Consider the following 56,594-nt stretch of genomic DNA (forward strand, 5'->3'; position numbering starts at 1 on the left):
TCACGCAGCCCGATGATGTCGCCGGGCAGGAAGACTTCCAGAATCTGCCGGTCGCCGTTTTCGAGGTGCCGATAGGAGTAGGCCCAGCCGCTTTTCAAGGTGCAGAACTCATTGGCTGGCTCGCCCATTCCCCACAGCAAAGAACCGCTCTTTATATCGGTAGGAGATTCTTCCAGGGTAAGCAGGAGTTCTTTTTCTTCTTTGCTCAACGAACAGTAGTGATTGAAATGGTGAAGGATGCAGCTCTGGTCGGGGCTCACAGTGGTTTCTCCATGAGTATTGCCTTACACATATCACGTCTTTCGGCTAATTACGACAAGCAATTCAATCGCATACGGCGTTGCCTAGCTACGCTGATAAAGAAGTTGGAACGGCCGGATTATTGCACAGTTTTATAAGCAGGGTAGGCAAATAGCCTACCCTGTTATCATAAGTTATGAAGATGCGCGATTGCCGCGCTCAAGCAGGGGAGAAAGGAAGCGGCCGGTGTGGGAAATACGCTGTTGGGCGATGTGTTCCGGGGTTCCTTCGGCGATGATCTGCCCGCCGCCGGAGCCGCCTTCGGGGCCGAGATCGACGATCCAGTCGGCGGTCTTGATCACATCCAGGTTGTGTTCGATCACCACGATGGTGTTGCCGTGATCACGCAGGCGGTGGAGTACCCCAAGCAGCTGGCGAATATCCTCGAAGTGCAGGCCGGTGGTGGGCTCATCCAGGATATACAGCGTCTTGCCGGTGTCGCGCTTGGCAAGCTCGCGAGCAAGCTTGACCCGCTGGGCTTCGCCGCCTGAAAGCGTCGTGGCGCTCTGCCCCAGGCGAATATAGGACAGCCCTACGTCCATCAGGGTCTGCAGGCGCCGGGCAATGGCCGGTACCGGGCTGAAGAACTCGAGCGCATCCTCGACCGTCATCTCCAGCACTTCGTGGATGGTCTTGCCCTTGTAGTGAATGTCCAGGGTCTCACGGTTGTAGCGCTTGCCCTTGCAGACGTCGCAGGGCACGTAGATATCCGGCAGAAAGTACATTTCAACCTTGATCATGCCCTCGCCCTGGCACGCCTCGCAGCGCCCACCCTTGACGTTGAAGCTGAAGCGTCCCGGCTTGTAGCCTCGTGAACGCGCCTCCTGGGTGCCGGCGAACAGCTCGCGAATGGGCGTGAAGATGCCGGTATAGGTGGCCGGGTTGGAGCGCGGTGTCCGCCCGATCGGGCTCTGGTCGATATCGATTACCTTGTCGAGCTGGTCGAGCCCTTCGATCTTCTCGTAGGGCGCGGCGGTCAGGGTGGTGGCGCGGTTGAGCTCCCGAGCGGCAATCGGCATCAAGGTGCCGTTGATCAGGGTCGACTTGCCCGAGCCCGATACCCCGGTGATCGCAATGAACAGCCCCAGCGGCAGGCTGAGCGTCACGTTTTGCAGGTTGTTGCCGGTGGCCCCGCGCACTACCAGCTGCTTCTCCGGATTGCCGGGGATCCGGTAGGGCGGCACGCTGATCTCGCGGGTGCCGGTGAGGTACTGGCCGGTCAGCGAGTCGGGATTATCCATGACCTCCTGCGGCGTGCCCTGGGCGACGATCTCACCGCCGTGAACGCCGGCGCCGGGGCCAATGTCCAGTACGTGGTCGGCGGCGCGGATGGCGTCTTCATCGTGCTCCACCACGATCACCGTGTTGCCCAGGTCACGCAGGCGCTCCAGGGTCTTCAGCAGCCGGTCGTTGTCGCGCTGGTGCAGGCCGATCGAGGGCTCGTCAAGAATGTACATGACCCCGACCAGGCCCGCGCCGATCTGGCTTGCCAGGCGAATTCGCTGGGCTTCACCGCCGGAGAGCGTATCGGCGCTGCGCTCGAGGTTCAGGTAGTCGAGCCCGACGTTGACCAGAAACTCCAGACGAGCGTGGATCTCGTTGACGATCTTGTCGGCAATCTCGCCCTTGCGGCCCGGCAGGCGCAGCTCGGCAAAGTAGCGCTGGGCTTCGCCAATCGGCGTGCGCACCACGTCGGCAATCGTACGGTCATCCACGAATACATGACGCGACTCCTTGCGCAGACGCGTGCCATGGCAGGTGGCGCAGGGCTGCATGGCGATATATTTCGCCAGGTCGTCACGCACCATGCTGGATTCGGTTTCGCGGTAGCGGCGCTGCATGTTGGGCAGCACGCCCTCGAAGACATGCTCGCGGGTGACCTTGCGGCCCCGGTCGCCCACGTAGGCAAACGGAATCTTTTCGCTGCCGCTGCCGTTGAGAATGATCTTCTGCTCGTGGCGGGGCAGCTCGTTCCAGGGTGTTTCAAGCTCGAAACCGTAGTGCTTGGCCAGCGCCTGCAGCTGGGTGAAGTAGTAGATGTTGCGCCGGTCCCAGCCCTTGATCACGCCTTCTGCCAGCGAAAGCTCCGGGTGGCTGATCAGCTTTTCCGGATCGAAATACTGCTGTATGCCCAGACCGTCGCAGGTCGGGCAGGCGCCGGCCGGGTTGTTGAACGAGAACATGCGCGGCTCGAGCTCGGACAGGGAATAGCCACACACCGGGCAGGCAAAGCGCGACGAGAACGCCATGCCGTCCTGCTCGCCGTCCATGAAATGGATCATGGCCGTGCCGTCGGCCAGGTTGAGCGCGGTCTCGAAGGACTCGGCCAGACGCTGGGCGATGTCGTCGCGTACCTTGAAACGATCGACCACCACGCTGATGTCGTGCTTCTTGCGCTTGTCCAGTGGCGCAATATCGTCAAGCTCCAGCACCTGACCGTCGATCAGCGCGCGTACAAAGCCCTGGGCACGAAGCTCAGCCAGCAGTTGCAGGTGCTCGCCCTTGCGGCCTTTTACCACTGGCGCCAGCAGCATCAGCTTGGTGCCTTCGGCCAGGTTCATGACTTGATCGACCATCTGGGAGATGGTCTGGGCTTCCAGGTCTTCGCCGTGCTCGGGACAGCGGGGTGTACCCGCTCGGGCGAACAGCAGGCGCAGGTAGTCGTAGATTTCGGTGATGGTGCCCACGGTCGAGCGCGGGTTGTGAGAAGTGGATTTCTGCTCGATGGAAATAGCAGGCGAAAGCCCTTCGATGTGATCCACATCGGGTTTTTCCATCATCGACAGGAACTGGCGCGCATAGGTAGAGAGCGACTCTACATAGCGCCGTTGTCCTTCGGCATAGAGCGTGTCAAACGCCAGCGACGATTTACCCGAACCTGACAGGCCGGTAATCACGATCAGCTTGTCGCGGGGCAGCTCCACATCGATCTGCTTGAGGTTGTGGGTGCGTGCACCCCTGACCAGAATGCTGTCCATCAACACCTCGACTCGCGCGGCAAAAGAGTAATTATACGTTTGCCATCCCCTATCCGGCAAAAACGCTTTGTGACAGCTTAACGCAGGACGGCGTTTCCAGCGTGGTTGCAAACCGCTAGAATGGACGGTTATCCAGGGCCTGTGGCTCTATTCACCATACTCAAGGGCATTATGGGCAAGGTTTCTGCACTGCTACTGGCCAGTGAGCGTCGTGCCATCAGCGGCCTGGCCGGACTGTATGCGTCCCGCATGCTGGGGCTTTTCATGGTACTGCCGGTGCTGGCGCTATATGCCGATGCGCTTGACGGCGCCACACCGCTGCTGGTGGGCATTGCCCTGGGCGTCTACGGGCTTACCCAGGCCACGCTGCAGATTCCCTTTGGCCTGTTATCCGACCGTATTGGTCGCAAGCGGGTGATTGCGCTCGGGCTGATCATCTTTGCCGTGGGCAGCGTGGTGGCGGCCCTTGCCGACTCCATTGGTGGCATCATTGTTGGCCGTGCGCTGCAGGGCGGCGGGGCGGTGGCGGCCGCCATCATGGCGCTGCTGGCCGATCAGACCCGAGAGCAGGTGCGCACGGCAGCCATGGCAACCATCGGGCTATCGATTGGCGTATCGTTTGCCATCGCCATGGTCGTGGGGCCCTGGCTGGCCTCCTGGGCGGGGCTGTCCGGCGTGTTCTGGTTTACTGCACTGCTGACGCTTCTTGGCCTTCTGGTCCTGTGGCGCTGGGTGCCGCCCGCCCCGCGCAGAGTGCATCATCGTGACGTCGGGCTGGATCGCGAGCAGTTCAAGAACGTGATTACGCGGCCGGACCTGTGGCGCCTGGACATATCGATCTTCGCGCTGCATCTGGTGCTCATGGCCATCTTTGTGGCGGTGCCCTTTCGCTTGCAGGAAGCCGGTATCGCGCTGGCTCACCACGGCCTGGCCTACCTTGCGATCATGGGGCTTTCATTTGTCGCCATGGTGCCGCTGATGATCGTGGCCGAGAAAAAGCAGCAGATCAAGGTGGTGTGCCTGCTGGCCATTGGCGCCATCGGGGTGAGTCTTGCCGGGCTGGGTCTGCCATTTTCCGAAGGGCGCTGGCTGTTTGTCGGCCTGTTCGTGTTTTTCACCGGTTTCAATCTTCTGGAGGCCACGCTGCCTTCGATGCTCAGCAAGCTCGCCCCGGCAGGCGCCAAGGGCACCGCCATGGGGGTGTACTCCACCAGCCAGTTCATGGGTGCGTTTCTGGGGGGCACCCTGGGCGGTCTGCTGGCCGATACGTGGGGGCTTGATGCCGTGTTTATCGGCTGTGCGATTCTGGTCCTGCTATGGTGGTTGGCGATGTGGCGGATGCCGTCCCCGCCGCCGCTCTCGAGCGAAGTGGTCGCACTCGATGATACGCCACCTGATATGCTGGATTTACTGCTTGAGCGCCTGGCGGATGTAGTAGGCGTCGAGGATGTGATGGTGGTGCCCGAAGAGCGTCTGGTCTACTTGAAGGTCAATCGTCAGCAGCTTGACCGAGAGGCGCTGACACGGTTGATTCCTCCGAAATCGTGAGGCGGCTGATTGTCAGTCGCCAAGGATAGTGGCATCGGCGATTCGCGTTGCGCGCAGATGTCTACCCATACGTCAGTTAAATGAAGGAGCGCCTTATGGCTCGCGGTATCAATAAAGTGATCTTGATCGGCAATCTGGGGCAGGACCCCGAGGTGCGCTTTACCCCAAGCGGTACGGCGGTTGCCAACCTCAATCTGGCCACTTCCGACACCTGGATGGACCGTCAGAGCGGCCAGCGTCAGGAGCGTACCGAATGGCACCGTGTGGTGCTGTTCAACAAGACGGCTGAAATTGCCCAGCAGTACCTGAAAAAAGGCTCCAAGGTGTATATCGAAGGCCGCCTGCAGACGCGTAAATGGCAGGACCAGAACGGTCAGGATCGCTACAGCACGGAAATCGTTGCCAACGACATGCAGATGCTCGACGGCCGCGGCGGCGACTTCCAGGGCGGTGGCGCACCGCAGAACGGCTACGGCAACGGTGGCGGCTATGCGCAGCAGAATGGCGCACCTCAGGGTAACCACTACGGCGGTCAGGGGTACCAGAATCAAGGTCATCAGAACCAGGGCCATCAGAATCAGGGGGCGCCGCAGCAGGGCAACCCCTCTCAGGGTGGCCAGCCTGCGCCACGTCCCCAGCCAGCACCCCAGCAGGGCGGTGCTCCGCAGCAAGGCCAGCAGAACAACAACTTCGGCGCGCCGGACCCGGGCAGCTTCGACGATTTCGACGACGAGATCCCGTTCTGACGTCGGTCAAGTGCGTAGCGGTGGTGGCCTGCGTTCGGTGGTAAGACACGTTGGCTGGTAAGGGACGTTGGTTGAGGGAGAGGGTCTGTCTTGAAGCTGCTGATACTGGATGCAGGGCACTGCTTGAGCCTGGCGCTGGCGCGAGAAGTTAACCGTCGTACGGATACCGAGCTTGTGATCGAGCAAGGGGTAGTGGTGAGTGCTGCTCAATTGCAGAAGCTTGCGCCGGATGCGGTGATCATACCGCCGCTGGCGCAGCCGCTCGACATGACGCCCGCGGTGGTGGGAGCGCACGCGGACGCGGTGGATGGCTGCCTAGAGGCTTGCCTTGCACAAGGCATTCCGCTGGTGTGGTGCGTCTCGGACCAGCTCTACGAAGAGGGGTTCGACGAGCCCATCGATGAGCATGTAGTGCCTACCCCGCGGGACGAATGTTTGCGTCGGCTGGTCACCATCGGCGACCGGATCCGCGCAGAGTATCACCGCCACCTGATCGTGCGTCTGGGCCCGCTGTTTGCGCTTGAAGGCAGCCACGCCTGGCTTAGCGACATCATCGATACCCTGATGCGCGGGGAAAACGTGCGGGCGGCGGAAGACGTCGTGTTCTGCCCGACCTCGGTCGATGCAGTGGCCATGGCGCTGGTGGGCATGCTTCAGCAGCAGGCGAGCGGCGCCAACGCCTGGGGCGCCTATCATCTGGCGGGCACCGAGCCGGTCAGTGCGTTCACGTTTACCTCCATGGTGCGCACTCAGCTGGCGACCCACCTGGAGGGGCGTGGCGAGCAGGTCGAGCTTGGCGATGTGACCGCGCTGAACCATCATCACGATGCCAAGCTGCGGCGTGTCTTGAACTGCCGCCGCGTGCTGGAGGTGTTTGGCGTGCATCAAAAACCGTGGCGCCTGGAAGTCGGCCGCATGCTGGACGCCTGGTGCCTGACGCGTGATGACCAGCAGGATGCCAGTACAGGAGAGTCCGTTTGATCAATGTGGTTCGCAGCCTGGTATTTTACGCCGGGTATTTCTTCGCCATGCTGATTAGTGGCGTGCTGTTTCTACCCATTGCACCGTTTTTACCCCTGGCCGGCCGCTATCGGCTGCTCAATCTGTATAACCACTTCCTGATGGCCTGGTTCCGGATTGCCTGTGGCGTGCGCTACGATATTCAGGGGCGTGAGCGCATTCCTGAAGGTCCCTGCGTCATTCAGGCCAATCATCAGTGCGAGTGGGAGACGGTATTCTTGCAGGTGATGAAGCCACCGGTATGCACCGTGCTCAAACGTGAGCTGCTGCGTATCCCGATCTTTGGCTGGGGGCTGCGTTTGCTGCGCCCGATCAGCCTGGATCGCTCCAAGCCCGCCCGGGCGCTCAAGCAGGTGTTGAGCCAAGGCGTGGCGCGGCTGGAAACGGGGCTTTCGGTGCTGATCTTTCCCGAAGGCACGCGGGTCGACCCAGGGATGCGCAAGCGCTACAACAAGAGTGGCAGCGTGGTGGCCTGCCGGGCAGGCGTACCCGTGTTGCCGGTGGCGCACAACGCTGGCGAGCGCTGGCCGGGGCGCTACTGGGTGAAGCGGCCAGGCGTGTTGCGGGTACGCATCGGTGAGCCTATCCAGACCCAAGGGCGCACCCCCGACGAGGTGCTTGCCGAGGTAGAGGCCTGGATCGAGGGGCAGTTGCAGGAGATTTCCGAGGTACCCCGCCCACTTGCCCGTCAGTAAGCGAAGGCAGAGCCTTCCCAGCAGCAAGAACGGCGCCTTGAAGGCGCCGTTTTTCATTTCCAGTCAGTGCCTCAGTCAGTAAAGCGCTGGAACACCAGACAGGCGTTGGTGCCGCCGAACCCGAAGCTGTTGGACAGGATGCGCTCGAGCGTCACGCCATCACGCCGTTCGGTGACGATATCGAAGCCATCTGCCTGCTCGTCAAGGTGTTCGACATTGGCGGAGGCGGCCACGAAGTCGTGCTGCATCATCAGCAGCGAGTAGATGGCTTCCTGCACGCCGGTGGCGCCCAGCGAATGGCCGGTGAGGGACTTGGTGGAACTCATCGCCGGCGTCGAGTTGCCAAACACTTCACGCACCGCCTTGAGTTCCGCAACATCGCCTACCGGCGTCGAGGTGCCGTGGGTGTTGATGTAGTCGATGTCGCCTTTTACGGTCGCCATCGCCTGGCGCATGCAGCGCACCGCCCCTTCTCCGGAGGGCGCTACCATGTCGTGGCCATCGGAGGTGGCGCCGTAGCCCACCAGCTCGCCGTAGATCTTGGCGCCACGCGCCTTGGCGTGCTCGAGTTCTTCGAGTACCAGCATGCCGCCGCCGCCGGCGATGACAAAGCCGTCGCGCGCCTGATCGTAAGGCCGCGACGCCTTGTCAGGAGTATCGTTGTACTGGGTGGAGAGCGCGCCCATGGCATCGAACAGACAGGAAAGCGTCCAGTGTTCCTCTTCACCACCGCCGGCAAATACCACGTCCTGCTTGCCCAGCTGAATCTGCTCCATCGCGCTGCCGATACAGTGTGCCGACGTCGCACAGGCAGAGGAGATCGAGTAGTTCACGCCCTTGATCTTGAATGGGGTGGCAAGACAGGCGGACACCGTACTGCCCATGGTGCGGGTAACCCGGTAGGGGCCCACGCGGCGCAGGCCTTTCTCGCGCATGACGTCGGCGGCTTCCACCTGGTTGGCGCTCGATGCACCGCCGGAGCCAGCGATCAGTCCGGTACGCTCGTTGGACACCTGCTCGTCGGAAAGGCCGGCATCTTCGATGGCCTGCGCCATGGAGACATAGGCATAAGCCGCGGCGTCGCCCATGAAGCGACGCAGCTTACGATCAACAAGCGCATCCAGGTCGATGTCGACGCTGCCGGCTACATGGCTGCGGAATCCCCGCTCGGCGTACTCTTCCTTGAAACGAATACCGCTGCGCCCGCTCTTGAGCGCTTCGAGAACCTGTTGCTGGTCATTGCCAAGGCACGACACGATGCCAAGGCCGGTGACTACCACTCGTCGCATGGGAGCCTCCTGTCAGAAATTCGCAGTAGAGGTGAATAGACCAACGCGCAAATCGTTAGCCTGATAAATGTCGCGTCCGTCGACGGATACCGTACCGTCAGCGATACCCAGGATAAGCCGTCGGGTAATGATACGCTTGATATTGATGCGATAAGTCACTTTCTGGGCATCCGGCATGATCTGCCCGCTGAACTTGACTTCGCCACAGCCAAGCGCACGTCCTCGGCCCGGATGGCCAAGCCAGCCCAGATAGAAGCCGACCAGCTGCCACATGGCGTCAAGGCCCAGGCAGCCAGGCATCACCGGGTCACCCGGGAAGTGGCAGTCAAAGAACCACAGGTCCGGAGAGATATCCAGCTCGGCGATCAGTTCGCCCTTGCCATGCTCGCCGCCTTCTTCATGAATGTGCGCAATACGGTCAAGCATCAGCATGTTGGGAGCCGGAAGCTGCGCATTGCCGGGGCCGAATAGCTCGCCGCGCGAGCAGGCCAGCAGTTCTTCGCGATCAAAGGAATGTTGCTTGGTCACTGAATCGTTCCGAGTTTCAAGATGATTGTTGGCCGCGTGCGGCACCAAGAGCCAAGGCATAGCACCTGAGCATAGCACTGGGGTCTCGCGCCTAGGCACGGCCCGCAAGGCCTGGCCTAGTCTACTTCCCGAAACCCGCGAATGCACGCAAGACGCCCTATATCGCTGCCAACGAGCGTTTTTTCATTAAGCAATTGTCGCAGTCGGCCGATATTTTCAAGCATGCTTGAAGGTTGAATTGCCCACTTGAATGACCTATTGGCGTAATATGCGTGTATTCAAGCTTTTGGTAACGCGGCATGATGCGTATGTTGCTCATGGTCGTGCTTATTTTATGCCAGTTTTCAGGAAAGGACGTAGCGAATCGCCATGTGGCTTCCCGTTTCTCTCAATCGCCCGTTGGTTTGGGTAGCGCTCGTCGCGCTGCCTGCTTGTGTATGGCTGCCCGATGCCATGCTGCGTCTGGTGGCGATGAGTTTCGTGGTACTGGGGGGCTGGAATGCCTGGCATCAGGTCAGTCAGCAACGGCTGCGTTATCGTCTGGCCAGGAATGCCATCGACCTGGCCAGTGATGCCGTCGTGGTAAGCGATGCTCACAATCGGATCATGGCCGTCAATCCTGCCTTTACCGATATCACCGGTTACGCCAGCGGCGAAGTGGTAGGCCTGAATCTCGAGGCTCTGGCCGCCCCCCGGCATGACAAGGCCTTCTACCAGACGTTCTGGAGCACGCTGAAGGCAACGGGGCGCTGGGAAGGAGAGATGTGGAACCGGCGCAAGCATGGAGACGAGTATCCCGAATGGCTGAAGGTGCGCGCAGTTACCGATAAGCGGGGCAATATTACCCACTTCATCAGCCTGTTTACCGATATCTCGTCGCAGAAGGCGCGCGAGCATGATCTGCGCCGTATCGGTTATGAAGACCCCTTGACCGGCCTGCCCAACCGCCGTCGGCTTCACGATCTGATGGGATCACGCCTGCGCCACCTGCGTGCCGGAGAAAGCCTGGATATCGCCTTGCTCGATATCGACGGATTGAAATCCGTCAATGACAGCCTGGGGGTCGAGCAGGGCGACCGGCTACTGGCCCGCTTTGCCCAGCGGTTGGCAAGCTATGTTGCGGGCAGTGTCGTGGGGCGGCTTGGGGGGGACGAGTTCATGGTGATTCGTACGACCACCTATGACGACCATGAGGACTGGGTAGCAGGCCTTCGCGAGCACATGAGCCGGCCGTTTGAAATCAGTGATCAGCTTCTGCGCCTGGGCCTCACCATCGGCAGTTGCCGGGCGCCGGAGGATGGCCGTGACTCGGGCGTGCTCTTTCAGCGTCTCGAGTCCGCCCTGTACAGTGCCAAGCGGCTGGGGCGCAACCACAGCCTGCGGTTTCGTCCGGCACTGGACAAGCAGGATAATCCACAGCTGGCCCTGGTCAGCGACCTGCGCGCGGCGTTGATTTCCGGCGACCAGCTCGAGCTGCACTTTCAGACTCAGCACCACCCGGCCAGCGGTGAGCTCGTGGGCATGGAGGCGCTGTTGCGCTGGCGGCATCCCCAGGACGGCATGATTTCTCCAGCGGACTTCATTCCGTTGGCGGAGCGCCACGGCCTTATGGCGGAACTGGGCAGTTGGGTCATTGAAAAAGCCTGCGCGCAGCAGGCTCACTGGCAGCACAGCGGCATGCCCAAGTTGACCATCTGGGTCAATATTTCTGCGCTGCAGCTTTTTCAAGGGGATCTGGAAACTCAGTTGAACGCTTGCTTGAAGCGCTATCAATTAAAACCTTCCCAGATTGGCCTGGAGCTCACCGAATCGGTGCTGATCGACGAGCGGGCCGGCGATATGGGGCCGCGCCTGAAGGCTTTGAAAGAGCAAGGCTATTCGGTCGCCATTGACGATTTTGGCACCGGCTATTCATCACTTGGTTATCTAAAGCGGTTACCCGTGGATAAAATCAAGCTGGATCGTGCCTTCATCCGTGAGCTGCCGGGAAGCCAGGCGGACGCCGCGATCGTCAGGGCCGTGCTGGCCATGGCCAGAGGGATGGGGCTGGAGGTGGTGGCCGAAGGCGTGGAAACCCAGGAGCAGTGCCGGTTTCTGATCGATGCCGGATGCGCCGTCGTCCAGGGGTTCTATTTTTCTCGCCCCTTGCCCGCCGCTGAGCTGGAGCAGCGCTGGGTAGCGCTGCCCGCAGCCGTGGGGGCTATCTAGCTCGGGCACGCTGTCTTATTTACTCAGCGCCTTGAACGCATCCAGCGCGCGCGCTCGGGCAGCCTTGTGATCCACGATGGGAGCCGGGTAGTCGAGCTGGGTCAGCATGTCCCGAGGCGGCGCGTGGCGCGCCTTGGCGGGTAGCTCGGCAAGCGCCGGCACCCATCTGGCGATAAATTCACCGTCAGGATCGAAACGTTTCGACTGAGTGGTCGGGTTGAAGATACGAAAATAGGGGGCTGAATCCGTCCCGGTGGAGGCGGCCCACTGCCAGCCGCCGTTATTGGCACAGAACTCGCCGTCGACGAGATGGCGCATGAAGAAGGCCTCGCCCCGCCGCCAGTCGATCAACAGGTGCTTGCTCAGGAACATGGCCGTGACCATTCTGAGCCGGTTATGCATCCAGCCCGTTGTCAGCATCTGGCGCATGGCCGCATCCACCAGCGGATACCCCGTACGCCCCTCGCACCAGGCCTTGAAGCCTTCGTCATCCTCGCGCCAGGCAAGCTGCTTGGTGTGTTCCTGAAACGGCTGATGGCGGCATACCTCAGGAAACCCGACCGCCACGTGCTGATAGAATTCACGCCAGATGAGCTCGTTCACCCAAGTGGTCAGCCCCGCATCGCCATCGGCCAGATGGCCGCCGTTTTCGCTCATGACGGCCTGCAGACACTGGCGGTGAGAAATCATGCCCAGTGCCAGGTAGGGTGAGAGCTCGCTGGTGCCGCGTACCCCGGGAAAATCACGCTGGACACTGTAGTGACGGCCGCGAAAGCGTAAAAAACGCGCCAGATGATCGGCTGCCGTCTCTTCGCCCGCCGGCCATTCACGTCTGCCTGCCGGATTGTCATCGAGTGGCGGCAGCTCCGGCAGGGGGTCGCTTTCGACGGGTAGCCGTTTTTGCACCTCGGGAGGATCGCGCAGCTCGAGCTGCTCGGCGCTTATCTGTCTGTGCCACGCCTTGGAAAAGGGTGTGAAGACGCCGTAGTAGCCGCCCTTGCCGGTCAGCAGCGTGCCGGGGGCAAAAGCGACCGCATCATGATAGCCGTGGGCGGCAATGCCTTCTCTCTTGAAGGCATCCAGCACCGCCTGATCGCGGCGGCGTTCGTCGAGCGGGTACTCATGGTTGAAATGCAGCCGCGTAACGTGGTGCTCGCGAGCGATGTCCAGCAATGCCTGAGGCGCTGCGTCAAAACGGTCGATATCACGATGCAGCAGCGGAATGTTGAGTCCGCTCAAGGCGCCCTTGAGGGCGGCTACACCGCGGGCCCAGAAATCGATCTTGGTCGCCCCATGGCCGTGTGACTGCCACTGGGCAATGCTGCGCAGAAAGACAGCAATCACCGGCCCCTTGGCGGCGGCGGCGGCAAGCGCCGTATTGTCATGAATACGCAGGTCGCTTCGCAACCAGACTAGTTGAACGTCCATGTTCTCTCCGCTAATACCAGACTCTGAGCTTGCCTTGGCCTGCAGGCCTACAGCACGCCCGACTCACGCAGCAGCGGCCTGAGACGCGAGATAGCCTGGGGGAGATCGTCTCCCAGGGTATGCACGGGCCCGCTTCGCAGCTCGCTATCGCGCAGTCTGGCAACAGCTCCACATACGCCAAGCGGCACGCTGAGCGCTTCGGCAGCATGAGGCAGCGCCGAATGGATGAAGCTGTCGCTCTCTCGCTGTCCGCTGGTCAACAGGACCATGGAGGAGTGAAGGCGAGCCACGGCCTGCGGCAGGTCTTCAAGCGGCAGAGAGTGATCCAGCATCTGGACACGATACCCCTGTTCGCTGGCCATCAAGGCAACCATCAGTACCCACAGGGGGCCGGGGTCGTCGGGCATGGCGCTAAGCAGTATCAGAGGGCCCCGAGTGGACTGATTGGCGTAGTGCAGGCGGGTACCTACCTGGCTGCGCAAGAAGGTTTCCAGTGTACGACGTACCAGATTATCCGGCTGTATGGCCCACTTGGTTTCCAGCGCCGACAGCACTGGTTGCCACAACTCGTTGACCACGATACTCAGTGGATAAAGTGCAAGGCTCTGGTGATAAAGCATTTCAAGCTTGGCCAGATCGAGTGCTTCGATGACTGCCTGAAGCTGCTGGCGTTGGCTTACCCAATCACCTGAGTCTGGCGTGGGCGCCTCGATGGTTTCAGGCTGGTCCAGCAGATCAACCACCTGGCTGACCGGCACACCGCGGTTGAGCCATTGAAGAATGCGTTCGATACGGGCGATATCGTCCTGAGCGTAAAGACGGTGGCCTTTCGGCGTGCGTTTAGGACGAATCAGACCATAGCGTCGCTCCCAGGCGCGCAGGGTGACCGAGTTCACACCCGTCAAGCGAGAAACTTCCCGGATCGGGTAGAGCGGAGTATCGGGTGGATGGGTCGCCTTGCTACTCATGGGCGCCTTTGCCTCTTGGTTGACTCGAGCTGCATGAAACCAGGCGTCATCAGGACGCCTTGCAGCGAAGTTGTTTCACAATCCATATCGTGTGCCGCTTGAATAAACGTGATTGAAGTACGTCTATCCTAGCTCTATTTGTACAATTTGTCGCTATTCGGTACAACCTTTGGATTTAAAGTCAACCTTATATAAATTTAAAAAATGTTCTAAGTGCGTGATGTTAATGGCACGATTGGTTTAGAAGCCGTTTGTAATCTATGTTGATAAGTTACTCAGGTTCTACAGGAATACTACTAAAGCTACTTCGGGTAAACATGAAGTGCTGACAGTGTATAGGTAGTGTACGCCGTTCTATTTACCTCGTGGCGGCATCGACAGGAGTGACATCATGCGTGTACTGATAACAGGCGGCAGCGGTTTCGTTGGCCGGCGGCTGTGTGAAAAACTGCTGGCGCTCGATCATGCGGTGCAGGTGGTGTCGCGTCATCCGCAAAAGACGCAGGATATCTTGCCCAGGGCCTGCGACATCCGCGACAGCGCGTTGGCGTTCATGGAGGCGCCGCCGCAGGCCATCGTTAACCTGGCCGGTGAATCGATTGCCGGCAAGCGCTGGAGCGAGGCGCAGAAAAAGCGCCTGGTCGAGTCGCGTACCCAGACCACCCACCAACTGGTCGTGCTGTGCGAACAGCTCAAGGCCAGCGGCCAGCCGCTGCCTCGCGTCATGGTCAGCGGCTCTGCCATGGGCTACTACGGTGACCAGGGCAAGCGCGTGGTGACCGAAAGGACGCCACCTCATGATGAGTTTGCCCATCGGCTATGCGCCAGGTGGGAAGCCACCGCCCAGCCGGTCGAAGAGCTGGGCGTGCGGCTGGCGATTCTACGGACAGGGCTGGTGCTGGACAGCGGGGGAGGCACGCTCGAGAAGATGTTGCCTCCGTTCAAGCTGGGCCTGGGCGGACGTTTTGGCAGCGGTAAGCAGTTCATGCCGTGGATCCATCGCGACGACCTGGTGGACGCGATCCTCTTCCTGCTGGAAAACGATGGCCTGAGCGGTGTGTTCAACGGCAGTGCGCCGCACCCGGTGACCAATGCCGAATTTACCCAGGCGCTGGCCAGCCAGCTGCACCGCCCGGCCATTTTCCCGGTCCCTGCCTTTGTCTTGAAGGCAGGTCTCGGAGAGATGTCCCGGCTGCTGCTGACCGGCGCCGACATGCGCCCGGCGCGCCTTGATGAGGCGGGGTTTGAGTTCAGTTACCCCACGCTCGACAAGGCGCTTGCGGCCATTCTCTAATCGGCTGCGTGTGGATCAGGCGTTCGGGTCCACGGTAATGATGACCCGAACGGAATCCAGGCGGAGCCGGGTATTCTCGATCGCCTCGCTCAGCGCGTTGCGCTCTTGCTTGAGCGCTTCCAGCTCCTCGTCGCGTACCGACGGGTTGTGCTCGGCGAGTGCGGTCAGGCGAGCAAGTTCGGCATCCAGCTGGCTGCGCATACGCGTTTCGGCAGCTTCCACGATGCTCGGCAGCTCGCGCTCCGCCTCGCCCTCTCCCTGACTCAGCAGCTCGCGCAGCTGGTCATGACGGCTCTTGATCAGATCACGCGCCAGCGACTTGTTGACCTTTTGCAGGTTCTTGCCCAGGCCGGTGAACGAGATCTTGCTGGTCAGGTTGGCCCCTGACTCATCGAGCAGCACACGCACGGCGGTGGGCGGCAAGAAGCGGTTGAGGTGCAGCGAACGGGGCGCCGGGCAGTGGGTGCGGAACACAAGCTCCGCCATCAGCCGGCCGCTGGGAATGGCGGGGTGGCGCAACAGGGCGAGCGCCGTGTTGCCCATGGTGCCATCCAGCACCCGGCCCATCATTTCACGCAGCAGCGGATGCTCCCAGGAAAGCCTGTGAATATCGTCGCGGGCCAGCGCTTGGGCGCGGCTGTAGGTGGCGGTAAACCCCTCTTCTCCTTTTACCAGCCCCGGCAGGCCATCGAGCATGTGCTGGCTGGGCTGCAGGTGGAAAAGTCCTTGGCCGATCTCCTGGCTATCCACGCCGAATACGTCAAGAGCGCGCTCGACGTAGCGCGGCAACGCGGCATCTTCATCGAGTTCGCGCACCGCCTCGATGACCTCCTGGGCGCGCGCCGGACGGCAGGCGTTCAACTCCAGCAGACGGTTGCGGCCGGCATCACGCTCTGCAAGCTTGGCGGTGAACATCTCCCGCGTTTCTTCGATGATGTCATCCAGCATTTCGTCGTCTAAAAGCGCATCCGCCAGCGCGTCGCCAAAGGCGTCGAACAGGTCGCTTCCGATGCCGTGCGGCGCGCTGAACGCATCCATGCCTTCGTGATACCAGCGCAGCAGGCGCTCACCGGGGCTGCCGGTAAAGGTCGGGGCGTGGAGTTCGATGGCATGCTTCTGGCCGATACGGTCCAGGCGGCCAATGCGCTGCTCCAGCTGATCCGGGTGCTGAGGCATATCGAACATGACCAGATGACGGCAGAACTGGAAGTTGCGCCCCTCCGAGCCGATTTCCGAGCAGACGAGTACCTGAACGCCTTCCTCTTCATCGGCAAAGGCGGCCGCGGCGCGGTCACGCTCCACCAGCGACAGCCCCTCATGGAAGACCGGCGCCTGATAGCCACCCAGCACGCGCAGCCCTTCGGCGATGCCTTCGGCGGTTTCACGGTGGTGGGCAATTACCAGTACCTTGTCGTTGGCAAAGCCGGTGTCGCTGTCGTCGCTGAGTTTATCCAGCAGCCAGTTGACCCGTGGGTCGATATGCCACCAGGCCTCGCCGTTGAGCGGATCATTGCTGAGTTCGCGGTACATGGCGTCCGGGTAGATCAGCACATCCGGATGATCCATGCCGGTCTCGATCAGAAGCTCGTCAAGATAGTCGTCGTCGCGCTCCAGGCGACGTATCACCCGGCGGTAGGCGGAAGGCAGCTCGAGAGGGGCCAGGTGCAAGCGCCGTTCAGGAAAGCCCCCCACGTGGCGGCGGCTGTTGCGAAACATCACTCGACCGGTACCGTGGCGGTCGAGCAGGGCGTCGCGCAGCTGGGAGCGGGCAGCGTCGTGCTGCTCGGCACTGGCCTCGGGGTTGCAGAGGGTCGCCAGCAATGCCTGGCTGTCGCGGTCATCGGCGACGGCCTCGACACGGGCGCGGGCATCCGGCGTGGCGGGCAGTTCATCCAGGGCATCAATGGCGCCGGCCACGGCGGTGTAGTGGCGCTCCTCGTCCTTGAAGCGTTCCAGGTCATGATAGCGCTCGCCGTCGAGCAGGCGCAGGCGGGCAAAGTGGCTTTCAACGCCCATCTGCTCGGGGGTAGCGGTCAATAGCAGCAGGCCGGGTATTTCGGCGGCGAGCTGCTCGATGCACTGATAGCCCGGACCGCTGCCTTCGCTGCTCCAGTCCAGGTGGTGCGCTTCATCCACGATCAGCAGGTCGAAGCGGCTGGCCAGCGCCTGATCCTGACGATGAATGTTGGCAAACAGCCAGCCCTGGCTTGCCAGGACCAGCTGGGCGCTTTCGAACGGGTTGGCGCTGCCGTGGGCCTGGCTCTGATGCTCGTCGAGCAGGCTCACATTGAGCGAGAAGCGGCGCAGCAGTTCCACCAGCCACTGGTGGGTGAGGCTGTCGGGCACCAGGATCAGCGCGCGCTCGACGCGCCCGGCCAGCAGCAGGCGGTGCAGGATCAGCCCGGCTTCGATGGTCTTGCCCAGGCCCACTTCGTCGGCCAGCAGCACCCGAGGCGCGTGACGGCGGGCCACTTCATCGGCGATATACAGCTGGTGGGGGATCAGGTCGATGCGCGGCCCGGCAAAGCCCAGCGCGCTGTGCTGCTCGATGCGCTGAAAGTGGTGCAGGGTGCGAAAGCGCAGGTCGAACCAGTCGTTGCGATCTACCTGGCCGGTCAGCAGCCGGTCGCGGGCCTGGTCGAACTGCATGGTGTCGGCAAGCTTGGCTTCGGGCAGCTCGCGCAGCGCGCCTTCGCTGTCCTCGCCGATATAGGTAATCAGGCCGTTGGCTTCTTTGCTGTCATCAACGATCATCTGCCAGCCGTCGGCAGAGAGCACCCGGTCGCCGCTGCCGAACATTACCCGGGTCAATGGCGCCTGACGGGTGTTATAGGTACGGGTTTCCTGGCTGGCACTGAACAAGATGGTAACGCTACGGGCGTCGCAGTTAAGCACGGTGCCGAGCCCAAGCTCGGCTTCGCCGTCGCTAATCCAGCGCTGGCCGGGAGAAAAATCGCTCATGATGCCTCGGGGAAGTCTACAAAAACGGGTCGTACGCTGCCGAGGCACGCCATCGGCAGCAGTAGGGCGGGGGATTCTAACGCAAAGGCGGCGGGGGATTAAGGAGTATCGCCGTCAATCTTCCAGCCAGCGCTCCAGGTGGGCGCGGGTAAGCTCGCCTACGTGAATATCCAGGGTGTTGCCCTGACCATCGAAGAGTATCGTGGTGGGGAGCCCGGGCGCTTCAAACAGCGCCATCAGCTGCTGGCCTGGATCGCGCAGGGCATGAGTAAAGCTGAGCGCTTCCGCGTCCAGGTAGCGCAGGATGGGCAGAAGATCCTCGCCCTGGTTGATCACGGCAACCGTAACCCCTTCCTGCTCGGCCATCTCTTCAAGCAGCGGCATCTCCCGCCGGCACGGCGGACACCAGGTGGCCCACAGGTTGACCACGATCCGGTCACTGCCCTCGGCAAGCGAAGGCAGGTAGACCTCTTCACCCTCCAGGTTCTCCAGGTCGATCTCGGGTATCCGGCTGATATCAGAAGCACTGCCCAGCGGGGATACCGCCATCAGAACAAGCCATACGCTGGATGCGCTAAGCAGCAGCGCGGTACTGCCGAGCAGCGCAAGAAGATGCTTGCGCAGCGCAAAAGCGCTCCAGAGAAGCCCGGCGAGCAGCCCGCCGATGCCGTGATAGCCCGGCTGCCAGAGCTTGAGCGCCTCTAAGGGAGTGGCGCTGTAGCTTTCCAGGTGGAGGGTGATATGGGCGATACGCGCGCCGATCAGCCAGGCGATGACCAGCCCGGTAAACCAGCGCTGCCGGGTTGTGGAGGGCAGACGTAGCAGGTAACGTGCGGCCAGCCATAGCAAAAGCGCGCAGCCAATGGCGTAAAGCCTGGGTAGTGAAATCAACAGCGGCCCAAGGGCGATGGCATTCATGGTCTTTCCAATAAGCAGGTACACTAGAGACCATATCACGAGCGCTGCCTTTTACGGAGTTTGTCTATGCCTCACCCCGCCTTTGATGTCCTGCGTGCGCTGGCCATTGGCTCCCAGGCTCTCGGCCTGGTCATCATCATCACTCTGGAAACCGTGCTGGGCGATGCCGCAAGGCCCTGGCAGGGGGGCACGCTTGGCTTGATGCTGACCGCGGCTCTGATACTTGCTCTGGTGCGGGTGTATCGCCGCAATCGGTTGCGCAAGCAGCGCGCCGAACGGCTTGGCGACCGCGACCATGCCTAGTGCTCATGAGTGGTCGCGCTGGCTTGGCTGGCTGGCGCTGTGTCTACTGCTGGCTGGTTGCACCCACGCGGTGGTGCGCGAACACCACACGGCCCTTGCCCTGGAGGAGGCCCGGCAGACCTGGCTGGGCGAGCAGGTGGCGCAGGTGCTGGCCACCCAGAACGAGCCGGACGGCTTTGGCATGCTGGCCAACGGCAAGGAGGCCTTTGGGGTACGCGCCGGGCTTATTCAGCAGGCACAGCGCGAGCTGGATATCCAGACCTACCTGCTGGGTGAGGGGCAGACTACCAATCTGGTGCTGGCTCGTCTGCTCAAGGCCGCCGAGGGAGGGGTGCGTGTCCGGCTGCTGGTCGATGACATCGGCGCGGTAGGACAGGGCGAGCGCCTGGCCGCGCTGGCGAGCCATCCCTACATTCACGTACGCGTCTACAACCCGGTGGCGTTCGGCCGCAGCAACCTGGTAACCCGGGTGCTGGCGTCGATCACCAATCCTGCTCAGCAGCACCGGCGCATGCACAACAAGCTCTGGATCGCCGATAACAGTGTGGCGATCGTGGGCGGGCGCAACCTGGGGGATGAGTATTTCGACGCCAACGATGCACGCAATTTTGCCGACCTGGACCTGGTGGCGGTCGGCGAGGTCGTACCGGAGCTCTCCAGAAGCTTCGATCTCTACTGGAATCATGGCCTGGCCCAGCCCATCGAGCGCTATCACCAGGTGGCGGCCAGCGCCTGGCAGGGGCTGCAGGGCGAGCTAGACGAGTGGCTGGAGGATAACGCCGACTCCGCCTACTTTTCTGAGCTGCGCCAGCAATCGCGCGAGGCACCGCCCTGGGAGACGCTCCACTGGGGCAAGGGCCGGGCGCTGTGGGATGCGCCGGGCAAGCTTGCCGAAAGCGGTGCCCCGGACTGGCAGACCACGCTGCTGGGCGACTTGACGGCCAACATGCAGGTCCAGGAGCAACTGACGCTGATTTCCGCCTACTTCGTCCCTACCAAGGATGGCGTCGAGCGCTTGACCCGGCTGGCCGATCAGGGCGTCGAGGTGGAGGTGATCACCAATTCTCTGGAGTCCACTGACGCTGCGGTCGTCCACGGCGCCTATGCGCCCTGGCGGCAAACGCTGCTGGCGCACGGCGTTACGCTCTTCGAGCTGCGCCCCGAGCAGGAGGCGGGCGAGGTCGATGCCGATGCCGAAAACGAGATGCGCGTGCCCGGCGCCTCTGCCTCCGCGCTGCATATCAAGGCCATCCGCGGTGATGATCAGCTGTTTGTCGGCTCTTTCAACGTTGACCCACGCTCGGTGCTGTGGAACAGCGAGGTGGGAGTGCTGGTGGAAAGCGCCACGCTGATGGACGCGTTTGACGAGCTGATGGAGATCGGTCGCGACCCGGCCATCAGCTATCACGTGATACATGATGAGGAAGGCCGCTTGACCTGGGAGCTCGAGCATGACGGCGAGCCTCGGTGGCTGACAGAAGAACCGGGCAGCCTCTGGCGGCATTTCAATGCCTGGGTCAGCCAGGCGTTTCGGCTTGAGCGCTGGCTGTAGAACAGCATCAACGCAGCGTTGGAAGGCTCTGCTTGTGTTTTTGGCGCGGTGGTTCCAGATTAGAGAAGGTTTTCGTGCACGGCACGCAAACGTTTACCTCACTGGGAGCGACGAACAATATGATCAATAAACGCGCACTAGCCACCGCCGTTGCGGCTTCTTCACTGGCCCTGACCGGGGTTGCACAGGCAGAAGAGGTCAAGATTGGCTTTCTGGGTGGTTTTACCGGGGGAATCGAGAGCCTGACACCTCCTATCTTCGAAGGCGCCAAACTGGCCGTTGCCCAGATCAACGAGCAGGGCGGCATTCTGGACGGGCAAACGCTTTCCATGCCCTCCGGCGACACTACCTGCTCCGACGCCTCGGCGGCCTCCAACGCCGCCGACCGTATGGTCAACTCCGAAAACGTCACCGCCATCGTTGGCGCGCTGTGCACCGGCGCGACCATCGCCGCGGCCAACAACGCCGCCATCCCGGGTGGGGTGGTGATGGTCTCGCCGGCCTCCACGGCACCGGCGGTCACCGAGCTCGACGACAACGATCTGGTGTTCCGTACCGTGCCCTCGGACGCCTTCCAGGGCGAAATGCTCGCCAAACTGCTGCTCGATAAGGGCATCGACTACGTGGCCGTCACCTTCGTCAACAACGACTACGGCCAGGGCCTGGCGGACGCCTTTGCCACCGCGTTCGAGGATGGCGGCGGCGAAATCAGCGAAAGCCTCGCCCACGAGGACAACCGCGCCGACTACCGCTCGGAGCTCGGCTCGCTCTCTGCCGGCGGTGCCGATACGCTGGTCGTGCTCGCCTACGCCGACACCTCCGGCCAGACCGTGCTGCGCCAGGCTTACGAGAGCGGCATGTTCACCCAGTACGTGGGTGCCGACGGCATGGTCGGCGACAGCCTGGTCGAGGCGATCGGCGCCGACGTGCTCGACGGCATGATCGCCACCCGCCCGGGAAGCCCGGAGCTGCCCGGCACGTCGATCTTCAACGACGCCGCCGAAGCGGCGGGCTTCGACCCGAGCGCCGTGTTTGCAGCGCAAGCCTACGACGCCGCCTTCCTGCTGGCGCTGGCCATCGAGCAAAACGGTAGCGCCGAGCGCGAAGGACTAAGTGAGGCGCTTCGAAGCGTGGCAAGCGAGCCGGGCGAAGTGATCCTGCCCGGCGAGTGGGAGAAGGCCGTGGAGCTGATCGCCGCCGGCACCGAGATCAACTACGAAGGCGCCTCCGGCTCCCACGAGTTCGATGACAACGGCGACGTGCCCGGCGTGGTGGTGGAAATGGCGGTGGAAGACGGCCGCTTCGTCACCAGGGGCCAGCTCGACTTGTAACCGCTGACGTTTCCCGCGGTATCAAAAACGCCCCAAGCCACTGGCTTGGGGCGTTTTGTTTGTAAAAGCGCGCACGGCGGCTAGCCGTGACTCTTGATGTTCTCCGGTAAAAGCCCCCTGGGCGCGAAGCGCAGCACGATGGTGATCAGCATGCCGATCACCAGTACCCGGGCCTGCAGGGCGCGGCTTTCCAGGTTGGTCGGCATCTGCCAGCCCGCGCCTTCACCCAGGCTTGCCACCAGCTGCATGATGAAAAGCGCCAGCGGCTCGGACATGATCCAGATGATGTAGACCGCCACGGCGCCGAAGAGCGTGCCCAGGTTGTTGCCCGGCCCGCCGAGGATCACCATCACCAGCACCAGGAAGGTGTGGTTCAGCGGCAGATACCCCTGAGGGTCGAAGAGGCTGTTGAAGGTGCCGAGCACGCCGCCGCCGAGCCCCATCAGAATGCAGCCAAGCACGAAGATCTCCAGGCGGCGCTTGTTGATGTCCTTGCCCATGGCGGCGGCGGAGACTTCGTTGTCGCGAATGGCGCGGATCATCCGCCCCCAGGGGGCGTGGTAGGCGCGGTGCAGCAAAAAGAAGATGACGGCGATGATCACCGCGGTCAGCGACAGGTAGATCGCCCGCGAGAGCGTGAAGCCGAGCGCCGACGGCCCGGGCGTCGGCCAGGGCAGCGGCGAGACGGTGGCGGTGCCCCGGGTCAGCCAGTCGGAGTTTTTCAAAAAGGCCTTGATGATCTCGGCGATGCCCAGCGTTGCGATCGCCAGATAGTCGCTTCGAAGCCCCAGGCAAATATGGCCGATGAAGTAGCCCACCCCGCCGGCCAGTGCGCCGCCGACGATCCAGCCCGTCCAGGGCGGAAGCCCGAAACCGCCGACGAAGCCCGCACGGGATTGGATCTCGCTGGTCACCTCGCGCAGCATGCTGATGACGACGAGATAAAGCACCACCGCCAGCGCCACGGCGAGCACGGTACGCAGCAGTTTGGGCATGCCGAAGCGGTCGAGCTTGCTCACGCCGATGACCAGCACGATGGCGGCCAGCCCGTAAAGCAGAACGCGGCCAAGCTCCCCGGGCAGCTCGGTACCCCAGAAGGCATCGTTGACCGGCACGCTGAAGAGCATCGCGCAGAAGCCGCCGAGCGCCACGAAGCCCATGACGCCGGCGTTGAACTGCCCGGCGTAGCCCCACTGAATGGTCAGGCCCAGGGCCAGAATGGCGTAGCAGGCCGCCTCGACCAGCATGCGCGTGCTGTAGGCTGCGCCCATGATGGCGTAGACGCCGAGCACGGCGACGAGCAGCGCGGCGAACAGCACCACTTCGCGCACCGGAAAGCGCCGCGTCACGGTCGAGTCAACAGGCGTATAGGAAGGATGTCGATTGTTCATTAGATCACCTTGCCCTTGAACAGGCCCGTGGGGCGCCAGACCAGAATGGCCACCAGGATGAAAAACGGCACCACGATCTTGTACTCGGTGCCCACGAAGGCGAGATTCGACGGAAGCTCCAGCCAGGCCGGGAAACTATCCTGGAAGGGACGCAGCAGCACGTTCCAGTTGAATACCGCGAGCGTCTCGGCAAAGCCCACCACGAAGCCGCCGGCGATCGCCCCGTAGGGGTGACCCACCCCGCCCACAATCGCGGCGGCGAAGATCGGCAGCAGCAGAAAGAAGCTCAGGTCCGGCTTGAAGGTGACGTCTAGCGACAGGAGCGTGCCGGCGATGGCGGCCAGGCCCCCGGCGATCACCCAGGTCACCGCGACGATGGTGTTGGTGTTGATGCCCGAGGCCTGGGCGAGCTCCGGGTTATCGGACATGGCGCGCATCGCCTTGCCCAGGCGCGAGCGGTTCAGAAACAGCGCCAGCGCCACTACGCAGACGATGGTGATCACGAACAGATAGAGCTGCGGCTCGGTGACCACGATCGGCGCCCGCGCCCCTTCGAAGGGCAGGGCGATACGCAGGATCTCCTTGCGATCGTCGACGTAGAGGCTTTGGCCGCTGGTGCCGGCGAACAGGCGAATCAGCCCCTGGAGCATCAGCGTCACACCGAGTGAGCCGATCACCAGAACGATGGGCTTCACCCCGTGCGCGCGCAGCGGCTTGTAGAACGCCTTGTCGATGCCCACGGCCAGAAGCGCGGTCAGAAGCATCGCAAGCGGCAGCATGATGAGCGCGGTCGGCACGCCGATGGCCGGGCCCAGCGCGGGAAAGGCGGTGGTGAGCAGAAGCACCATGAAGGCGCCGAAGGTCATCATGTCCGCGTGGGCGAAGTGGGCAAAGCGCATGATGCTGAAGATCAGCGTCACGCCGATCGCGCCGATGGCGTAGATCGAGCCGGTGACGCTACCGGCGATCAGGACGTTGTTGATGAAAAAGACCAGTTCGTTCACGAATTTCTCCCCCGGGCTAGCCGCCCAAAAAGCTTCTGGCGACGTCCGGGTCGGCGAGAAGCGCAGCCCCGGTATCGGTGAAACGGTTCTGGCCGGCGGCCAGCACGAAGCCCTTGTCGGCGATGGCCAGCGCCTGCTTGGCGTTCTGTTCGACCATCAGGATGCCGACGCCGGCGGCGTTGATCTTCTTCACCCGATCGAATATCTCGTTCATGTAGAGCGGCGAGAGCCCGGCGGTCGGCTCGTCGAGCAGCAACAGCGTGGGTTCGGCCATCAGGGCGCGGCCCATGGCCACCATCTGGCGCTGCCCGCCGGAGAGCTCGCCGGCGGGTTGACGGCGTTTGTCCCTGAGCGGCGGAAAGAACTCATACACCTGCTCGAGCATGCGCTTGACGTTCTGCGGCTTCAGGAAGGCGCCCATCTCCAGGTTCTCCTTTACCGTCAGGCTCGGGAAGACGTTTTTTTCCTGGGGCACGAAGCCCATGCCGCGCTTGACCAGCTGGTTGGGGGCCAGGTTCTGGATCGGCTCGCCGCTGAGCAGGATCTCGCCCTGGTTGACGTTCAAGAGGCCGAAGACCGCTTTCAGCATGGTGGACTTGCCGGCGCCGTTGGGGCCGACGATCACGCCGACCTCGTCGGCATGCAGAGTCATGTCGACCCCGTTCAGGATGTTCATGCTGCCGTAGCCGCCGTGCACGCCGCGCGCGCTCAGAAGCGGCGGGGCGTTCGAAGGCGATGGGGGTGACGCATCGTGGGACATGGTCGGAAAGTCTCGAAAGGTTGGGTATTGTTGTAATCACTGCGCCTCAAGCGGCGTCGCTACCGAAGTAGGCCTCGATCACCTCGGGGTTTTGCTGGATCTCATCGATCGAGCCCTCGACCATGACGCTGCCCTGGGCGAGCACGATGACCGGGTCGCAAAGCCTTGCGATCATCTCCATGTCGTGTTCGATGACCAGGAAGGTGTAGCCCATTTCGCGGTTGAGCCGCTCGATGTTGCCCATCAGATCGCCCAGAAGCGTGCGGTTGACTCCGGCGGCGATCTCGTCGAGCAGCACCACGCGGGCGTCGGTCATCATGGTGCGGCCAAGCTCCAGAAGCTTCTTCTGGCCACCGGAGAGATTGCCGGCGAGCTCGTTTCTCACGTGGTGCAGGCCCACAAACTCGATCACCTCCAGCGCCCGGCGGCGCACCTCCTCTTCCTCCCGGCGCACGAGCCCCGGCTTGAACCAGGTGTTGAAAAGACGCTCACCGGCCTGGTTCGGCGGTACCATCATCAGGTTCTCCAGCGCGCTCATCTGGCTGAACTCGTGGGCGATCTGGAAGGTGCGCAAGAGCCCCTGGTGAAAGCGCGCATCGGCGGAAAGCGTCGTGATCTCCTCGCCGTCGAGCAGGATGCGACCGCTGTCCGGGACGAGGTTGCCGGCAATGAGGTTGAAAAGCGTCGACTTGCCCGCCCCGTTGGGGCCGATCATGCCGGTGATGGAGCCTTTCTCGACGCTGATCGAGCAGTCGTTGATGACGTGGAGCCCGCCAAAGGCCTTGTTGACGTGCTGTACTTCGATAATGGGAGTCATCGCGTCCTCGCGCTTCATGGCTATTGTTGTATTGGTTGGCGACGTCTGGCCAACTGGCGTTGGCCCAGGGCAAACAGGCCGACGAACAGCGCCGCACCAGCGGCCGGTAGCCAATATCCCTCTACGCCGGGAAGCGTACGCAGAAACACGAAAGCGACCGCCGCCGGGCTTATAAAGCGCACCAGAAACCGCCATGTGGCAAACCAGGCCGTGCTGGTGTCGAGTTCTTTTCTGACTTCCGTCTGGGTCAGGGCCCAGCCTGCAAAGAGGGCAATCATAAGCCCACCCAGAGGCATGAAGACATTGGTCAAAAGCTCAATAAGCTCGAAGGCGCTGCGTTTGAACAGCGCATGGAAGATCGTGCCTTCGGCCCAGCTATTGAAGCTGACGACCGTTAAAAGCCCCATGGCCCAGGCGGCAACGACCATGACGGCCACTGCTTGAGGGCGGGTCATGTCAAAGCGCTCGACCAGATAGGCGGCTACCGGCTCGATCAGTGAAATGGCCGAGCTGATGGCCGCGCCCAACACTAGAATGAAGAAGGCTCCGCCAATCAGTGCGCCCATGGGCATGTCGGCAAAGGCAAGCGGCAGGGTAATGAACATCAGCCCCGGCCCCTGGTTGATATCAAGCCCTGCGCCAAACACCAGCGCGAAGATGGCAAGGCCGGCCACCATGGCAACGGCGGTATCGATGAAGGCGATGGCAATGGCGGTGCGGGTCAGCGAGGTTTCGCTGGTCATGTAGGCGCCGTAGGCCATAATGGCGCCCATGCCGAGGCTCAGGGTGAAAAACGACTGGCCCATGGCCTGAAGCCACCCTTCGATGCTCAGGTCAGCCACGTTGAAGGTAAACAGAAAGCCTGCCGCTGCGGCGATATCGCCATTGACCACGCTGTAGCCCAGCACTACCAGCAGGATCACGAACAGGGCGGGCATCATGATACGCAGCCCTGATTCAAGTCCTTTGTGAATGCCCATGCCGACGATGATGCCTGAGCAGCCGATGAACAGGGTGTGATAGAGCGTCATCAGGGCGGGGGAGGCGAGCAGAGCGGTAAAGCCCTCGCCGATGGCTTGCGCATCCGCCTCGAGCAGCGAACCGGTAAACATCAGCCAGATGTAGTGAATGGCCCAGCCGGCGATGACCGAGTAGAAGCTCAGAATCAGGAAAGCGGACAAGGCGCCCAGCCAGCCAATCGACTCCCAGGCACGAAAGGTGCGATGCGTTCTGGTCAAATGACGCATGCCCATGATCGGGCTGCGGCGGCTGGTGCGGCCCAGCATGGTTTCGGCAATCAGAATGGGGATGCCGACGGCAAAGATGGTCAGCGCGTAGACCAGAATGAAGGCCCCGCCGCCGTTCTCGCCGATCAGGTAAGGGAAGCGCCATAGGTTGCCAAGCCCCACCGCAGAGCCGACGGCGGCGAGCAGGAAGGTGCCTTTATGGGTCCAGACGTTATGGCCGCTCATGTGATCGGTGTCCATGTACGGGTGGCTGGACGCTTGATCCAGGCACTAAGGTGAGCTGAGGCAGCATGTCGCTCTTGAGCTGTCAGACCTACTTTGCGTCAGAAAGCGTCCGCTTTCCAGCACCCTACCGTTTAGGCTGCGTTAACGCAGCGAATTTATCTCCCTTGAAAGCAGTAAACGCAAAACGCCCCTTGAGCCGAAGGCTTCAAGGGGCGTTGTCAAGCGCTCGGGCTATTGCGTGCGCTTATTTCTTGCCGGCGCGCTTGCGCTCGTTCTCTTTCAAGAGCTTTTTACGCAGACGGATGAAGTTGGGAGTCACTTCCACCAGCTCATCGGAGTCCAGGAATTCGATCGCCTGCTCGAGGGTGAACTTCACCGGCGGGGTCAGCACGATATTCTCGTCGTTGCCCGAGGCGCGCATGTTGTCGAGCTTCTTGCCCTTGGTCGGGTTGACGACCAGGTCATTGGCGCGGCTGTGGATGCCGATCAGCATGCCTTCGTACACTTCCGTGCCGTGGTCGACGATCAGCTTGCCACGCTCCTGCAGGGTGTAGAGTGCATAGGCCAGTGCCTTGCCGTCGACCATGGACACCATGACGCCGTTACGACGCTCGATGGACGCGTCAGGCTTGAGCGGCCCGTAGTGGTCAAAGCGGCTGGTCAGAATGCCGGTGCCGGACGTCAGGGTCAAAAACTGGCCGCGGAAGCCGATCAGGCCTCGTGCCGGAATGATGAAGTCCAGACGCACACGCCCCTTGCCATCCGGGTTCATGTTGGTCATTTCGCCCTTGCGGTAGCCAAGCTCTTCCATGATCGAGCCTTGATGCTGCTCTTCACAGTCGATGATGACTTCTTCGTAGGGCTCCTGCTTCACGCCGTCGATCTCTTTGATGATGACCTCGGGGCGGCCGACGGCCAGCTCGAAGCCTTCACGACGCATGGTTTCGATAAGCACCGACAGGTGAAGCTCACCGCGTCCGGATACCTTGAACTTCTCGGGGGTTTCGCCTTGTTCGACGCGCAGGGCCACGTTGTGGATCAGTTCCTGATCCAGGCGATCCTTGATATTGCGGCTGGTCACGAACTTGCCGTCTTTACCGGCGAACGGCGAATCGTTGACCTGGAAGGTCATGGAAACGGTCGGCTCGTCCACGGTGAGTGGCGGCAGCGCTTCGACGGCGCTCGAGTCACACAGCGTATCGGAAATCGCCAGGTCCTCGATACCGGTAATGCAGACGATGTCACCGGCAGTGGCTTCGTCGGTCTGCACGCGCTCGAGGCCCATGTGGGTCATCACCTGGCCGACCTTGCCTTTGCGGGTCGCGCCTTCCTTGGTGACCACCGTGATCTGCTGGTTGGGCTTGACCGAGCCGCGCTTGATACGACCCAGGCCGATGACGCCAACGTAGCTGTTGTAGTCCAGCGCCGAGATCTGCATCTGGAAGGGGCCATCGACTTCGACCTTGGGCGGCTCGACGATATCCACGATGGCCTGGAACATCGGGTCCATGTTCTCGGAAAGCTCGTCCGGGTCCATGCCGGCAATGCCGTTGAGCGCCGAGCAGTAGATGATCGGGAAGTCGAGCTGCTCGTCGGTGGCGCCCAGGTTGTCGAACAGATCGAAGATCTGGTCGATGACCCAGTCAGGCCGCGCGCCGGGGCGGTCGATCTTGTTGACCACGACGATGGGCTTCAGGCCCTGGGAAAAGGCCTTTTGCGTCACGAAGCGGGTTTGCGGCATCGGGCCGTCAACCGCATCGACCAGCAGCAGCACCGAGTCCACCATGGACATGACGCGTTCGACTTCACCGCCGAAGTCAGCGTGCCCAGGTGTGTCGACGATATTGATGTGGTAGCCCGTACCATTGCCATCTTGCCACTGAATGGCCGTGTTTTTGGCCAGGATGGTAATGCCGCGTTCCTTCTCCTGGTCATTGGAGTCCATGATCCGCTCTTGGCCTTCGGCCTTGCGGTCTAGTGTGCCTGATTGACTTAACAGCTTGTCTACCAAGGTAGTTTTGCCGTGGTCAACGTGGGCGATGATGGCAATGTTACGAAGATTCTCGATCACGACGCGATCCTGCTGGAAAAATAGGGCGGCATTATAGGGTCTGGGAGTAGTCGACTACCAGCGCTGTCTTAAATAAAGGCGCGAGTCAATAACCCGAAGGCGGCAGTTTTCGCCTCTGCGCTGCATCCGTTAAGATAGGCGTTTTCCCAGTTGGGGCAAGTACATGACCATCGGTAACCTGATGCGTTTGTTGAGCGATGGCGAGGTTCACTCCGGTGAGCAATTGGGTGAAGCGCTAGGCGTTTCCCGGGCAGCCGTGTGGAAACAGTTAAAGAAATTGGAAGCGCTCGGTGTGGAACTGGTGGCCGTCAAGGGCCGGGGGTACCGGCTGGCCCGGCGTCTGGAGCCGCTGGAGGGTGCCAGGATCGTCGAGCGCCTGCCTGCCCAAGCGCGTCATTTGCTGGCACGGCTGTTCGTTGAAGACCAGCTGCCGTCCAGCAACGAGTACCTGCGTCAGCGCTTCAACCAGGCGGCCGGCCACGGCGAAGTCTGTCTTGTCGAGCTGCAGACTGCCGGGCGCGGTCGGCGCGGTCGGGTATGGACTACCCCCTGGGGGCAGAGTCTGATGATGTCGCTGGGGTGGCGCTTCGAATCCGGCGTGACCGTTCTCGAAGGGCTGAGCCTGGCCGTGGGCGTGGTGGTCTCCCAGGTGCTGGAACAGCACGGTGCGGCGCCCCGACTCAAATGGCCCAACGACATTCTGCTGGCTGACGCCGACAATGAGCTGGGCAAGCTTGCCGGTATCCTGATCGAGGTGACCGGCGATGCCGCCGGGCCGTGTGAAGTGGTGATCGGCATGGGCATGAACCTGTCGCTGAGCGAAACCCAGCGTGCCGCTATCGACCAGCCAGTGGCCGCCCTGTTCGATGTACATGCAGGACTCTCGCGCAACCAGCTGGCAGCCGACATGGTCGCCGGGCTCTTGAGCATGCTGGCCGAGTTCGAGCAGGCAGGCTTTGCCGCCTGGCGTGACGAATGGAATGCGCGCCACGCCTATGCCGGATTGCCCGTGCGTATTATTCAAGGGGAGCGCGCAAGCGATGCGATCGCAGGCGACGTGGATGAAAGCGGTAACCTGTGGGTTACTGAAAACGGTCACTCGCAGCGCTTGGCGGGCGGTGAGATCAGCGTACGCAGGCGCTTATGATTCTGGATCTGGATATCGGCAATACCTTGTCGAAGTGGCGACTCAAGGATGCCGAAAGTAGCGAGATACGCTCGCGCGGCGCAGTGTGGACGCGTGAAGAGTGGCGCCCCGGCGCGGATATTCCCGATCTCGACGTGGTCGAGGCGGTGCGTATCTCGAGCGTGGCCCGGGCGGCGGTGCTGGATGAAACCGTGACTCTGTTGCGCCGTCAGGTGCGTCAGGTGTTTGTAGCCCATTCGCAGCCCGAAGCGTTGGGTGTCGTCAATGGCTACGACGAGCCGGGGCGCCTGGGAGTCGATCGCTGGATGGGGGCGCTTGCCGGCTACCAGCTGGCCGGAGGGTGCTGCGCGGTCGATTGCGGCAGCGCTATTACCATCGATTTCGTGCTGCCGGGCGGTGTCCATCTTGGTGGCTTCATCATCCCCGGGCTGCGCCTGATGAAAGAGAGCTTGAAGCTGGGCACGCGTAACGTGGCCATTGACCCTGAAAGCGAGGCGGATGCGCTGCTGGAGCCTGGCCGTCGAACGGTCGATGCTGTCAATCATGGCATCTACATGGCGGCGGTCAGTGCCATCAACCGTATCTACAGCGAAGTTTGCGACCAGCAGGGTATCTCGCTGCCCATGCTGCTGACCGGGGGGGATGCACGCGTCGTTTCCAGAGGGGTGCAGGTGCCCCATGCCGTGTGGCCGGATATGGTGTATGGTGGGCTTGAAGCCAGCTTTCCGCTCACCTTTGCCGAGCGAGCGGGCAAGATGTCCGGTGCACCGCGGGTACCTGAGCCGGTATCACTAGAAAAAATTCGCGCAGCGCTTGCATTCTCCATGCTGCTTTGACAGAATGCAGCGCGTTCCAAGGCAGGCGCCGGTGCGCAGGCATCGCAAGCTACGATAAATTAAGTAAATATCTAGCTTGACACCGCTTTGGAGGCTGGCATAATGTGCCGCCACAGATGGAGAGATTCCCGAGTGGCCAAAGGGAGCAGACTGTAAATCTGCCGCGAAAGCTTCGAAGGTTCGAATCCTTCTCTCTCCACCAGATTGAAACAGCAGCGATGTTTGTCGGTGTTGAAGGGTGAGAGCCGGTAGTGGGCATTGTCTATCGTTCGGCGTGCAGCGGCTTGTAATCCTGGCAGCAGTTACGCGGGCGTAGTTCAATGGTAGAACCTCAGCCTTCCAAGCTGATGGTGCGGGTTCGATTCCCGCCGCCCGCTCCAGTTGATGTGTTTATGCTCATGTAGCTCAGGGGTAGAGCACACCCTTGGTAAGGGTGAGGTCGACGGTTCAATTCCGTCCATGAGCTCCATATTGCGAAAAAAGCGAGCCAGGCTCGCTTTTTTTGTCTTTGAGATCAGGTGATGCTTGCAGCACGCTTGATCTGCAAAAAGGGTTGTCAGGCGGCTACTTCTCAGCTACCATGGCGCCCGCTGTTGCTTGGGCGTAGGTTAAATGTTCAAGCAAGATGATACAGGCCAGTAGCTCAATTGGCAGAGCAGCGGTCTCCAAAACCGCAGGTTGGGGGTTCGATTCCCTCCTGGCCTGCCAACCTTCCCCAGGTTGGTATGTATTTAAAAGAATTCCATAGTCGCTCGCTGCACCCTGAGGAGTCTCGTTTTTATGAAGCCGAGTTCTGTAAAACATGGCGCCGAGGTGCAACAGACGCGCCATGACGGGCTCAAGTGGGCGGCGGTTGTAGCGCTGCTTGTCGTTGCTGTCGTAGGTAATGCCTATTTCACCGATGTTGGTCTGCTCTACCGCGTGCTGGGCGTGGTGGTGTTGTGCGCACTTGCAGGTTTGATCGCACTTACCACTGCCAAGGGGCGTAGTCTGATGGAGCTGGCCGTTAGCGCCAAGAAAGAGATTCAGCGCGTCGTATGGCCGACCCGTCCCGAAACGATTCAAACCACCGCAATTGTTCTGGTGGCTGTTCTCGTGGTGGGTTTGATGCTGTGGTTGATTGATACTCTTCTTGGCTGGGCAATGTCCGGCGTCATTGGTTAGGAGCTTTCATGTCCAAACGTTGGTACGTCGTCCACGCCTATTCCGGCTTCGAAAAGCATGTCATGCGTTCGCTCATCGAGCGTGTGAAGATGCACGGCATGGAAGATCGCTTCGGCGAGATTCTGGTGCCGACTGAAGAAGTCGTCGAGATGCGCGACGGCAAGCGCCGCAAGAGCGAGCGCAAGTTCTATCCCGGCTATGTGCTGGTCGAGATGGAGATGGCCGACGAAACATGGCACCTCGTCAATGAAACCCCGCGCGTCATGGGCTTCATTGGTGGGACCAAGGAAAAACCGGCACCGATCACCTCCCGTGAAGCTGACGCTATCCTGCGTCGCGTGAAGGATGGTACCGACAAGCCGCGGCCCAAGACCATGTTTGAGCCGGGTCAGTCGGTGCGCGTCATCGATGGTCCGTTTGCAGATTTCAATGGCGTAGTTGAAGAAGTCAACTACGACAAGAGCCGCCTGCAGGTCAGCGTACTGATCTTCGGGCGTGCAACACCTGTCGAGCTGGAGTTTTCTCAGGTCGAGAAAGAGTAGCCCGCAGGTCAAGAAGGCGTCGAAAATTCGCAAGAGGCAGCCGTTGGCTGTCTCGCTAGTCCCGGGGAGCCGCAAGGCGTCAGTACCCAAATGGAGTAACCACCATGGCCAAGAAAGTACAGGCTTACATCAAGCTGCAGGTTGCTGCAGGTAAAGCCAATCCAAGTCCGCCCGTGGGCCCAGCGCTGGGTCAGCACGGTGTGAACATCATGGAATTCTGTAAGGCGTTCAACGCAGCGACTCAAGACATTGAGCCGGGTCTGCCGACGCCTGTCGTGATCACTGTCTACTCTGACCGTAGCTTCACGTTCGTCACCAAGACGCCGCCTGCTGCCGTGCTGCTGAAAAAAGCCGCTGGCATCAAGTCCGGTTCTGGTGAGCCGAACAAGAAGAAGGTCGGCACCGTGTCTCGCGAGCAGCTCGAAGAGATCGCCAAGACCAAGGAGCCCGATCTGACGGCTGCTGATCTCGACGCCGCCGTGCGTACTATCGCAGGCAGTGCTCGTAGCATGGGCCTTAACGTGGAGGGTCTCTGATCATGGCTAAACTGTCCAAGCGTGCGAAGCTGATTCGCGAGAAAGTAGACACCAACAAGGCCTACTCGCTGGAAGAAGCGGTTGCCCTGCTGTCCGAACTGTCTACCGTCAAGTTCACCGAGTCTGTCGATGTCGCCATCAACCTGGGTGTTGATCCGCGTAAATCCGACCAAGTGGTACGTGGCGCGACCGTCATGCCCAACGGCACCGGCAAGGACGTGCGCGTAGCCGTCTTCACCCAAGGCGCCAACGCCGATGCGGCTAAAGAAGCCGGCGCTGACGTGGTGGGTATGGACGAGCTGGCCGAGCAGGTCAAGAAAGGCCAGATGGACTTCGACGTCGTTATCGCCTCTCCAGACGCGATGCGTGTTGTTGGCCAGCTGGGCCAGATTCTGGGTCCGCGCGGCCTGATGCCGAACCCGAAGGTTGGTACCGTAACGCCTGACGTGGCGACTGCGGTCAAGAACGCCAAGGCGGGCCAGGTACGTTTCCGTACTGACAAGAACGGCATTATCCACACCACGCTGGGTAAAGTGACGTTTGATGCGGCCGCCGTTCAAGGCAACCTGGAAGCACTGGTTGCCGACCTGAAGAAGCTCAAGCCGAGCTCCTCCAAGGGTATTTACTTTAAGAAAGTCACCCTGTCCACTACCATGGGCCCAGGCTTGACTATTGACCACTCTGCGTTTGTATAAGCAGAACGTCACCTGTTTCAAGCAAGAACCGAGCAAGAACTTTGCGGTCCTCTGGCAGGCCTAGCCTGCCAGGGCATCGTCAAAGACCGCAGGTGCCGCGCCGTATGTCTACCTATCAGCGCGGCTTAATTGCCTAAAGCGCCTGCGCAGATGGTGTGGCCGCCAGTTGGTTGAAGCTTTTAGCTGACACTGCTTTCTGGTGAGCACCATCCCCCAAGGCTTTCAGCGCCGGTTATAGCAGGCCTGAAAGAGATGGTAACCCCCGGAGTCTTGAATGGTTCCGGCACGAAGGAGTGATCACTGTGCCACTAGCACTTGAAGGCAAGAAAGCGATTGTTGCCGAGGTCAGTGAAGCGGCCAAGGGCGCACTCTCCGTCGTAGTTGCCGATTCTCGCGGTGTAACGGTCGGTAAGATGACCGATCTGCGCAAGCAGGCTCGTGAGAATGGTGTAGAGCTGCGCGTTGTTCGCAACACGCTGGCTCGCCGCGCCCTCGAGGGCACTCAGTGGGAGTGCCTGAACGAGAGCTTTGTTGGTCCGACTCTGTTGGCCTTCTCCACCGACCATCCGGGCGCTGCCGCTCGTTTGTTCAAGGAGTTCGCCAAGACCGAGCAGAACTTCGAAGTCAAGGCGCTGGCCTACGAAGGTGAGCTGATTCCGGCTGCTGACATCGACCGTCTGGCAACCCTGCCGACTCACGACGAGGCAATTGCCAAGTTGATGTCGGTAATGAAAGAAGCCTCCGCTGGCAAGCTGGTTCGTACCCTGGCCGCCCTGCGCGACCAGAAGCAAGAAGCAGCCTAAGCTGCGTTTCTTGCAGGCGGCGTGAACGATTTTATCGTCTTGCTGCCTGAACCGAGCAATGAATCCCGAGTTCTCGGCCGACCGAGACTCCCGCAAAGTTAGGAATGAAAAATGGCACTGTCTAAAGACGATATCATCAATGCTGTAGCCGACATGTCCGTAATGGAAGTTGTCGAGCTGATCGAAGCGATGGAAGAGAAGTTCGGCGTATCTGCAGCGGCTGCTGTTGTCGCTGGCCCGGGTGCTGGTGGCGACGCCGGCGCTGCAGAAGAGCAGACTGAATTCGACCTGGTTCTGGCATCTGCTGGTGACAAGAAAGTCAACGTCATCAAAGCCGTTCGCGAGATCACTGGCCTTGGCCTGAAAGAAGCCAAGGGTGCCGTTGACGGCGCTCCGGCTACCCTGAAAGAAGGCATGTCCAAGGAAGACGCTGAAGCAGCTAAAGCGAAGCTGGAAGAAGCGGGCGCAACCGTCGAGCTCAAGTAATTCTTGTGCTGATGGCTTTACGCGCTGCGTAAGCTTCCACGGCTGGCGGCGGGCATATCCCGCTGCCGGCCTTTTTCTGTTGCCACCATAAGGTTGTGACAGGAACACAGTAATACCGTTGTTGTAACACTGTTATCGATCAAGATTTTTGACGGCGAGCTACCGATTTAGGAGCTTGCTGTCTGCGTCTGACACGCCCGCGGGGCAGATGACCACGCATCGGTCACCCATGGTGAACAAGCTGGGGAATACAGATGGCTTACTCATATACTGAGAAAAAACGCATCCGCAAGGATTTCGGCAAACTGCCCCAAGTGATGGATGTGCCTTACTTGCTGGCCATCCAGCTTGATTCCTATTACGACTTTCTCCAGCAAGATCGTTCGCCTGACGAGCGTCACGAAGTTGGCCTGCATGCGGCGTTCAAGTCCGTGTTTCCGATCGAGAGCTTCTCCGGTAACGCAGCACTTGAGTACGTCAGCTATCGCTTTGGCACGCCGGCGTTCGATGTTAAGGAGTGTCAGCTGCGCGGCGTGACCTATTCCGCTCCGCTGCGCGTCAAGGTTCGCTTGATCATCTATGATCGCGATTCCTCGAACAAGGCAATCAAGGATATCAAGGAACAAGAAGTCTACATGGGGGAAATCCCCCTGATGACCGAGAACGGTACCTTCGTCATCAACGGTACCGAGCGGGTTATCGTTTCCCAGCTCCACCGCTCGCCCGGTGTGTTCTTCGATCACGATAAAGGCAAGAGCCACTCATCAGGCAAGCTGCTCTACTCGGCGCGCGTGATTCCTTACCGTGGTTCCTGGCTCGACTTCGAGTTCGACCCGAAAGACAACGTGTTCGTGCGTATCGACCGTCGCCGCAAGCTGCCGGCTTCGGTACTGATGCGCGCGCTCGGCATGAGCGCTGAAGAGATTCTCGACGAGTTCTTCGACACCAGCGTGTTCCACATCGAGAAGTCCGGCTTCTCCGTGGAGCTGGTGCCCTCGCGCCTGCGCGGCGAAACCGCTACCTTCGACATCAAGGGCGGCGACGGCGAGATCATTGTCGAGGAAGGCCGTCGGATTACCCAGAAGCACATCCGCCAGCTTGAAAAAGCCGGCCTTGAGCGCCTGGAAGTCCCGATGGAGTACCTGTTCGGCAAGACGCTGGCCAAGGATCAGGTCGATACCAAGACCGGCGAGCTGATCTGCCCGTGCAACACCGAAATCACGCCGGAAGTGCTGGAGCGCATGGCTCAGGGCGGTATTACCCTGATCGAGACGCTCTACACCAATGACCTGGATTGCGGTTCGTTCATTTCCGACACCCTGAAGCTCGATACCACCGGTTCGCAGCTCGAGGCGCTCGTTGAAATCTACCGCATGATGCGTCCTGGCGAGCCGCCCACCAAGGAAGCGGCAGAAACGCTGTTCCATAATCTGTTCTTCACCGAAGATCGTTACGATCTCTCCGGTGTGGGCCGCATGAAGTTCAATCGCCGCCTGCGTCGCGATTCCGACACCGGCTCCGGCGTGCTCGATCGCAAGGACATCCTGGATGTGCTGCGCGAGCTGATCAATATCCGCAACGGCTTTGGTGACGTTGACGATATCGATCACCTGGGCAACCGCCGCATCCGCTGCGTTGGCGAAATGGCCGAGAACCAGTTCCGTGTAGGCCTGGTGCGCGTCGAGCGTGCGGTGAAAGAGCGTCTGTCCATGGCGGAAAGCGAAGGCCTGATGCCGCAGGATCTGATCAACGCCAAGCCGGTCGCGGCGGCGGTGAAGGAGTTCTTCGGTTCCAGTCAGCTTTCACAGTTCATGGACCAGAACAACCCGCTGTCGGAAGTTACCCACAAGCGTCGTGTCTCGGCACTCGGCCCGGGTGGTCTGACCCGTGAGCGTGCCGGCTTCGAAGTACGTGACGTACACGCCACGCACTACGGCCGCCTGTGTCCGATCGAAACGCCGGAAGGCCCGAACATCGGTCTGATCAACTCGCTGGCGACCTATAGTCACACCAACAGCTACGGCTTCCTCGAGACGCCGTACCGCAAGGTGAACGCGGGTCAGGTGACTGACGATATCGTTCACCTGTCCGCGATCGAAGAGGGCGACTTCGTTATCGCCCAGGCATCGGCGGCGGTAGACGAGTCCAACAAGCTCAGTGATGACCTGGTGCAGGTGCGTCACCGTGGTGAGACTACCTTCATGCGTCCTGAGCAAGTGACGCTGATGGACGTGTCTCCGCGTCAGGTCGTCTCGGTGGCCGCGGCGCTGATTCCGTTCCTCGAACACGATGACGCCAACCGCGCCCTGATGGGTGCGAACATGCAGCGTCAGGCCGTGCCGACGCTGCGTGCCGACAAGCCGCTCGTGGGTACCGGCATGGAGCGTTTCGTTGCGCGTGACTCCGGCGTCTGTGCCGTGGCGCGTCGTGGCGGCGTGATCGACTCCGTCGATGCGCGTCGCGTGGTGGTACGGGTCAACGAAGACGAGATCATCGGCGGTGAAGCCGGGGTCGACATCTACAACCTGACCAAGTACACCCGTTCGAACCAGAACACCTGCATGAACCAGCGCCCCATCGTGCGTCCGGGTGACAACGTGGCGCGGGGCGACATTCTCGCCGACGGCCCGTCCGTCGACATGGGCGATCTGGCCCTTGGCCAGAACATGCGCATCGCGTTCATGCCCTGGAACGGCTACAACTTCGAGGACTCCATCCTGCTCTCCGAGCGGGTGGTCCAGGAAGACCGTTTCACCACGATCCACATCCAGGAGCTGACCTGTGTGTCTCGCGACACCAAGTTGGGGCCGGAAGAGATCACTTCGGACATTCCGAACGTCGGTGAGTCCGCACTGGGCAAGCTGGACGAGGCGGGTGTCGTCTACATCGGTGCCGAAGTTGGCCCCGGCGACATTCTGGTCGGCAAGGTAACGCCGAAGGGCGAAACCCAGCTGACGCCGGAAGAGAAGCTGCTGCGCGCGATCTTCGGTGAGAAGGCATCAGACGTCAAAGACACCTCCCTGCGTGCCCCCACCGGCATGAAGGGTACCGTCATCGACGTTCAGGTCTTCACCCGTGACGGCGTCGAGAAAGACTCCCGTGCGCTTTCCATCGAGCAGATGCAGCTCGATGAAGTGCGCAAGGACCTGCAGGAGACCTACCGTATCGCCGAAGACGCGACCTTCGAGCGCCTCAAGCGTACCCTGGAAGGTCAGGCCGTCAACGGTGGTCCGAAGCTCAAGAAAGGCGATGTGCTCGACGAAGAGTACCTCGACGAGCTTCCGCGTCAGCAGTGGTTCAAGCTGCGCATGCAGGACGAGTCCTACAACGAACTGCTGGCCCAGGCGGACGAGCAGCTCGAGAACCGTCGTAAGGAAATGGACGAGCGTTTCGAAGACAAGAAGCGCAAGCTGACCCAGGGCGACGATCTCGCGCCGGGCGTGCTGAAAATCGTCAAGGTCTACATGGCGGTCAAGCGTCGCATCCAGCCCGGCGACAAGATGGCCGGTCGTCACGGTAACAAGGGTGTCATCTCCGCGATCATGCCGATCGAGGACATGCCGTTCGACGAGAAGGGCGAGCCGGTCGATGTGGTCTTGAACCCGCTGGGTGTACCGTCGCGCATGAACGTCGGTCAGATCCTCGAAACCCACCTGGGTATGGCGGCACGCGGCCTGGGTGTCAAGATCGACGCCATGCTGCGTGATGCGCGCGGCCAGCAGGTTGCCGAGATTCGCGACTTCCTGGGGCAGGTGTACAACACCCCCGGCGCCCGCGCTGAAGACCTGGACTCGCTCAGTGACGAAGAGGTCATCGCACTGGCCAAGAACCTCAAAGGCGGTGTGCCCATGGCAACGCCGGTGTTCGATGGTGCCAAGGAGCACGAGATCAAGCACCTGCTGAAGCTGGCGGACATTCCCGAGTCGGGCCAGATGGCACTGTACGACGGCCGTACCGGCGACGCGTTTGACCGTCCGGTAACCGTTGGCTACATGTACATGCTGAAGCTGAACCACCTGGTAGACGACAAGATGCACGCGCGCTCTACCGGTTCTTACTCGCTGGTTACCCAGCAGCCCCTGGGTGGTAAGGCACAGTTCGGTGGTCAGCGCTTTGGTGAGATGGAAGTGTGGGCGCTGGAAGCCTATGGCGCAGCGTACACCCTGCAGGAGATGCTCACCGTCAAATCGGACGACGTCGAAGGCCGCACCAAGATGTACAAGAACATCGTGGATGGCGACCACACCATGCAGGCAGGCATGCCGGAATCCTTCAACGTACTCGTGAAGGAAATCCGCTCGCTGGGCATCGATATCGAGTTAGAGAGCTAGGAGCCGTCCAATGAAAGATTTGGTGAAAGTACTCAAATCGCAATCTCAGTCCGAAGAGTTTGACGCGATCAAGATTACTCTGGCGTCGCCGGACATGATTCGCTCCTGGTCGTTTGGCGAGGTGAAAAAGCCCGAGACCATCAACTACCGTACCTTCAAGCCGGAACGCGATGGTCTGTTCTGTGCCAAGATCTTTGGTCCGGTCAAGGATTACGAGTGCCTGTGCGGCAAGTACAAGCGCATGAAGCACCGCGGCATCATTTGTGAAAAATGTGGCGTCGAAGTCACCAAGGCCGCCGTGCGCCGTGAGCGCATGGGCCATATCGAGCTGGCGTCACCGGTTGCCCACATCTGGTTTCTGAAGTCCTTGCCGTCGCGTATCGGCATGTTCCTCGACATGACCCTGCGTGATATTGAGCGTGTACTCTACTTCGAGAGCTTCGTCGTCATCGATCCGGGCATGACCACGCTCGAGCGTGGTCAGCTTCTGAACGACGAGCAGTACTTCGAGGCGCTTGAAGAGTTCGGCGACGACTTCGATGCCCGCATGGGCGCCGAGGCCGTGCAGGAGCTTCTGAAGGACATCGATCTGGAAGAAGAGATCAACACGCTGCGTGAAGAGATTCCGCAGACCAACTCCGAAACCAAGATCAAGAAGCTTTCCAAGCGTTTGAAGCTTCTGGAAGCGTTCTACCACTCCGGCAACGCGCCGGCGTGGATGGTCATGGAAGTGCTGCCCGTGCTGCCGCCGGATCTGCGTCCGCTGGTACCGCTGGACGGTGGCCGCTTCGCGACCTCGGATCTCAACGACCTTTACCGTCGTGTGATCAACCGTAACAACCGTCTGAAGCGTCTTCTCGACCTGAACGCGCCGGACATCATCGTGCGCAACGAGAAGCGCATGCTTCAGGAAGCGGTCGATGCGCTGCTGGACAACGGTCGTCGTGGCCGCGCGATCACGGGCTCCAACAAGCGCCCGCTGAAGTCGCTCGCCGACATGATCAAGGGTAAGCAGGGTCGTTTCCGTCAGAACCTTCTGGGTAAGCGTGTGGATTACTCGGGTCGTTCGGTCATTACCGTGGGCCCGACCCTGCGCCTGCATCAGTGTGGTCTGCCGAAGAAGATGGCGCTCGAGCTGTTCAAGCCGTTCATCTACTCCAAGCTCCAGTCGCTGGGCCATGCGTCCACGATCAAGGCCGCGAAGAAGATGGTCGAACGCGAACTGCCGGAAGTGTGGGACATCCTGGCCGACGTCATTCGCGAACACCCGGTACTTCTGAACCGCGCGCCGACGCTGCACCGTCTGGGTATCCAGGCGTTCGAGCCGCTTTTGATCGAAGGCAAGGCGATCCAGCTGCACCCGCTGGTGTGTGCCGCCTACAACGCCGACTTCGACGGTGACCAGATGGCGGTACACGTACCGCTGACCCTGGAAGCCCAGCTCGAAGCCCGTGCGCTGATGATGGCGACCAACAACGTGCTGTCGCCGGCCAACGGCGAGCCGATCATCGTGCCGTCTCAGGACGTTGTTCTGGGTCTTTACTACATGACCCGCGAAAAGATCAACGCCAAGGGCGAGGGCATGCTGTTCTCCGACCTCAACGAGGTGGAGCGCGCCTTCGGTACCCAGTCGGTATCGCTGCACGCCCGCGTCAAGGTGCGCCTGGACGAGGTCGAGATCGACGAGGAGACCGGCGAGAAGTCACACCACCGTCGCCTGTACGAAACCACGGTGGGCCGTGCGCTGCTGTTCCGCATTCTGCCGGAAGGCGTGCCGTTCGAACTGATCGATCAGCCGATGAAGAAAAAGGCGATTTCCGGTCTGATCAACGAAGTGTATCGCCGCTCCGGCCTCAAGCCGACGGTCATCTTCGCCGACCAGCTGATGTACACCGGTTTCCGTCTGGCCACTTGGTCCGGCGCCTCCATCGGCGTCAACGACTTCGTCATCCCGGAAGCCAAGACCGAGATCGTCGACGCGGCGGAAGCCGAGGTCAAGGAGATCGAGGACCAGTTCTCCTCGGGTCTCGTGACCGCCGGCGAGAAGTACAACAAGGTTATCGATATCTGGTCCAAGGCCAACGACAAGGTGGCCAAGGCGATGATGGTCGGTATCTCGAAAGAGACCGTGGTCGATCGCGACGGCAACGAAGTCGAGCAGGATTCGTTCAACAGCGTCTTCATCATGGCCGACTCCGGGGCGCGGGGTTCTGCAGCTCAGATTCGTCAGCTCGCCGGTATGCGTGGCCTGATGGCCAAGCCCGACGGCTCGATCATCGAGACGCCGATCGTGGCCAACTTCCGTGAAGGTCTGAACGTACTTCAGTACTTCATCTCGACCCACGGTGCGCGTAAAGGTCTGGCAGATACGGCTCTGAAAACGGCCAACTCCGGTTACCTGACCCGCCGCCTGGTCGACGTGGCTCAGGATCTGGTGATCACCGAGGTTGACTGTGGTACCGAAAACGGCCTGACGCTGCATCCGATCATCGAGGGTGGCGACATCATCGTACCTCTGTCTCAGCGCGTACTGGGTCGCGTGGTTGCTCAGGATGTCGTGGATCCGGGTACCGAGGAAGTGTTGATTCCGCGCAATACGCTGCTCGACGAGAAGTGGTGCGCCGATCTCGACACCATGGGCGTGGATGAGATCGTCGTTCGCTCGACCATCACCTGTGATACGCCCCACGGCGTCTGCTCGGCCTGTTACGGGCGCGATCTGGCCCGCGGACACCAGGTCAACATCGGTGAATCCGTCGGCGTCATCGCCGCGCAGTCCATCGGTGAGCCGGGTACCCAGCTGACCATGCGTACCTTCCACATCGGTGGTGCGGCATCGCGTTCATCGGCAGTCGATAGCGTACAGGTCAAGCATGGCGGCAAGGTTCGTCTGCACAACATCAAGCACGTCGAGCGTGCCGACGGCAAGCTGGTCGTGGTGTCGCGCTCCAGCGCCCTGGCCGTTGCCGACGATCACGGTCGTGAGCGTGAGTACTACAAGCTGCCCTACGGTGCTGAACTCTCCGTACGCGATGGTGACGTGGTCGATGCCGGTGCTGTCGTGGCCAAGTGGGACCCGCACACCCATCCGATCATTGCCGAAGTGGAAGGTAAGGCGCAGTTCATCGATCTCGACGAAGGTGTCACCATGCACCGCAGCGTCGACGAGATGACTGGTCTCTCCTCCATCGAGGTGATCGAATCCGCGGCACGCCCGATGGCTGGTCGCGACAAGCGTCCGATGGTCATGCTGCAGGACGCCGCTGGCGAGTACGTGTCCGTGTCCGGCTCGAACACGCCGGTACAGTACCTGCTGCCGGGTAACTCGATCATCTCGGTCGATGACGGCTCGACGATCGGGGTGGGTGAAGTGGTTGCCCGTATCCCGGTCGAGGCCTCGGGCAACAAGGATATCACCGGTGGTCTGCCGCGCGTTGCCGACCTGTTCGAAGCGCGCAAGCCGAAAGAGTCCTCCATTCTTGCTGAAATCAGCGGCGTGGTGAGCTTTGGTAAAGAGACCAAGGGCAAGCGTCGCCTGACGATTACTCCGGAATCTGGCGACCCCTTCGAGGCGCTGATTCCGAAATGGCGCCAGATCGCCGTGTTCGAAGGCGAAACCGTCGAGAAGGGCGAGGTCATCTCCGATGGCCCGAGCAACCCGCACGACATTCTGCGCCTGCTGGGCGTGGCGGAGCTGGCCAAGTACATCACCGCCGAGGTCCAGGACGTTTACCGTCTGCAGGGCGTTGGCATCAACGACAAGCACATCGAAGTGATCGTGCGTCAGATGCTGCGCAAGGTCGAGATCACCGATTCGGGTGATTCCGACTTCATCACCGGCGATCAGGCGGAACTGGTACGCGTGCTGGAACAGAACGAGCGCCTTGAAAAAGAGGGCAAGTTCCCGGCCAAGTATCAACGTCTGCTGCTGGGTATTACCAAGGCGAGCCTCGCGACCGAGTCGTTCATCTCCGCGGCCTCGTTCCAGGAAACGACCCGCGTACTGACCGAGGCGGCCGTGACAGGCAAGCGTGATTACCTGCGCGGCCTGAAAGAAAACGTGGTGGTTGGACGTCTGATTCCGGCAGGTACCGGTCTGACTCACCACGCCGAACGTCGTCGCAAGCGCGAAGACGTGGAGCGTCTGTTCAACCCCTCGGCCACCGAGGTAGAGCAGGAGCTTGGAGCACAGTTGACAGCACTCGATACTGACGACGAGCTCTAAAACTGAGTAGTAACTCTGTATTTGGCCCTGGAGGCGTCAAGGGCTTGCCGGTTAAACCGCCGGCAGGACTTGACGTCGCCTGGGGTCAGCCTTTAGAATGCGCAGCCTTTAACAGTGGGGTGGGTGCGCCTGCATCCGCTGCCCGTATTGTTGAAAGGCCAGGCAACCATTGGAGTCAGCTAAACACCATGGCAACGATTAATCAGCTAGTGCGCAAGCCGCGCAAGCGCCCCGTCACCAAGAGTGACGTGCCTGCGCTGCAAGCTTGTCCGCAAAAACGCGGCGTATGTACGCGCGTATACACCACTACCCCCAAGAAGCCGAACTCGGCCCTGCGTAAGGTTTGCCGTGTGCGCCTGACCAACGGTTTCGAAGTGTCTTCTTACATCGGTGGTGAAGGTCACAACCTGCAGGAGCACTCTGTCGTTCTGATTCGCGGCGGTCGTGTAAAGGATTTGCCCGGTGTGCGTTATCACACCGTTCGTGGCGCCCTTGACACCTCTGGCGTACAGAACCGTAAGCAGGGTCGTTCCAAGTACGGTACCAAGAAGCCTAAGTCTTAAGGTCGGGGCATTAGCGCTCCTTGAGGCGGTGTTGTGCCGCCTGCTACCTTTAACACGAACATATGATGGTCTGATAAGAGTAAGGTCGGGCGGCGCGTGGCGCCAGACGCCTAGCGTGAGTTCCGGGTTTACCTGAAGGATCCTTGATTGAGGGCTTATCATGCCTAGAAGAAGAGTTGTAGCTAAACGCGAAATCCTGCCGGATCCCAAGTTCGGAAGTGAGCGTCTGGCGAAGTTCATGAACCACCTGATGGTCAGCGGCAAGAAGTCCATAGCTGAGCGCATCGTATACGGTGCGTTGGACAAGGTTGCCGAGCGTAGTAAAGAAGAGCCGCTGGAGATCTTCGACAAGGCGCTGGAAACCATCCAGCCGATGGTCGAAGTGAAATCGCGCCGCGTAGGTGGTGCGACCTATCAGGTGCCGGTTGAGGTTCGTCCGTCTCGCCGTCAAGCGCTCGCTATGCGCTGGCTGGTAGACGCGGCGCGTCGTCGCGGTGAGAAAACGATGGTTCAGCGTTTGGCAGGTGAAATGCTGGATGCCGCTGAAGGCAAGGGCTCTGCCGTCAAGAAGCGCGAAGACGTGCATCGCATGGCCGAAGCCAACAAGGCCTTCTCGCACTATCGTTTCTAAAGGCGTCGTTTCCAAGTGCGTCGCTTCCAAGCACGACGTCTGCAAAGGTAGCGTCTGCAAGGTTCGCGTTTATATATGCACGTTGTTTCAGCACGGCGTCGTTGAAAGTGGTAGGTCGAGTCGCTTTGTTGCAACACCCCGCCGCTATCATGCCGTGATGGCGGCGGTGGCGTAAGGCTCACTTTCACCGCTTGCTAAATTAACGAGCATCGCCAACTAACGGGAGTTTCACCGTGGCACGCAAGACACCACTTAAGCGTTATCGCAACATTGGTATCGTAGCGCACGTCGACGCGGGTAAAACCACGACGACCGAGCGTGTACTGTTCTACACCGGCCTTTCCCACAAGGTGGGCGAGGTGCATGACGGTGCGGCGACCATGGACTGGATGGAGCAGGAGCAGGAGCGTGGTATCACTATCACCTCGGCTGCGACCACCTGTTTCTGGCAGGGCATGGCCAAGCAGTTCGACGAGCACCGCATCAATATCATCGACACCCCCGGGCACGTTGACTTCACCATCGAAGTCGAGCGTTCCCTGCGTGTACTTGATGGCGCGGTCGTCGTACTGTGCGGATCTTCCGGCGTTCAGCCGCAGACCGAAACCGTATGGCGTCAGGCCAACAAGTACGAAGTACCGCGTATGGTCTTCGTCAACAAGATGGACCGTACCGGCGCTGATTTCTTCATGGTCGTCGACCAGCTGAAAGAGCGTCTGGGTGCGAACGCCGTGCCGATCCAGATCAACTGGGGCACGGAAGAAGACTTCAAAGGCGTCATCGATCTGATCGAGATGAAGGCAATCCTGTGGGATGAGGAGAGCCTGGGCATGAACTTCGAGCTCGTCGACATTCCGTCCGAGCTGCAAGAAACTGCCGAAATGTATCGCGAGCAGATGGTCGAGGCGGCTGCTGAGGCTTCTGAAGAGCTGATGGACAAGTACCTTGAAGAAGGTGAGTTGACCGTCGCTGAAATCAAGTCGGGTCTGCGTACACGTACGCTGGCTAACGAAATCGTTCTGGTTACCTGTGGTTCTGCGTTCAAGAACAAGGGTGTTCAGGCGGTTCTTGATGGCGTCATCGAATACATGCCGTCACCGACCGAAGTCAAGGCCATCGAAGGTGAGCTGGACGACAAGGACGGCACCGTCGATACGCGTGAAGCCGATGACAGTGCGCCGTTTGCCGCGCTGGCATTCAAGATCGCGACCGACCCCTTCGTTGGTACTCTGACCTTTATTCGCGTCTACTCGGGCGTTCTGAAGTCTGGCGACGGTGTATACAACTCCGTCAAGCAGAAGAAAGAGCGCGTTGGTCGTATCGTTCAGATGCATGCCAACTCCCGTGAAGAGATCAAGGAAGTACTCGCCGGCGATATCGCGGCCTGTATCGGCCTGAAAGACGTGACGACGGGTGATACCCTTTGCGACATCGATAACAAGATCGTTCTCGAGCGCATGGAATTCCCGGATCCGGTTATCTCGGTAGCCGTCGAGCCGAAATCCAAGCCTGACCAGGAAAAGATGGGCGTCGCACTGGGCAAGCTGGCCCAGGAAGATCCTTCCTTCCAGGTCAAGACCGATGAAGAAACCGGCCAGACCATCATCTCTGGTATGGGTGAGCTTCACCTGGACATCATCGTTGACCGTATGCGTCGCGAGTTCAAGGTAGAAGCCAATATCGGTAAGCCGCAGGTAGCGTATCGCGAAACCATTCGTGGCAGCGTCGAGCAGGAAGGCAAGTTCGTTCGTCAGTCCGGTGGTCGTGGTCAGTACGGTCACGTTTGGCTGCGTATCGAGCCGCTGACCGCTGAAGAAAAGGGTGAAGGCGAAGAAGAGCTGTTCTTCAAGTTCAACTCTGAGATCGTGGGTGGTACGGTTCCGAAGGAATACGTTCCCGCGGTCGAGAAAGGCGCCTATGAGCAGCTGAAAAATGGTGTCATCGCGGGCTACCCGATGATCGACGTCAAGGTAACGCTGTTCGACGGCTCTTTCCACGACGTGGACTCTAACGAGACTGCGTTCAAGATTGCTTCTTCCATGGCAATCAAAGAAGGTGCCAGGAAGGCCAAGGCCGTGCTGCTGGAGCCGGTGATGAAGGTCGAAGTCGTGACCCCCGAAGACTTTATGGGTGACGTCATGGGCGACCTGAACCGTCGTCGCGGCTTGGTGCAGGGCATGGATGATTCATCTTCTGGTAAAATCATTCGTGCAACGGTGCCACTGGGTGAGATGTTCGGTTACGCAACCGATCTGCGCTCTCAGACCCAGGGCCGTGCGAGCTACTCTATGGAGTTCGCGAAGTACGAGGAGGCGCCCTCCAGCGTCGTTGAAGCCGTCATCAATCAAAACGGTTAACCGTTAGCTAACGTAAAGAGGTTATAGCAGTGGCTAAGGAAAAATTCGAACGTTCCAAACCGCACGTCAACGTCGGCACCATCGGTCACGTCGACCACGGTAAAACGACCCTGACTGCGGCCCTGACCCGCGTGTCTGCTGAGGTTTTCGGCGGCGACTGGCGTGAATTCGATACCATCGATAACGCTCCTGAAGAGCGCGAGCGTGGTATCACCATCGCGACTTCACACGTCGAGTATCAGTCTGAAGAGCGTCACTACGCTCACGTTGACTGCCCGGGACACGCTGACTACGTCAAGAACATGATCACCGGTGCTGCCCAGATGGACGGCGCGATCCTGGTATGTTCTGCCGCTGACGGCCCCATGCCGCAGACTCGCGAGCACATCCTGCTGTCTCGCCAGGTTGGTGTACCGTTCATCGTCGTGTTCCTGAACAAGGCCGACATGGTTGATGACGAAGAGCTGCTCGAGCTGGTCGAAATGGAAGTTCGTGAACTTCTCGACCAGTACGACTTCCCGGGCGACGACACGCCGATCATCACCGGTTCTGCTCTGATGGCACTGAACGGTGAAGACGAGAACGGCATGGGCACCACTGCGGTTGCCAACCTGATCAAGGCCCTGGATGAGTACATTCCGGAGCCGGAGCGCGCTATCGACCAGCCGTTCCTGATGCCGATCGAAGACGTATTCTCCATCTCTGGCCGTGGTACCGTTGTTACTGGCCGTGTAGAGCGTGGTATCGTCAAGGCTGGCGAAGAAGTCGAAATCGTTGGTATCAAGGACACCACCAAGACCACCGTTACCGGTGTCGAAATGTTCCGTAAGCTGCTCGACGAAGGTCGTGCAGGTGAGAACGTTGGTGCGCTGCTGCGTGGTACCAAGCGTGATGACGTCGAGCGTGGTCAGGTTCTGGCCAAGCCGGGCACCATCAACCCGCACACCGTCTTCGAAGCCGAAGTATACGTACTGTCCAAGGAAGAAGGTGGTCGTCACACGCCGTTCTTCAAGGGCTACCGTCCGCAGTTCTACTTCCGTACCACTGACGTAACCGGTACTTGTGAACTGCCGGAGGGCGTTGAAATGGTCATGCCGGGTGACAACGTGCAAATGGTTGTTACCCTGATCGCTCCGATCGCCATGGATGAAGGTCTGCGCTTCGCGATTCGTGAAGGTGGCCGTACCGTTGGTGCTGGTGTTGTGGCCAAGATCGTTCAGTAATCATTTTACTTGAATGAGAGAGGGGGCTCCTGGGAGCCCCCTTTTCTGCGCACCAATAGCAAATGTTTGACATGGGCTTTTGGCGTGCCTATAATGCGCATCCTTTGAATGCGTGGGTAGACGGCTCGCGCCGTCGACATCCATTGGAGTTTAGGGCAAATGCAGAACCAGAAGATTCGCATTCGGTTGAAAGCGTTCGACCATCGCCTGATCGATCAGTCCACAGCGGAGATCGTTGAAACCGCTAAGCGTACTGGTGCTCAGGTTCGTGGTCCGATTCCGCTGCCGACCAACCGCGAGCGTTATACCATCCTGATTTCACCGCACGTCAACAAGGATGCGCGTGATCAGTATGAGATTCGTACGCACAAGCGTGTGCTTGACATCGTCGAGCCGACCGAGAAAACCGTTGATGCGCTGATGAAGCTCGATCTCGCCGCAGGCGTAGACGTGCAAATCAAGCTCGACTAATCACACTAGACACTTGCGGCCCAGCGTTCGTCGCTCGTTTTGGCGAGTTGGTACGATCAGCAGCCGCCGCGCCGTGAGGCGCCACACAATGTGCTAGTGGAATGCTCTGGAAAGGGCAGCCATAGCGGGTGATAGCCCCGTACACTATAGGAGACTGAGTATGACTATCGGTTTAGTCGGTAAAAAGGCCGGGATGACCCGTGTCTTTACCGAAGATGGCGCATCCGTGCCCGTGACCGTTATTGAAGTTGATCCTAATCGTGTTACGCGCGTCAAGACCATCGAGTCTGACGGCTACGCAGCGATTCAGATCACCACAGGTTCTCGTAAAGCCAAGCACCTCTCCAAGGCGCAAGCTGGTCAGTTTGCCAAGGCGGGTGTTGAGGCTGGTCGTTCGCTGATGGAATTCCGCCTTGCAGAAGGCGAAGAAGCTCCTGAAGTGGGTGGCGAACTCACCGTATCCCTCTTTGAAGCTGGTCAAATGATCGATGTGACCGGCACCTCTAAGGGTAAAGGCTTCCAGGGTGCTGTTAAGCGCTGGAACTTCCGTACCCAAGACAACAGCCATGGTAACTCCCTGTCGCATCGCGCGCCGGGTTCTATCGGCATGTGTCAAACACCAGGTCGCGTATTTAAAGGCAAGAAAATGGCCGGTCAGATGGGCAACGTCCGCTGCACCGTTCAAAGCCTTGAGATCGTCCGTGTTGACGCCGAGCGTAACCTGCTGCTGATCAAGGGCGCCGTACCGGGAGCAACCGGTAGCGACGTTATCGTTCGCAGCGCCGTGAAAGCTGGCTGAAGGGGATAATTACCAATGAATCTGAATCTTGCTGCAGGCACGGGTACCGTTGAAGTAGCCGACGCCACTTTTGGCAAAGAATTCAACGAAGCGCTGGTTCACCAGGTTGTCACTGCTTATCTGGCAGCTGGCCGTCAGGGTACTCGCGCTCAAAAGACTCGTTCCGACGTACGTGGCGGTGGTAAGAAGCCGTGGCGTCAGAAGGGTACCGGTCGTGCACGTGCCGGCACCATCCGCTCTCCGCTGTGGCGCAGCGGCGGCGTAACCTTCGCGGCTCGTCCGCAAGACTACACCCAGAAGGTTAACCGCAAGATGTACCGCGCGGCGATGCGTTCCATCCTGTCTGAACTCGTACGTCAAGAGCGCCTGGTCGCCATTGAAGAGTTCAACGTCGAAGCGCCCAAGACCAAGCAGGTAGCTGCCAAGCTCAAAGAGCTCAACCTTGAGAAAGTGTTGATCGTCACCGAAGAAGTCGACGAAAAGCTCTATCTGGCCGCACGCAACCTTCCCCACGTTGACGTGGTGGATGTCGCGGCAGCTGACCCGGTAAGCCTGGTTGCCTTTGATAAGGTCCTGGTTACCGTCTCCGCCCTGCGTAAATTCGAGGAGAAGCTGGCATGAACCAGGAACGCGTATTCAAGGTTCTGCTTGGACCGCACGTGACCGAAAAGGCCGCGATGGCTGCAGAGCGCAACCAGTACGTCTTCAAGGTGGCAACCGATGCTACCAAGCCCGAGATCAAGAAAGCCGTTGAAGCACTGTTCGGCAAGAAGGTCGGCAATGTTCAGGTTCTGAACATGAAGGGCAAGACCAAGCGTACTGCACACGGCGTTGGCCAGCGTAAGGGTTACCGCAAGGCGTATGTGACCCTGGCTGCGGGTGAAACGCTCGAAGACTTCTCTGGCGCCGAATAAGGGCAGGAGTACGGAAAATGGCAATCGTCAAGACCAAACCCACTTCCGCCGGTCGTCGCCACGTCGTCAAGATCGTTGGCGAGGAACTGTACAAGGGCCGTGCGTATGCACCGCTTCTTGAAAAGCAGTCCAAGTCCGGCGGCCGTAACAACTACGGTCGTATCACCACCCGCCACGTGGGCGGTGGTCACCGTCATCACTACCGTCTGATCGACTTCAAGCGCACCAAGGATGGCATTCCGGCCACCGTTGAGCGCCTGGAACACGATCCGAACCGTAGTGCGCACATCGCGCTGCTGAAATATGCAGATGGCGAGCGTCGTTACATCATTGCACCGAAAGGTGTCAGCGCGGGTGACGTGCTGGAATCTGGTGTCAACGCGCCGATCAAGAAAGGCAATGCCTTGCCGCTGCGCAATGTGCCGCTCGGTTCTACCGTTCACGGTATCGAACTGAAGCCGGGCAAAGGCGCGCAGATTGCTCGCAGTGCCGGTACTAGCGCTCAGCTGGTCGCTCGTGAAGGCAACTACGCCACCTTGCGTCTTCGCTCCGGCGAAATGCGCAAAGTGCTGGCCGAGTGCCGCGCGACCCTGGGCGAAGTGAGCAACTCCGAGCACAGCCTGCGTCAACTTGGCAAGGCCGGTGCGAAACGCTGGAGAGGCGTGCGTCCGACTGTTCGCGGTGTCGCGATGAACCCGGTAGACCACCCGCACGGTGGTGGTGAAGGCCGCACCAGCGGTGGTCGTCACCCGGTATCCCCGTGGGGCGTACCGACCAAGGGTCACAAGACGCGTAAGAACAAGCGCACCGACAAGCTGATTATCCGTCGTCGTAACAAGACGCGTTAATCGAAATTGCCAAGACATTAAGAGGTAACGGCTGTGCCACGTTCACTAAAGAAAGGTCCCTTCATTGACCTTCATCTTTTGAAGAAGGTAGAGGCTGCAGTGGAGAAGAACGACCGCAAACCGATCAAGACCTGGTCGCGTCGTTCGATGATCCTGCCCAACATGGTAGGTCTGACCATCGCAGTCCATAACGGACGCCAGCATGTCCCGGTGCACGTCTCCGAGGAAATGGTGGGCCATAAACTTGGCGAATTCGCAGCTACCCGCACCTATCGCGGGCATGCAGCGGACAAGAAAGCCAAACGGTAAGCCAGAGAGGATTAAGAGATGGAAGTCACAGCTAAGCTGAGTGGCGCTGCTTTATCCGCACAGAAGGCCCGTTTGGTGGCTGACCAGGTGCGCGGTAAGCCGGTCGCCGAAGCTATTGACCTGCTGACCTTCTCACCGAAGAAGGCTGCCAAGCTGGTCAAGAAAGTGCTTCAGTCCGCCATCGCGAATGCGGAAGAAAACAACGGCATGGACATCGACGAGCTGCGTGTCTCGACCATCTGCGTCGATGAGGGCATGACGCTCAAGCGTATCAAGCCGCGCGCCAAAGGCCGTGCGGATCGTATCTTGAAGCGCACCTGCCACATCACCGTCAAGGTAGCCGAGAAGTAGGAGTCGACCAGATGGGTCAGAAAGTCAATCCAACAGGCATTCGACTGGGCATCGTCAAAGACCATGCTTCTGTCTGGTATGCCGAGCGCGGCGCCTATGCCGATAAGCTCAACAACGATCTCGAAGTGCGCAGCTTCCTGGAAGAGCGTCTGAAAAGCGCTTCCGTAAGCCGCATTCACATCGAGCGTCCGGCTAACAATGCCCGCATCACCATTCACACTGCCCGTCCGGGTATCGTGATTGGCAAGAAAGGTGAAGATGTCGACCGTCTGCGTCGCGACCTCACCGAAATGATGGGCGTCCCGGTTCATGTGAACATCGAAGAAGTTCGCAAGCCGGAGCTGGATGCCAAGCTGGTTGCCGCCAACGTTGCCGGTCAGCTTGAGCGTCGCGTCATGTTCCGTCGTGCCATGAAGCGCGCGGTACAGAACGCAATGCGTTTGGGCGCTGGTGGTATCAAGATCCAGCTGTCCGGTCGTCTGGGTGGTGCCGAAATCGCCCGTACCGAATGGTACCGTGAAGGTCGCGTTCCGCTGCACACCCTGCGTGCGGACATCGACTACGCCACCTTCGAAGCTCACACCACCTACGGCGTCATCGGCGTCAAAGTGTGGATCTTCAAGGGCGAAATCCTCGGCGGTATCGAGGAAGTACGTGCCAAGGCTAAGCAACAGCAGCCTGCCGGCAACGCGCCCAAGAAGAAAGGTTCCAGGTAAGGGAGAGCGAGTCGATGTTACAGCCCAAGCGTATGAAATTCCGCAAGATGATGAAAGGCCGCAACCGTGGCCTGGCACATCGCGGAAGCAAGATCAGCTTCGGGGAATACGGTCTGAAAGCTACTGGTCGCGGCCGCATCACTGCGCGTCAGATCGAAGCTGGCCGTCGCGCGATCACACGTCACGTCAAGCGTGGCGGCAAGATCTGGATCCGCGTTTTCCCTGACAAGCCGATTTCCAAGAAGCCGCTCGAAGTTCGTATGGGTAAAGGTAAAGGTTCTGTTGAGTACTGGGTAGCCCAGATCCAACCGGGTCGGGTCCTGTACGAAATTGAAGGCGTATCTGAAGAGCTGGCCCGTGAAGCATTCGAACTGGCCGCACAGAAGATGCCCTTGTCCACCACCTTTGCGAAACGGACGGTGATGTGATGAAAGCCCAGGAAATTCGTGAAAAGTCCGCAGGAGAGCTTAAAGAGCAGCTCCTCGAGCTACTCCGCGAGCAGTTTAACCTGCGCATGCAGAAGGCCACTGGCCAACTGAGCCAGACTCATCTGCTCAAGCAGGTCCGTCGGGATATCGCCCGCGTGAAGACTATGCTCAACGAGAAGGCAGGTGATTGAGATGGCCGAAGAGAAAAAGACCCGTACGCTCACCGGCAAGGTGGTGAGCGACAAGATGGATAAATCCATCGTCGTCATGATCGAGCGTCGTGAGCGTCACCCGATCTACGGAAAATACGTCAAGCGCTCCACCAAGCTGCACGCCCATGATGAGGCGAACCAGGCTAAGGCAGGCGATACGGTTTCCATTCAGGAGTGCCGTCCGCTTTCCAAGAAGAAAGCCTGGACGCTGGTCGAGGTGGTTGAGCAGGCTAAGGGTTAATACCTAAAGTCTGCCAATCAGTGCAGTCAGATTAGGTTTGGAGAAAACCGATGATTCAGACTCAGACAATGCTGGATGTCGCCGACAACAGCGGAGCGCGCCGGGTGCAGTGCATCAAGGTGCTGGGCGGTTCACACCGTCGCTACGCCCGCGTTGGTGACGTCATCAAAGTAACGGTGAAAGAAGCGATTCCGCGTGGCAAGGTCAAGAAAGGCCAGGTCCTCAAAGCGGTTGTCGTTCGTACCCGTAGTGGCGTCCGTCGTAGTGACGGTTCGCTGATCCGTTTCGATGGAAATGCGGCAGTTTTGTTGAATAACACCAACGAACAGCCGATCGGCACGCGTATCTTCGGGCCGGTAACTCGTGAACTTCGTAACGAGAAGTTCATGAAGATCATTTCCCTAGCGCCTGAAGTGCTGTAAGGAGCGAGGCGGATATGCAAAAGATCAAACGTGACGATGAAGTCATCGTCATCGCCGGGAAGGATAAAGGCAAGCGTGGCACCGTCAAGCGGGTAATGGAAAACCGCTTCCTGGTGTCCGGTGTGAACATGATCAAGCGTCACACCAAGCCGAATCCCATGGCGGGAAATCAGGGCGGTATCGTCGAGCGTGAGGCTCCGATTCACGCGTCCAACGTAGCCATCTTCAATTCGGAGACCGGTAAGGCGGATCGCGTCGGCTTCCAAGTTAAGGAAGACGGTACCAAGGTACGTATCTACAAGTCGACGCAGACGCAGATCGACGCCTAACGCGAGTCGGGTAGCACAATGGCGAACTTGAAAGAACGTTATCAAAACGAGGTGGTGGCTCAACTCAAAGAGCAGTTCAGCTACGCCAACGTTATGCAGGTACCCCGGATCACGAAAGTGACTCTGAACATGGGTATCGGCGAAGCGGTTAGTGATAAAAAGCTGATCGACAATGCCATCGGCGATCTGGAGAAACTCTCCGGTCAAAAGCCGCTGGTGACCAAAGCACGTAAGTCCATCGCGGGCTTCAAGGTGCGTGAAGGTTGGCCGATTGGTATCAAGGTGACACTGCGCGCTGAGCGCATGTGGGACTTCCTTGACCGTCTGGTGAACATCGCGATTCCTCGCGTGCGTGACTTCCGTGGTCTTAACCCGAAGTCTTTTGACGGTCGCGGCAACTACTCCATGGGTGTGCGTGAGCAGATCATCTTCCCGGAGATCGAGTATGATAAGATCGATCGTATCCGTGGGTTGGACGTCACTATCACTACTACCGCCAACACCGACGAGGAAGGTCGTGCGCTGCTAACCGCGCTGAACTTCCCGTTCAAGAAATAAGGGTTGGATCATGGCTAAGAAAAGTATGATAGAGCGTGAGCTCAAGCGTACGCAGCTGGTCGAGAAGTATGCGGCCAAGCGTGCTGAGCTCAAGGCAATCATCTCTGACGTGAACACGTCCGAGGAAGAGCGCTTCGAGGCGACGCTGAAGCTGCAGCAACTGCCGCGCGACTCTAGCCCGGTACGTCAGCGTAACCGCTGCCGCGTTACCGGTCGTCCGCACGGTTTTTACAACAAGTTCGGTCTCGGCCGTAACAAGCTGCGTGAAGCCGCCATGCGTGGCGACGTCCCTGGTCTGAAGAAGTCCAGCTGGTAACGCCACGTAGAATCATCAGGAGCGCACATTAAATGAGCATGCAAGACACTCTGGCGGATATGTGTACCCGTATCCGCAATGCGCAGATGGCCACCAAGGAGACGGCAGTCATGCCGTCTTCCAAGCTGAAAGTGGAAGTGGCCCGCGTGCTAAAGGAAGAAGGTTACATTACCGACTTCGCCGTTGCTGAAGGTGTCAAGCCTTCCTTGACGGTGACTCTCAAGTACTTTGAGGGCAAGCCGGTTATCGAGCACATTCAGCGGGTTTCCAAGCCGTCCTTGCGCCAGTACAAAGGCAAGGACAACCTGCCTAAGGTTGCCGACGGCCTGGGTATCGCGATTGTCACCACGTCAAATGGTGTCATGACCGATCGTGCCGCGCGCCAGGCGGGTGTCGGTGGCGAAGTCATCTGCACCGTATTCTAGGAGGCTGGAATGTCCCGCATAGCGAAATATCCGGTTAAAGTGCCTGCCGGCGTTGATATCAAGATCAACGACGACCAGCTGACCGCCAAAGGCGGCCAGGGCACGCTGTCGATGCCCATTCACCAGGACGTGGT

Annotated in this window: 54 protein-coding genes and 4 tRNA genes (2 of these 58 cut by a window edge); 44 read left to right on the forward strand and 14 right to left on the reverse strand. The window is 60.1% G+C overall.

All coding sequences use genetic code 11. The annotated features are described in order from the left end of the window. Window positions 1–260, reverse strand: partial view of a Crp/Fnr family transcriptional regulator gene (locus tag HW452_RS13765; RefSeq protein ID WP_224106691.1) — the 5' portion only. It extends 484 nt beyond the left edge of the window; the window shows 260 of its 744 coding nt (coding positions 1–260); the start codon lies at window positions 258–260; the stop codon falls past the left edge of the window. Window positions 261–434: 174 nt separating this feature from the next. Continuing rightward, window positions 435–3,278 (reverse strand): excinuclease ABC subunit UvrA, encoded by a 2,844-nt coding sequence (uvrA, locus tag HW452_RS13770; protein ID WP_224106692.1) that lies wholly within the window; start codon window positions 3,276–3,278, stop codon window positions 435–437. Between the two features lie 171 nt (window positions 3,279–3,449). On the opposite strand from uvrA, the gene HW452_RS13775 reads away from it, so the two are divergent. The 4 genes from HW452_RS13775 (at window position 3,450) to HW452_RS13790 (ending at window position 7,287) form a co-directional block, all read left to right on the forward strand. Continuing rightward, window positions 3,450–4,826, forward strand: coding sequence for an MFS transporter (locus HW452_RS13775; protein WP_224106737.1), 1,377 nt, complete (start codon window positions 3,450–3,452; stop codon window positions 4,824–4,826). Window positions 4,827–4,921: 95 nt separating this feature from the next. Further along, window positions 4,922–5,572 (forward strand): single-stranded DNA-binding protein, encoded by a 651-nt coding sequence (gene ssb / locus HW452_RS13780; RefSeq protein WP_317986357.1) that lies wholly within the window; start codon window positions 4,922–4,924, stop codon window positions 5,570–5,572. Between the two features lie 90 nt (window positions 5,573–5,662). Next, on the forward strand, window positions 5,663–6,553 hold the full coding sequence (locus HW452_RS13785; RefSeq protein WP_224106694.1) for a sugar nucleotide-binding protein: 891 nt from the start codon (window positions 5,663–5,665) through the stop codon (window positions 6,551–6,553). Beyond that, window positions 6,550–7,287: a lysophospholipid acyltransferase family protein gene (locus HW452_RS13790; protein ID WP_224106695.1), complete on the forward strand. Its 738-nt coding sequence runs from the start codon at window positions 6,550–6,552 to the stop codon at window positions 7,285–7,287. Before HW452_RS13785 ends, HW452_RS13790 begins: the two co-directional genes overlap by 4 nt. Before the next feature lie 71 nt (window positions 7,288–7,358). Here HW452_RS13790 and fabB read toward each other — a convergent pair whose 3' ends face one another. After that, window positions 7,359–8,576, reverse strand: coding sequence for a beta-ketoacyl-ACP synthase I (fabB, locus tag HW452_RS13795; RefSeq protein WP_224106696.1), 1,218 nt, complete (start codon window positions 8,574–8,576; stop codon window positions 7,359–7,361). A gap of 12 nt (window positions 8,577–8,588) precedes the next feature. Then, a complete protein-coding gene (gene fabA, locus HW452_RS13800) occupies window positions 8,589–9,104 on the reverse strand; it encodes a 3-hydroxyacyl-[acyl-carrier-protein] dehydratase FabA (protein WP_224106697.1) in 516 nt (171 codons plus the stop codon). 369 nt (window positions 9,105–9,473) lie between these two features. On the opposite strand from fabA, the gene HW452_RS13805 reads away from it, so the two are divergent. Further along, window positions 9,474–11,312, forward strand: coding sequence for a putative bifunctional diguanylate cyclase/phosphodiesterase (locus tag HW452_RS13805; protein ID WP_224106698.1), 1,839 nt, complete (start codon window positions 9,474–9,476; stop codon window positions 11,310–11,312). A 15-nt stretch (window positions 11,313–11,327) separates the two neighbouring features. On the opposite strand, the gene phrB is transcribed toward HW452_RS13805, so the two are convergent. Together phrB and HW452_RS13815 are read right to left on the reverse strand one after the other, a co-directional pair. After that, on the reverse strand, window positions 11,328–12,740 hold the full coding sequence (gene phrB, locus HW452_RS13810) for a deoxyribodipyrimidine photo-lyase (RefSeq protein WP_224106699.1): 1,413 nt from the start codon (window positions 12,738–12,740) through the stop codon (window positions 11,328–11,330). A gap of 47 nt (window positions 12,741–12,787) precedes the next feature. Continuing rightward, window positions 12,788–13,708 carry a MerR family transcriptional regulator gene (locus tag HW452_RS13815; RefSeq protein WP_224106700.1) on the reverse strand — a complete coding sequence of 307 codons (921 nt, stop codon included), beginning with the start codon at window positions 13,706–13,708 and terminating at the stop codon, window positions 12,788–12,790. 391 nt (window positions 13,709–14,099) lie between these two features. On the opposite strand from HW452_RS13815, the gene HW452_RS13820 reads away from it, so the two are divergent. Next, window positions 14,100–15,002: a TIGR01777 family oxidoreductase gene (locus HW452_RS13820; RefSeq protein WP_224106701.1), complete on the forward strand. Its 903-nt coding sequence runs from the start codon at window positions 14,100–14,102 to the stop codon at window positions 15,000–15,002. Window positions 15,003–15,017: 15 nt separating this feature from the next. Here HW452_RS13820 and rapA read toward each other — a convergent pair whose 3' ends face one another. Continuing rightward, window positions 15,018–17,963, reverse strand: coding sequence for an RNA polymerase-associated protein RapA (gene rapA / locus HW452_RS13825; protein WP_224106702.1), 2,946 nt, complete (start codon window positions 17,961–17,963; stop codon window positions 15,018–15,020). A gap of 114 nt (window positions 17,964–18,077) precedes the next feature. Beyond that, entirely contained in the window at window positions 18,078–18,881 is an 804-nt protein-coding gene (locus tag HW452_RS13830; protein WP_224106703.1) for a prolipoprotein diacylglyceryl transferase family protein, read from the reverse strand. Between the two features lie 66 nt (window positions 18,882–18,947). Between HW452_RS13830 and HW452_RS13835 the strand changes: the two genes are divergently transcribed. The 3 genes from HW452_RS13835 (at window position 18,948) to HW452_RS13845 (ending at window position 22,067) form a co-directional block, all read left to right on the forward strand. Beyond that, window positions 18,948–19,184 carry a hypothetical protein gene (locus HW452_RS13835; RefSeq protein WP_224106704.1) on the forward strand — a complete coding sequence of 79 codons (237 nt, stop codon included), beginning with the start codon at window positions 18,948–18,950 and terminating at the stop codon, window positions 19,182–19,184. Beyond that, window positions 19,177–20,736 carry a phospholipase D family protein gene (locus tag HW452_RS13840; protein ID WP_224106705.1) on the forward strand — a complete coding sequence of 520 codons (1,560 nt, stop codon included), beginning with the start codon at window positions 19,177–19,179 and terminating at the stop codon, window positions 20,734–20,736. The genes HW452_RS13835 and HW452_RS13840 overlap by 8 nt, the downstream gene beginning before the upstream one ends. 119 nt (window positions 20,737–20,855) lie before the next feature. After that, window positions 20,856–22,067 carry an ABC transporter substrate-binding protein gene (locus HW452_RS13845; protein ID WP_224106706.1) on the forward strand — a complete coding sequence of 404 codons (1,212 nt, stop codon included), beginning with the start codon at window positions 20,856–20,858 and terminating at the stop codon, window positions 22,065–22,067. Between the two features lie 80 nt (window positions 22,068–22,147). Here the strand turns inward: HW452_RS13845 and HW452_RS13850 are convergent, their stop codons facing one another. From HW452_RS13850 to typA, 6 genes are all read right to left on the reverse strand, one after another. After that, window positions 22,148–23,458, reverse strand: a complete 1,311-nt coding sequence (locus HW452_RS13850; protein ID WP_224106707.1) for a branched-chain amino acid ABC transporter permease — start codon at window positions 23,456–23,458, stop codon at window positions 22,148–22,150. After that, window positions 23,458–24,462, reverse strand: a complete 1,005-nt coding sequence (locus tag HW452_RS13855; RefSeq protein WP_224106708.1) for a branched-chain amino acid ABC transporter permease — start codon at window positions 24,460–24,462, stop codon at window positions 23,458–23,460. The genes HW452_RS13850 and HW452_RS13855 overlap by 1 nt, the downstream gene beginning before the upstream one ends. Before the next feature lie 16 nt (window positions 24,463–24,478). Next, window positions 24,479–25,222 (reverse strand): ABC transporter ATP-binding protein, encoded by a 744-nt coding sequence (locus HW452_RS13860; protein WP_224106709.1) that lies wholly within the window; start codon window positions 25,220–25,222, stop codon window positions 24,479–24,481. A 46-nt stretch (window positions 25,223–25,268) separates the two neighbouring features. Then, window positions 25,269–26,039, reverse strand: a complete 771-nt coding sequence (locus HW452_RS13865) for an ABC transporter ATP-binding protein (RefSeq protein ID WP_224106710.1) — start codon at window positions 26,037–26,039, stop codon at window positions 25,269–25,271. A gap of 20 nt (window positions 26,040–26,059) precedes the next feature. Continuing rightward, on the reverse strand, window positions 26,060–27,511 hold the full coding sequence (locus HW452_RS13870; protein ID WP_224106738.1) for a sodium-dependent transporter: 1,452 nt from the start codon (window positions 27,509–27,511) through the stop codon (window positions 26,060–26,062). 244 nt (window positions 27,512–27,755) lie between these two features. Next, a complete protein-coding gene (gene typA / locus HW452_RS13875; RefSeq protein WP_224106711.1) occupies window positions 27,756–29,582 on the reverse strand; it encodes a translational GTPase TypA in 1,827 nt (608 codons plus the stop codon). A 163-nt stretch (window positions 29,583–29,745) separates the two neighbouring features. On the opposite strand from typA, the gene HW452_RS13880 reads away from it, so the two are divergent. The 35 genes from HW452_RS13880 to rplF all read left to right on the forward strand — a co-directional run. Then, window positions 29,746–30,729, forward strand: coding sequence for a biotin--[acetyl-CoA-carboxylase] ligase (locus HW452_RS13880; RefSeq protein WP_224106712.1), 984 nt, complete (start codon window positions 29,746–29,748; stop codon window positions 30,727–30,729). Then, window positions 30,726–31,565: a type III pantothenate kinase gene (locus HW452_RS13885; protein ID WP_224106713.1), complete on the forward strand. Its 840-nt coding sequence runs from the start codon at window positions 30,726–30,728 to the stop codon at window positions 31,563–31,565. Before HW452_RS13880 ends, HW452_RS13885 begins: the two co-directional genes overlap by 4 nt. 118 nt (window positions 31,566–31,683) lie before the next feature. Beyond that, window positions 31,684–31,767, forward strand: a tRNA-Tyr gene (locus HW452_RS13890). A 104-nt stretch (window positions 31,768–31,871) separates the two neighbouring features. Beyond that, window positions 31,872–31,945: transfer RNA gene (locus HW452_RS13895), tRNA-Gly, on the forward strand. A 14-nt stretch (window positions 31,946–31,959) separates the two neighbouring features. Beyond that, a tRNA-Thr gene (locus HW452_RS13900) sits at window positions 31,960–32,034 on the forward strand. A 163-nt stretch (window positions 32,035–32,197) separates the two neighbouring features. Then, a tRNA-Trp gene (locus HW452_RS13905) sits at window positions 32,198–32,273 on the forward strand. Between the two features lie 72 nt (window positions 32,274–32,345). Beyond that, the gene (gene secE, locus HW452_RS13910; protein ID WP_224106714.1) at window positions 32,346–32,729 is read left to right on the forward strand and encodes a preprotein translocase subunit SecE; all 384 of its coding nucleotides are present in this window, start codon (window positions 32,346–32,348) and stop codon (window positions 32,727–32,729) included. 8 nt (window positions 32,730–32,737) lie between these two features. Next, a complete protein-coding gene (nusG, locus tag HW452_RS13915; RefSeq protein WP_126949739.1) occupies window positions 32,738–33,271 on the forward strand; it encodes a transcription termination/antitermination protein NusG in 534 nt (177 codons plus the stop codon). 104 nt (window positions 33,272–33,375) lie between these two features. After that, window positions 33,376–33,807 carry a 50S ribosomal protein L11 gene (gene rplK, locus HW452_RS13920; protein ID WP_224106715.1) on the forward strand — a complete coding sequence of 144 codons (432 nt, stop codon included), beginning with the start codon at window positions 33,376–33,378 and terminating at the stop codon, window positions 33,805–33,807. A 2-nt stretch (window positions 33,808–33,809) separates the two neighbouring features. Next, entirely contained in the window at window positions 33,810–34,502 is a 693-nt protein-coding gene (rplA, locus tag HW452_RS13925; RefSeq protein WP_224106716.1) for a 50S ribosomal protein L1, read from the forward strand. Between the two features lie 302 nt (window positions 34,503–34,804). Next, on the forward strand, window positions 34,805–35,305 hold the full coding sequence (gene rplJ, locus HW452_RS13930) for a 50S ribosomal protein L10 (protein WP_224106717.1): 501 nt from the start codon (window positions 34,805–34,807) through the stop codon (window positions 35,303–35,305). 111 nt (window positions 35,306–35,416) lie between these two features. After that, a complete protein-coding gene (rplL, locus tag HW452_RS13935) occupies window positions 35,417–35,791 on the forward strand; it encodes a 50S ribosomal protein L7/L12 (RefSeq protein WP_224106718.1) in 375 nt (124 codons plus the stop codon). A 254-nt stretch (window positions 35,792–36,045) separates the two neighbouring features. Then, window positions 36,046–40,122: a DNA-directed RNA polymerase subunit beta gene (gene rpoB / locus HW452_RS13940; protein ID WP_224106719.1), complete on the forward strand. Its 4,077-nt coding sequence runs from the start codon at window positions 36,046–36,048 to the stop codon at window positions 40,120–40,122. Between the two features lie 10 nt (window positions 40,123–40,132). After that, complete coding sequence (gene rpoC / locus HW452_RS13945; protein WP_224106720.1) at window positions 40,133–44,347, forward strand: DNA-directed RNA polymerase subunit beta'; 4,215 nt, start codon at window positions 40,133–40,135, stop codon at window positions 44,345–44,347. 188 nt (window positions 44,348–44,535) lie between these two features. Next, window positions 44,536–44,910, forward strand: a complete 375-nt coding sequence (gene rpsL / locus HW452_RS13950; RefSeq protein ID WP_106374972.1) for a 30S ribosomal protein S12 — start codon at window positions 44,536–44,538, stop codon at window positions 44,908–44,910. 160 nt (window positions 44,911–45,070) lie between these two features. Next, window positions 45,071–45,541 carry a 30S ribosomal protein S7 gene (gene rpsG / locus HW452_RS13955; RefSeq protein WP_106374971.1) on the forward strand — a complete coding sequence of 157 codons (471 nt, stop codon included), beginning with the start codon at window positions 45,071–45,073 and terminating at the stop codon, window positions 45,539–45,541. 233 nt (window positions 45,542–45,774) lie between these two features. After that, window positions 45,775–47,898, forward strand: coding sequence for an elongation factor G (gene fusA, locus HW452_RS13960; RefSeq protein WP_224106721.1), 2,124 nt, complete (start codon window positions 45,775–45,777; stop codon window positions 47,896–47,898). 29 nt (window positions 47,899–47,927) lie between these two features. Further along, entirely contained in the window at window positions 47,928–49,121 is a 1,194-nt protein-coding gene (gene tuf, locus HW452_RS13965; protein ID WP_224106722.1) for an elongation factor Tu, read from the forward strand. 159 nt (window positions 49,122–49,280) lie between these two features. Beyond that, entirely contained in the window at window positions 49,281–49,592 is a 312-nt protein-coding gene (rpsJ, locus tag HW452_RS13970) for a 30S ribosomal protein S10 (protein ID WP_009098983.1), read from the forward strand. Window positions 49,593–49,752: 160 nt separating this feature from the next. Continuing rightward, window positions 49,753–50,391, forward strand: coding sequence for a 50S ribosomal protein L3 (gene rplC / locus HW452_RS13975; protein ID WP_224106723.1), 639 nt, complete (start codon window positions 49,753–49,755; stop codon window positions 50,389–50,391). Window positions 50,392–50,406: 15 nt separating this feature from the next. Next, window positions 50,407–51,012 (forward strand): 50S ribosomal protein L4, encoded by a 606-nt coding sequence (gene rplD / locus HW452_RS13980; protein WP_224106724.1) that lies wholly within the window; start codon window positions 50,407–50,409, stop codon window positions 51,010–51,012. Beyond that, complete coding sequence (rplW, locus tag HW452_RS13985) at window positions 51,009–51,305, forward strand: 50S ribosomal protein L23 (RefSeq protein ID WP_126949730.1); 297 nt, start codon at window positions 51,009–51,011, stop codon at window positions 51,303–51,305. The genes rplD and rplW overlap by 4 nt, the downstream gene beginning before the upstream one ends. A gap of 17 nt (window positions 51,306–51,322) precedes the next feature. After that, entirely contained in the window at window positions 51,323–52,153 is an 831-nt protein-coding gene (gene rplB, locus HW452_RS13990) for a 50S ribosomal protein L2 (RefSeq protein ID WP_106374965.1), read from the forward strand. A gap of 33 nt (window positions 52,154–52,186) precedes the next feature. Next, on the forward strand, window positions 52,187–52,462 hold the full coding sequence (rpsS, locus tag HW452_RS13995; protein ID WP_009098993.1) for a 30S ribosomal protein S19: 276 nt from the start codon (window positions 52,187–52,189) through the stop codon (window positions 52,460–52,462). Window positions 52,463–52,480: 18 nt separating this feature from the next. Then, entirely contained in the window at window positions 52,481–52,813 is a 333-nt protein-coding gene (gene rplV, locus HW452_RS14000) for a 50S ribosomal protein L22 (protein WP_009723900.1), read from the forward strand. 11 nt (window positions 52,814–52,824) lie between these two features. Beyond that, a complete protein-coding gene (gene rpsC, locus HW452_RS14005) occupies window positions 52,825–53,529 on the forward strand; it encodes a 30S ribosomal protein S3 (protein WP_106374964.1) in 705 nt (234 codons plus the stop codon). 14 nt (window positions 53,530–53,543) lie between these two features. After that, on the forward strand, window positions 53,544–53,957 hold the full coding sequence (gene rplP / locus HW452_RS14010) for a 50S ribosomal protein L16 (RefSeq protein ID WP_007112000.1): 414 nt from the start codon (window positions 53,544–53,546) through the stop codon (window positions 53,955–53,957). Beyond that, window positions 53,957–54,148: a 50S ribosomal protein L29 gene (gene rpmC, locus HW452_RS14015; protein ID WP_018917730.1), complete on the forward strand. Its 192-nt coding sequence runs from the start codon at window positions 53,957–53,959 to the stop codon at window positions 54,146–54,148. Before rplP ends, rpmC begins: the two co-directional genes overlap by 1 nt. 1 nt (window position 54,149) lies before the next feature. Beyond that, a complete protein-coding gene (rpsQ, locus tag HW452_RS14020; protein WP_009723897.1) occupies window positions 54,150–54,410 on the forward strand; it encodes a 30S ribosomal protein S17 in 261 nt (86 codons plus the stop codon). Between the two features lie 50 nt (window positions 54,411–54,460). Next, window positions 54,461–54,832: a 50S ribosomal protein L14 gene (gene rplN / locus HW452_RS14025; protein WP_009723896.1), complete on the forward strand. Its 372-nt coding sequence runs from the start codon at window positions 54,461–54,463 to the stop codon at window positions 54,830–54,832. A gap of 14 nt (window positions 54,833–54,846) precedes the next feature. Beyond that, window positions 54,847–55,161 carry a 50S ribosomal protein L24 gene (gene rplX / locus HW452_RS14030; RefSeq protein ID WP_106374963.1) on the forward strand — a complete coding sequence of 105 codons (315 nt, stop codon included), beginning with the start codon at window positions 54,847–54,849 and terminating at the stop codon, window positions 55,159–55,161. Window positions 55,162–55,179: 18 nt separating this feature from the next. Then, window positions 55,180–55,719 carry a 50S ribosomal protein L5 gene (gene rplE, locus HW452_RS14035; protein ID WP_224106725.1) on the forward strand — a complete coding sequence of 180 codons (540 nt, stop codon included), beginning with the start codon at window positions 55,180–55,182 and terminating at the stop codon, window positions 55,717–55,719. 10 nt (window positions 55,720–55,729) lie between these two features. Then, window positions 55,730–56,035: a 30S ribosomal protein S14 gene (gene rpsN / locus HW452_RS14040; RefSeq protein WP_224106726.1), complete on the forward strand. Its 306-nt coding sequence runs from the start codon at window positions 55,730–55,732 to the stop codon at window positions 56,033–56,035. 32 nt (window positions 56,036–56,067) lie between these two features. Then, window positions 56,068–56,460 carry a 30S ribosomal protein S8 gene (gene rpsH / locus HW452_RS14045; protein WP_224106727.1) on the forward strand — a complete coding sequence of 131 codons (393 nt, stop codon included), beginning with the start codon at window positions 56,068–56,070 and terminating at the stop codon, window positions 56,458–56,460. 9 nt (window positions 56,461–56,469) lie between these two features. Further along, window positions 56,470–56,594, forward strand: the 5' portion of a protein-coding gene (gene rplF, locus HW452_RS14050; protein WP_224106728.1) for a 50S ribosomal protein L6. It continues 406 nt past the right edge of the window; 125 of the gene's 531 nt are visible here — the first part of the coding sequence; its start codon is at window positions 56,470–56,472; the stop codon falls past the right edge of the window.

Source organism: Vreelandella aquamarina (assembly GCF_020075495.1).
GTDB lineage: Bacteria > Pseudomonadota > Gammaproteobacteria > Pseudomonadales > Halomonadaceae > Vreelandella > Vreelandella aquamarina_A.

What these genes read in the sequence shown, in the direction of transcription:
- nusG (WP_126949739.1), top strand. Translation starts at nt 32,738, where the DNA reads ATGTCCAAACGTTGGTACGTCGTCCACGCCTATTCCGGCTTCGAAAAG.
- rpsJ (WP_009098983.1), top strand. Translation starts at nt 49,281, where the DNA reads ATGCAGAACCAGAAGATTCGCATTCGGTTGAAAGCGTTCGACCATCGC.
- rplK (WP_224106715.1), top strand. Translation starts at nt 33,376, where the DNA reads ATGGCCAAGAAAGTACAGGCTTACATCAAGCTGCAGGTTGCTGCAGGT.
- secE (WP_224106714.1), top strand. Translation starts at nt 32,346, where the DNA reads ATGAAGCCGAGTTCTGTAAAACATGGCGCCGAGGTGCAACAGACGCGC.
- uvrA (WP_224106692.1), bottom strand. Translation starts at nt 3,278, where the DNA reads ATGGACAGCATTCTGGTCAGGGGTGCACGCACCCACAACCTCAAGCAG.
- fabB (WP_224106696.1), bottom strand. Translation starts at nt 8,576, where the DNA reads ATGCGACGAGTGGTAGTCACCGGCCTTGGCATCGTGTCGTGCCTTGGC.
- rplX (WP_106374963.1), top strand. Translation starts at nt 54,847, where the DNA reads ATGCAAAAGATCAAACGTGACGATGAAGTCATCGTCATCGCCGGGAAG.
- rpoC (WP_224106720.1), top strand. Translation starts at nt 40,133, where the DNA reads ATGAAAGATTTGGTGAAAGTACTCAAATCGCAATCTCAGTCCGAAGAG.
- rpsC (WP_106374964.1), top strand. Translation starts at nt 52,825, where the DNA reads ATGGGTCAGAAAGTCAATCCAACAGGCATTCGACTGGGCATCGTCAAA.
- ssb (WP_317986357.1), top strand. Translation starts at nt 4,922, where the DNA reads ATGGCTCGCGGTATCAATAAAGTGATCTTGATCGGCAATCTGGGGCAG.
- HW452_RS13840 (WP_224106705.1), top strand. Translation starts at nt 19,177, where the DNA reads ATGCCTAGTGCTCATGAGTGGTCGCGCTGGCTTGGCTGGCTGGCGCTG.
- phrB (WP_224106699.1), bottom strand. Translation starts at nt 12,740, where the DNA reads ATGGACGTTCAACTAGTCTGGTTGCGAAGCGACCTGCGTATTCATGAC.
- HW452_RS13815 (WP_224106700.1), bottom strand. Translation starts at nt 13,708, where the DNA reads ATGAGTAGCAAGGCGACCCATCCACCCGATACTCCGCTCTACCCGATC.
- HW452_RS13850 (WP_224106707.1), bottom strand. Translation starts at nt 23,458, where the DNA reads ATGAACAATCGACATCCTTCCTATACGCCTGTTGACTCGACCGTGACG.
- HW452_RS13865 (WP_224106710.1), bottom strand. Translation starts at nt 26,039, where the DNA reads ATGACTCCCATTATCGAAGTACAGCACGTCAACAAGGCCTTTGGCGGG.
- HW452_RS13805 (WP_224106698.1), top strand. Translation starts at nt 9,474, where the DNA reads ATGTGGCTTCCCGTTTCTCTCAATCGCCCGTTGGTTTGGGTAGCGCTC.
- rpsG (WP_106374971.1), top strand. Translation starts at nt 45,071, where the DNA reads ATGCCTAGAAGAAGAGTTGTAGCTAAACGCGAAATCCTGCCGGATCCC.
- rplP (WP_007112000.1), top strand. Translation starts at nt 53,544, where the DNA reads ATGTTACAGCCCAAGCGTATGAAATTCCGCAAGATGATGAAAGGCCGC.
- HW452_RS13870 (WP_224106738.1), bottom strand. Translation starts at nt 27,511, where the DNA reads ATGAGCGGCCATAACGTCTGGACCCATAAAGGCACCTTCCTGCTCGCC.
- rpsQ (WP_009723897.1), top strand. Translation starts at nt 54,150, where the DNA reads ATGGCCGAAGAGAAAAAGACCCGTACGCTCACCGGCAAGGTGGTGAGC.
- rplC (WP_224106723.1), top strand. Translation starts at nt 49,753, where the DNA reads ATGACTATCGGTTTAGTCGGTAAAAAGGCCGGGATGACCCGTGTCTTT.
- HW452_RS13775 (WP_224106737.1), top strand. Translation starts at nt 3,450, where the DNA reads ATGGGCAAGGTTTCTGCACTGCTACTGGCCAGTGAGCGTCGTGCCATC.
- rplV (WP_009723900.1), top strand. Translation starts at nt 52,481, where the DNA reads ATGGAAGTCACAGCTAAGCTGAGTGGCGCTGCTTTATCCGCACAGAAG.
- HW452_RS13820 (WP_224106701.1), top strand. Translation starts at nt 14,100, where the DNA reads ATGCGTGTACTGATAACAGGCGGCAGCGGTTTCGTTGGCCGGCGGCTG.
- rpmC (WP_018917730.1), top strand. Translation starts at nt 53,957, where the DNA reads ATGAAAGCCCAGGAAATTCGTGAAAAGTCCGCAGGAGAGCTTAAAGAG.
- HW452_RS13880 (WP_224106712.1), top strand. Translation starts at nt 29,746, where the DNA reads ATGACCATCGGTAACCTGATGCGTTTGTTGAGCGATGGCGAGGTTCAC.
- HW452_RS13835 (WP_224106704.1), top strand. Translation starts at nt 18,948, where the DNA reads ATGCCTCACCCCGCCTTTGATGTCCTGCGTGCGCTGGCCATTGGCTCC.
- rpsN (WP_224106726.1), top strand. Translation starts at nt 55,730, where the DNA reads ATGGCTAAGAAAAGTATGATAGAGCGTGAGCTCAAGCGTACGCAGCTG.
- rplW (WP_126949730.1), top strand. Translation starts at nt 51,009, where the DNA reads ATGAACCAGGAACGCGTATTCAAGGTTCTGCTTGGACCGCACGTGACC.
- rplN (WP_009723896.1), top strand. Translation starts at nt 54,461, where the DNA reads ATGATTCAGACTCAGACAATGCTGGATGTCGCCGACAACAGCGGAGCG.
- HW452_RS13860 (WP_224106709.1), bottom strand. Translation starts at nt 25,222, where the DNA reads ATGTCCCACGATGCGTCACCCCCATCGCCTTCGAACGCCCCGCCGCTT.
- rplE (WP_224106725.1), top strand. Translation starts at nt 55,180, where the DNA reads ATGGCGAACTTGAAAGAACGTTATCAAAACGAGGTGGTGGCTCAACTC.
- rpoB (WP_224106719.1), top strand. Translation starts at nt 36,046, where the DNA reads ATGGCTTACTCATATACTGAGAAAAAACGCATCCGCAAGGATTTCGGC.
- rplD (WP_224106724.1), top strand. Translation starts at nt 50,407, where the DNA reads ATGAATCTGAATCTTGCTGCAGGCACGGGTACCGTTGAAGTAGCCGAC.
- HW452_RS13885 (WP_224106713.1), top strand. Translation starts at nt 30,726, where the DNA reads ATGATTCTGGATCTGGATATCGGCAATACCTTGTCGAAGTGGCGACTC.
- rpsL (WP_106374972.1), top strand. Translation starts at nt 44,536, where the DNA reads ATGGCAACGATTAATCAGCTAGTGCGCAAGCCGCGCAAGCGCCCCGTC.
- rpsH (WP_224106727.1), top strand. Translation starts at nt 56,068, where the DNA reads ATGAGCATGCAAGACACTCTGGCGGATATGTGTACCCGTATCCGCAAT.
- HW452_RS13845 (WP_224106706.1), top strand. Translation starts at nt 20,856, where the DNA reads ATGATCAATAAACGCGCACTAGCCACCGCCGTTGCGGCTTCTTCACTG.
- rplL (WP_224106718.1), top strand. Translation starts at nt 35,417, where the DNA reads ATGGCACTGTCTAAAGACGATATCATCAATGCTGTAGCCGACATGTCC.
- rapA (WP_224106702.1), bottom strand. Translation starts at nt 17,963, where the DNA reads ATGAGCGATTTTTCTCCCGGCCAGCGCTGGATTAGCGACGGCGAAGCC.
- HW452_RS13830 (WP_224106703.1), bottom strand. Translation starts at nt 18,881, where the DNA reads ATGAATGCCATCGCCCTTGGGCCGCTGTTGATTTCACTACCCAGGCTT.
- rplB (WP_106374965.1), top strand. Translation starts at nt 51,323, where the DNA reads ATGGCAATCGTCAAGACCAAACCCACTTCCGCCGGTCGTCGCCACGTC.
- rplA (WP_224106716.1), top strand. Translation starts at nt 33,810, where the DNA reads ATGGCTAAACTGTCCAAGCGTGCGAAGCTGATTCGCGAGAAAGTAGAC.